This is a genomic window from Streptomyces albiaxialis (genome assembly GCF_039530985.1).
GTDB classification, from domain to species: Bacteria; Actinomycetota; Actinomycetes; order Streptomycetales; family Streptomycetaceae; genus Streptomyces; species Streptomyces albiaxialis.
Genome location: NZ_BAAAPE010000016.1, coordinates 1 through 55690 on the forward strand (window position 1 = coordinate 1; position 55690 = coordinate 55690).

The 55690-nt window shown below is 72.4% G+C and carries 54 protein-coding genes (1 of these 54 cut by a window edge); 34 read left to right on the top strand and 20 right to left on the bottom strand.

Annotated elements, in window-relative coordinates; translation table 11 throughout:
• Window positions 1-230: 230 nt before the first annotated feature.
• Window positions 231-2150 (top strand): DUF8189 domain-containing protein, encoded by a 1920-nt coding sequence (locus tag ABD343_RS31490; RefSeq protein ID WP_344533120.1) that lies wholly within the window; start codon window positions 231-233, stop codon window positions 2148-2150.
• 8 nt (window positions 2151-2158) lie between these two features.
• On the opposite strand, the gene ABD343_RS31495 is transcribed toward ABD343_RS31490, so the two are convergent.
• Together ABD343_RS31495 and ABD343_RS31500 are read right to left on the bottom strand one after the other, a co-directional pair.
• Window positions 2159-3523, bottom strand: coding sequence for a serine/threonine-protein kinase (locus ABD343_RS31495; protein ID WP_344533121.1), 1365 nt, complete (start codon window positions 3521-3523; stop codon window positions 2159-2161).
• Window positions 3524-3575: 52 nt separating this feature from the next.
• Window positions 3576-4217, bottom strand: a complete 642-nt coding sequence (locus tag ABD343_RS31500; protein WP_344533122.1) for a TetR/AcrR family transcriptional regulator — start codon at window positions 4215-4217, stop codon at window positions 3576-3578.
• Between the two features lie 82 nt (window positions 4218-4299).
• On the opposite strand from ABD343_RS31500, the gene ABD343_RS31505 reads away from it, so the two are divergent.
• Window positions 4300-5223 carry an NAD(P)-dependent oxidoreductase gene (locus ABD343_RS31505; protein WP_344533123.1) on the top strand — a complete coding sequence of 308 codons (924 nt, stop codon included), beginning with the start codon at window positions 4300-4302 and terminating at the stop codon, window positions 5221-5223.
• Here the strand turns inward: ABD343_RS31505 and ABD343_RS31510 are convergent.
• Both ABD343_RS31510 and ABD343_RS31515 read right to left on the bottom strand, forming a co-directional pair.
• Window positions 5175-5843, bottom strand: coding sequence for an XRE family transcriptional regulator (locus ABD343_RS31510; RefSeq protein WP_344533124.1), 669 nt, complete (start codon window positions 5841-5843; stop codon window positions 5175-5177). The genes ABD343_RS31505 and ABD343_RS31510 overlap by 49 nt on opposite strands.
• A 149-nt stretch (window positions 5844-5992) precedes the next feature.
• Window positions 5993-6916: an NAD(P)-dependent oxidoreductase gene (locus tag ABD343_RS31515; RefSeq protein ID WP_344533125.1), complete on the bottom strand. Its 924-nt coding sequence runs from the start codon at window positions 6914-6916 to the stop codon at window positions 5993-5995.
• A gap of 75 nt (window positions 6917-6991) precedes the next feature.
• On the opposite strand from ABD343_RS31515, the gene ABD343_RS31520 reads away from it, so the two are divergent.
• On the top strand, window positions 6992-7339 hold the full coding sequence (locus ABD343_RS31520; RefSeq protein ID WP_344533126.1) for a winged helix-turn-helix transcriptional regulator: 348 nt from the start codon (window positions 6992-6994) through the stop codon (window positions 7337-7339).
• A gap of 24 nt (window positions 7340-7363) precedes the next feature.
• Here the strand turns inward: ABD343_RS31520 and ABD343_RS31525 are convergent, their stop codons facing one another.
• A complete protein-coding gene (locus ABD343_RS31525; RefSeq protein WP_344533127.1) occupies window positions 7364-7792 on the bottom strand; it encodes a MerR family transcriptional regulator in 429 nt (142 codons plus the stop codon).
• 65 nt (window positions 7793-7857) lie between these two features.
• On the opposite strand from ABD343_RS31525, the gene ABD343_RS31530 reads away from it, so the two are divergent.
• Entirely contained in the window at window positions 7858-9390 is a 1533-nt protein-coding gene (locus ABD343_RS31530) for an MFS transporter (protein WP_344533128.1), read from the top strand.
• Window positions 9391-9409: 19 nt separating this feature from the next.
• Here the strand turns inward: ABD343_RS31530 and pepE are convergent, their stop codons facing one another.
• Both pepE and ABD343_RS31540 read right to left on the bottom strand, forming a co-directional pair.
• On the bottom strand, window positions 9410-10162 hold the full coding sequence (gene pepE / locus ABD343_RS31535) for a dipeptidase PepE (RefSeq protein WP_344533129.1): 753 nt from the start codon (window positions 10160-10162) through the stop codon (window positions 9410-9412).
• Between the two features lie 7 nt (window positions 10163-10169).
• The gene (locus ABD343_RS31540) at window positions 10170-10967 is read right to left on the bottom strand and encodes an IclR family transcriptional regulator (RefSeq protein WP_344533130.1); all 798 of its coding nucleotides are present in this window, start codon (window positions 10965-10967) and stop codon (window positions 10170-10172) included.
• A 216-nt stretch (window positions 10968-11183) separates the two neighbouring features.
• Between ABD343_RS31540 and ABD343_RS31545 the strand changes: the two genes are divergently transcribed.
• The 4 genes from ABD343_RS31545 to ABD343_RS31560 all read left to right on the top strand — a co-directional run bounded on the left by ABD343_RS31545 (window position 11184) and on the right by ABD343_RS31560 (window position 16105).
• Window positions 11184-12167 carry a DUF1177 domain-containing protein gene (locus ABD343_RS31545; protein ID WP_344533131.1) on the top strand — a complete coding sequence of 328 codons (984 nt, stop codon included), beginning with the start codon at window positions 11184-11186 and terminating at the stop codon, window positions 12165-12167.
• 81 nt (window positions 12168-12248) lie between these two features.
• A complete protein-coding gene (locus ABD343_RS31550; RefSeq protein ID WP_344533132.1) occupies window positions 12249-13973 on the top strand; it encodes an OPT/YSL family transporter in 1725 nt (574 codons plus the stop codon).
• A gap of 374 nt (window positions 13974-14347) precedes the next feature.
• Window positions 14348-15028, top strand: a complete 681-nt coding sequence (locus tag ABD343_RS31555; protein WP_344533133.1) for an AroM family protein — start codon at window positions 14348-14350, stop codon at window positions 15026-15028.
• Between the two features lie 240 nt (window positions 15029-15268).
• Window positions 15269-16105, top strand: a complete 837-nt coding sequence (locus ABD343_RS31560) for a hypothetical protein (RefSeq protein WP_344533134.1) — start codon at window positions 15269-15271, stop codon at window positions 16103-16105.
• 35 nt (window positions 16106-16140) lie between these two features.
• On the opposite strand, the gene ABD343_RS31565 is transcribed toward ABD343_RS31560, so the two are convergent.
• A complete protein-coding gene (locus ABD343_RS31565; RefSeq protein WP_344533135.1) occupies window positions 16141-17145 on the bottom strand; it encodes an acyl-CoA dehydrogenase family protein in 1005 nt (334 codons plus the stop codon).
• Window positions 17146-17310: 165 nt separating this feature from the next.
• On the opposite strand from ABD343_RS31565, the gene ABD343_RS31570 reads away from it, so the two are divergent.
• Window positions 17311-18696: a M20/M25/M40 family metallo-hydrolase gene (locus tag ABD343_RS31570; RefSeq protein WP_344533136.1), complete on the top strand. Its 1386-nt coding sequence runs from the start codon at window positions 17311-17313 to the stop codon at window positions 18694-18696.
• A complete protein-coding gene (locus ABD343_RS31575) occupies window positions 18693-20222 on the top strand; it encodes a YfcC family protein (RefSeq protein ID WP_344533137.1) in 1530 nt (509 codons plus the stop codon). The genes ABD343_RS31570 and ABD343_RS31575 overlap by 4 nt, the downstream gene beginning before the upstream one ends.
• Here the strand turns inward: ABD343_RS31575 and ABD343_RS31580 are convergent.
• Window positions 20212-20781, bottom strand: a complete 570-nt coding sequence (locus ABD343_RS31580) for a GNAT family N-acetyltransferase (RefSeq protein ID WP_344533138.1) — start codon at window positions 20779-20781, stop codon at window positions 20212-20214. The genes ABD343_RS31575 and ABD343_RS31580 overlap by 11 nt on opposite strands.
• A 91-nt stretch (window positions 20782-20872) precedes the next feature.
• Between ABD343_RS31580 and ABD343_RS31585 the strand changes: the two genes are divergently transcribed.
• The 3 genes from ABD343_RS31585 to ABD343_RS31595 all read left to right on the top strand — a co-directional run bounded on the left by ABD343_RS31585 (window position 20873) and on the right by ABD343_RS31595 (window position 23835).
• Window positions 20873-21334, top strand: a complete 462-nt coding sequence (locus ABD343_RS31585) for an META domain-containing protein (RefSeq protein WP_344533139.1) — start codon at window positions 20873-20875, stop codon at window positions 21332-21334.
• Window positions 21335-21368: 34 nt separating this feature from the next.
• Entirely contained in the window at window positions 21369-21971 is a 603-nt protein-coding gene (locus tag ABD343_RS31590; RefSeq protein ID WP_344533140.1) for a TetR/AcrR family transcriptional regulator, read from the top strand.
• 85 nt (window positions 21972-22056) lie between these two features.
• Window positions 22057-23835, top strand: coding sequence for a discoidin domain-containing protein (locus tag ABD343_RS31595; RefSeq protein ID WP_425578324.1), 1779 nt, complete (start codon window positions 22057-22059; stop codon window positions 23833-23835).
• Between the two features lie 66 nt (window positions 23836-23901).
• Here ABD343_RS31595 and ABD343_RS31600 read toward each other — a convergent pair whose 3' ends face one another.
• From ABD343_RS31600 to ABD343_RS31610, 3 genes are all read right to left on the bottom strand, one after another.
• Entirely contained in the window at window positions 23902-24789 is an 888-nt protein-coding gene (locus ABD343_RS31600) for an SGNH/GDSL hydrolase family protein (RefSeq protein ID WP_344533141.1), read from the bottom strand.
• A gap of 131 nt (window positions 24790-24920) precedes the next feature.
• Window positions 24921-26549 carry a malate synthase A gene (gene aceB, locus ABD343_RS31605; protein ID WP_344533142.1) on the bottom strand — a complete coding sequence of 543 codons (1629 nt, stop codon included), beginning with the start codon at window positions 26547-26549 and terminating at the stop codon, window positions 24921-24923.
• 272 nt (window positions 26550-26821) lie between these two features.
• Complete coding sequence (locus tag ABD343_RS31610; RefSeq protein WP_344533143.1) at window positions 26822-27436, bottom strand: nucleotidyltransferase family protein; 615 nt, start codon at window positions 27434-27436, stop codon at window positions 26822-26824.
• Between the two features lie 247 nt (window positions 27437-27683).
• Between ABD343_RS31610 and ABD343_RS31615 the strand changes: the two genes are divergently transcribed.
• Window positions 27684-27977 carry a DUF5955 family protein gene (locus ABD343_RS31615; protein WP_344533144.1) on the top strand — a complete coding sequence of 98 codons (294 nt, stop codon included), beginning with the start codon at window positions 27684-27686 and terminating at the stop codon, window positions 27975-27977.
• A 62-nt stretch (window positions 27978-28039) separates the two neighbouring features.
• Here the strand turns inward: ABD343_RS31615 and ABD343_RS31620 are convergent, their stop codons facing one another.
• Complete coding sequence (locus ABD343_RS31620) at window positions 28040-28822, bottom strand: IclR family transcriptional regulator (protein WP_344533841.1); 783 nt, start codon at window positions 28820-28822, stop codon at window positions 28040-28042.
• 214 nt (window positions 28823-29036) lie between these two features.
• On the opposite strand from ABD343_RS31620, the gene allB reads away from it, so the two are divergent.
• The 7 genes from allB (at window position 29037) to ABD343_RS31655 (ending at window position 35718) form a co-directional block, all read left to right on the top strand.
• Complete coding sequence (gene allB / locus ABD343_RS31625; RefSeq protein WP_344533145.1) at window positions 29037-30404, top strand: allantoinase AllB; 1368 nt, start codon at window positions 29037-29039, stop codon at window positions 30402-30404.
• Entirely contained in the window at window positions 30405-31544 is a 1140-nt protein-coding gene (alc, locus tag ABD343_RS31630) for an allantoicase (protein ID WP_344533146.1), read from the top strand.
• A gap of 137 nt (window positions 31545-31681) precedes the next feature.
• Window positions 31682-32122, top strand: a complete 441-nt coding sequence (locus ABD343_RS31635) for a guanyl-specific ribonuclease (RefSeq protein ID WP_344533148.1) — start codon at window positions 31682-31684, stop codon at window positions 32120-32122.
• Between the two features lie 100 nt (window positions 32123-32222).
• Window positions 32223-33119, top strand: coding sequence for a hypothetical protein (locus tag ABD343_RS31640; RefSeq protein WP_344533150.1), 897 nt, complete (start codon window positions 32223-32225; stop codon window positions 33117-33119).
• Window positions 33120-33385: 266 nt separating this feature from the next.
• Window positions 33386-34315: a sugar kinase gene (locus ABD343_RS31645; protein WP_344533152.1), complete on the top strand. Its 930-nt coding sequence runs from the start codon at window positions 33386-33388 to the stop codon at window positions 34313-34315.
• 148 nt (window positions 34316-34463) lie between these two features.
• Window positions 34464-35114 carry a bifunctional 4-hydroxy-2-oxoglutarate aldolase/2-dehydro-3-deoxy-phosphogluconate aldolase gene (locus tag ABD343_RS31650; RefSeq protein ID WP_344533843.1) on the top strand — a complete coding sequence of 217 codons (651 nt, stop codon included), beginning with the start codon at window positions 34464-34466 and terminating at the stop codon, window positions 35112-35114.
• Window positions 35115-35211: 97 nt separating this feature from the next.
• Complete coding sequence (locus tag ABD343_RS31655; RefSeq protein ID WP_344533154.1) at window positions 35212-35718, top strand: GNAT family N-acetyltransferase; 507 nt, start codon at window positions 35212-35214, stop codon at window positions 35716-35718.
• 240 nt (window positions 35719-35958) lie between these two features.
• Here ABD343_RS31655 and ABD343_RS31660 read toward each other — a convergent pair whose 3' ends face one another.
• Window positions 35959-36957, bottom strand: coding sequence for a Gfo/Idh/MocA family protein (locus ABD343_RS31660; RefSeq protein WP_344533156.1), 999 nt, complete (start codon window positions 36955-36957; stop codon window positions 35959-35961).
• A gap of 125 nt (window positions 36958-37082) precedes the next feature.
• Between ABD343_RS31660 and ABD343_RS31665 the strand changes: the two genes are divergently transcribed.
• From ABD343_RS31665 to ABD343_RS31710, 10 genes are all read left to right on the top strand, one after another.
• The gene (locus ABD343_RS31665) at window positions 37083-37820 is read left to right on the top strand and encodes a GntR family transcriptional regulator (protein WP_344533845.1); all 738 of its coding nucleotides are present in this window, start codon (window positions 37083-37085) and stop codon (window positions 37818-37820) included.
• 508 nt (window positions 37821-38328) lie between these two features.
• Window positions 38329-39327 carry a sugar ABC transporter substrate-binding protein gene (locus tag ABD343_RS31670; protein WP_344533157.1) on the top strand — a complete coding sequence of 333 codons (999 nt, stop codon included), beginning with the start codon at window positions 38329-38331 and terminating at the stop codon, window positions 39325-39327.
• 169 nt (window positions 39328-39496) lie between these two features.
• Window positions 39497-40471 carry a substrate-binding domain-containing protein gene (locus ABD343_RS31675; RefSeq protein ID WP_344533159.1) on the top strand — a complete coding sequence of 325 codons (975 nt, stop codon included), beginning with the start codon at window positions 39497-39499 and terminating at the stop codon, window positions 40469-40471.
• Window positions 40468-41508, top strand: coding sequence for an ABC transporter permease (locus tag ABD343_RS31680; protein WP_425578325.1), 1041 nt, complete (start codon window positions 40468-40470; stop codon window positions 41506-41508). The genes ABD343_RS31675 and ABD343_RS31680 overlap by 4 nt, the downstream gene beginning before the upstream one ends.
• 8 nt (window positions 41509-41516) lie before the next feature.
• The gene (locus ABD343_RS31685) at window positions 41517-42347 is read left to right on the top strand and encodes an ATP-binding cassette domain-containing protein (RefSeq protein ID WP_344533160.1); all 831 of its coding nucleotides are present in this window, start codon (window positions 41517-41519) and stop codon (window positions 42345-42347) included.
• Window positions 42348-42684: 337 nt separating this feature from the next.
• Window positions 42685-43839 (top strand): ROK family glucokinase, encoded by a 1155-nt coding sequence (locus tag ABD343_RS31690; protein WP_344533849.1) that lies wholly within the window; start codon window positions 42685-42687, stop codon window positions 43837-43839.
• Window positions 43836-44429, top strand: coding sequence for a hypothetical protein (locus ABD343_RS31695; protein WP_344533161.1), 594 nt, complete (start codon window positions 43836-43838; stop codon window positions 44427-44429). Before ABD343_RS31690 ends, ABD343_RS31695 begins: the two co-directional genes overlap by 4 nt.
• Before the next feature lie 91 nt (window positions 44430-44520).
• Window positions 44521-45765, top strand: a complete 1245-nt coding sequence (gene pcaDC, locus ABD343_RS31700) for a bifunctional 3-oxoadipate enol-lactonase/4-carboxymuconolactone decarboxylase PcaDC (protein ID WP_344533850.1) — start codon at window positions 44521-44523, stop codon at window positions 45763-45765.
• Window positions 45766-45778: 13 nt separating this feature from the next.
• Entirely contained in the window at window positions 45779-46438 is a 660-nt protein-coding gene (locus ABD343_RS31705; protein WP_344533162.1) for an MBL fold metallo-hydrolase, read from the top strand.
• A 111-nt stretch (window positions 46439-46549) separates the two neighbouring features.
• Window positions 46550-47329, top strand: coding sequence for an exodeoxyribonuclease III (locus ABD343_RS31710; RefSeq protein WP_344533164.1), 780 nt, complete (start codon window positions 46550-46552; stop codon window positions 47327-47329).
• A 253-nt stretch (window positions 47330-47582) separates the two neighbouring features.
• Here ABD343_RS31710 and ABD343_RS31715 read toward each other — a convergent pair whose 3' ends face one another.
• Entirely contained in the window at window positions 47583-49430 is a 1848-nt protein-coding gene (locus ABD343_RS31715) for an SGNH/GDSL hydrolase family protein (RefSeq protein WP_344533165.1), read from the bottom strand.
• 187 nt (window positions 49431-49617) lie between these two features.
• On the opposite strand from ABD343_RS31715, the gene ABD343_RS31720 reads away from it, so the two are divergent.
• Entirely contained in the window at window positions 49618-50076 is a 459-nt protein-coding gene (locus ABD343_RS31720; RefSeq protein WP_344533166.1) for a DUF6278 family protein, read from the top strand.
• Between the two features lie 29 nt (window positions 50077-50105).
• Here the strand turns inward: ABD343_RS31720 and ABD343_RS31725 are convergent, their stop codons facing one another.
• From ABD343_RS31725 to ABD343_RS31745, 5 genes are all read right to left on the bottom strand, one after another.
• Complete coding sequence (locus tag ABD343_RS31725) at window positions 50106-51209, bottom strand: aKG-HExxH-type peptide beta-hydroxylase (protein ID WP_344533167.1); 1104 nt, start codon at window positions 51207-51209, stop codon at window positions 50106-50108.
• Window positions 51206-52186, bottom strand: a complete 981-nt coding sequence (locus ABD343_RS31730; protein ID WP_344533168.1) for an aKG-HExxH-type peptide beta-hydroxylase — start codon at window positions 52184-52186, stop codon at window positions 51206-51208. Before ABD343_RS31730 ends, ABD343_RS31725 begins: the two co-directional genes overlap by 4 nt.
• An 18-nt stretch (window positions 52187-52204) precedes the next feature.
• A complete protein-coding gene (locus ABD343_RS31735; protein ID WP_344533169.1) occupies window positions 52205-53389 on the bottom strand; it encodes a radical SAM protein in 1185 nt (394 codons plus the stop codon).
• A 3-nt stretch (window positions 53390-53392) separates the two neighbouring features.
• Window positions 53393-53587, bottom strand: coding sequence for a hypothetical protein (locus tag ABD343_RS31740; RefSeq protein ID WP_344533170.1), 195 nt, complete (start codon window positions 53585-53587; stop codon window positions 53393-53395).
• Window positions 53588-53718: 131 nt separating this feature from the next.
• Complete coding sequence (locus ABD343_RS31745) at window positions 53719-54486, bottom strand: GntR family transcriptional regulator (protein ID WP_344533171.1); 768 nt, start codon at window positions 54484-54486, stop codon at window positions 53719-53721.
• Between the two features lie 180 nt (window positions 54487-54666).
• Between ABD343_RS31745 and ABD343_RS31750 the strand changes: the two genes are divergently transcribed.
• Together ABD343_RS31750 and ABD343_RS31755 are read left to right on the top strand one after the other, a co-directional pair.
• Window positions 54667-55404, top strand: a complete 738-nt coding sequence (locus tag ABD343_RS31750) for an amino acid ABC transporter ATP-binding protein (protein WP_425578326.1) — start codon at window positions 54667-54669, stop codon at window positions 55402-55404.
• Window positions 55405-55415: 11 nt separating this feature from the next.
• Window positions 55416-55690 carry the start of a glutamate ABC transporter substrate-binding protein gene (locus tag ABD343_RS31755; RefSeq protein ID WP_344533173.1) on the top strand. 652 nt of this gene lie beyond the right edge of the window, so the window shows 275 of its 927 coding nt (coding positions 1-275); the start codon lies at window positions 55416-55418; its stop codon lies beyond the right edge, outside the window.

The window sequence follows — 55690 nt, forward strand, 5'->3', positions numbered from 1 at the left end:
GCGCGGTCGCGGACACCGCGCCCGACGCCTGGCGCCGCCAAGTCGCCTTCCTGCTCGACGGGCTGAGCACGGAGCGGGCGCAAGAGCCGCTCTCGGTCGCCCCGCTGGCCCCGCAGCAGATGTACGAGGTGATGGGCAGACTCGCCGGTACGCCGTAGCGACAGGACCTCGCCGGTCGGCGTGTGGCCATACGCTGATGGTCGGCATTGCTGTGGCATCGGGGGTGGCGGGTGCGGCGCGGAGACCTGATCGCGGGGCGGTACGAGTTGGTCGAGCGGCTCGGGCGCGGCGGTATGGGGGAGGTGTGGGCCGGGCGGGATCGGATGCTGCACCGGGACGTGGCGGTCAAGATGCTGGTGCTGGACGAGGCGACGCCCGCGGATCTGCCCCGGTGGTTCGAGCGCGAGGCGGTGGCGGCCGCGCAGATCACCCATCCGAACGTGGCGGCGCTGCACGACCGGGGAGTCCAGGAGGACCTGTGGTTCCTGGTCATGGAGCGGGCCGACGGCGCCAGCCTGGCCGAGCACATGCGTCACGAGAGCCCCATGGACGTGGGTCGTGCCCTGCGGATCGCGGAGGAGATCTGCGCCGCTCTGGTCGCCGCGCACCGGGCACAGGTCATCCACTACGACATCAAGCCGCACAACGTGATACTCACCTCGGACGACCGCGTGAAGGTGATCGACTTCGGCATCGCCGGGTTCACCCAGCACGCGTTCCCGCTGGCTCACTCCTCACAGCTCGCCCCCGTCGGCACGCCTGAATACGGGGCTCCGGAGCAGTTCTTCAGCGAACGCGGCGACGCGCGTTCGGACCTCTACGCCCTGGGGAGTGTCCTCTTCGCGCTGCTCACGGGGCGACCGCCGTTCACCGGGCAGAACGGGCTCGTGCTCATGCGGCACAAGCTCGCGGAGGAGGCCCCGTCGCTCGGCACACTCCGGCCCGGGGTGCCGCCCGCGGTGATCCAGCTCGTCGCCGAACTGCTCGAACGCGACCCCGACCGGCGACCGCAGGCGGCCGAGACGGTCCATGGATGCCTTGTCCGGCTCCGTACCGAAGTCACCGAGCGCGTCGGTGACGGCGCCCTCTCCGTACTCTCTCCGACCCGACGGGAGACCATGGCACTCGATCCCGGCTTGTCGAGCATCGGGGCCGCGCGCAATGCCGACGGCCGCCTGGAAGTCTTCGTCACCGGCACGGACCACGCCCTCTGGCACAGATGGCAGCTCGGACCCAACGGCGCCTGGAGCGAGTGGGCCTCACGCGACGGCGTGATCACCACGGCGCCCACCGTCTTCCGTAACCCCGACGGCCGTCTGGAGGTCTTCGCGGGCGGCGCGGACGGCCGTGTGTGGCACATCTGGCAGACGAGCCCCAATGGCGCTTGGATGCCCGACTGGAGTCCTCTGGGCAACCAGCAGGTCCTGGGGCCGCGCATCGCCGTCTTCCAGAATCAGGACGGTCGTCTGGAGGTCTTCGTCCGTGGCACGGACCACGCCCTGTGGCACACCTGGCAGACCGCTCCCAACGGCGGCTGGAGCGAGTGGGCCTCCCGAGGCGGCGTTCTTCGAAGCTGCCCGGCGGTCTTCCAGAACGAGGACGGTCGTCTGGAGGTCTTCGTCCGCGGCACGGACCACGCCCTGTGGCACACGTGGCAGACCGTCCCCAACGGCGGCTGGAGCCAGTGGGCCTCACGCGGCGGAGAACTGAACGCCGACCCCGCGGTCTTCCAGAATCAGGACGGTCGTCTGGAAGTCTTCGCGATCGCGCCCGACCTCACCCTGCGACACCTCTGGCAGCGCGCCCCCAACGGCAACTGGACGGAGAACTGGGCCCCTCGCGGAGGCTGCTGCCTCGGGGTCCCCGCCGTCTTCCAGGAAGCCGACGGCCGCCTGCGCGTCATGGTGCGCGGCACCGACCTCGCCCTCTGGAGCATCGGACAGCGGTCCCCCAACGGCGTCTGGGGCACCTGGACGTCCCTCGGCGGATCCCTCGTCGGCGACCCGCGACTCGGCCGCAACGCCGACGGCCGCCTGGACGTCTTCGCCACCGGCACGGACCACGCGCTCTGGCACAAGTGGCAGACAGCCCCGAACAATGGCTGGACCCCCGCCTGGACCTCCCGTGGCGGCAGCGTCGAGTTCTTCTGAACGAGCGCTCAGGGAAGGCCTACCGGGCCCCGGTACTTCTCGCCCGCGTACCGGGAGAGGGCGGCCATCAGACGGCCGGCGTCGGCTGCGGGAATGCCCTGGCCGGTGAACACCTTGCGCTCCGGGTCGCTGCTGGGGGGCTTGATGGTCAGGGACACGGTGGTGCCTGAGCGCTCGCACTTCACGGCGGCCAGGTGCTCGAATTTGTACTCGTCCTTCTTCTGGCCCGATATCGTCAGCCCTCCTGGGCTGACCGTGAGGCTGTCGGGTTCACCGAACAGGGCCTCCACCCATCCGCCTGTCCAGCCGAGGAAGAGACCGAACGCCGCTGCCCCCACGCAGCCGAAGAAGCCGAACTGCAGCATGCTGCCCGCCCCGGTGTTCGCGGAGACGATCGGCCCGACGATCAAGCCGATGACCCCGAAGACGCATCCGGTCCCTCCGGAGTACTCCTCCGCCCGGGCCCTGGCCGCCGCCATTCGGCCACTCGTGATCGTCACGCTCCCGCCCCCCTGCGGCTCCGAGGGCCGGACAGGTCGCGTGGGCCGGGTCCGTGGCGGGTCCTCCACGGTCGGGGGAGCGGTACGGAGCAGGGTCCGGGCGGCCGCCGCATCGCCTCGTCGGGCAGGGGCCATGTCGAGGAGCCGCTCCAGGAGCGGCCGCAGGCGCCCCGCGAGACGGGGCGGCCGGGGATGCTCTGTCAGGACGGCCGTCGGGTTCTCACGCGGGAAGGGCGGTTCGCCTTCCACAGCCTCGTAAAGCGTCACACCGAGCGCGAACAGGTCGGAAGCCGCACTCGGCCTGCCGCCCTGGAGCAGCTCGGGGGCGATGTATCCACGGGTCCCGATGACCATGTTCTCGGTCGTGAGCGGCCCGTCGCTCCGGGCTGTGGCGATGCCGAAGTCCGTGAGCAGCACCTCCCCGGCGGCGGTGAGGAGGACGTTGGCGGGCTTGACGTCGCGATGCACGATGCCCTCCTGATGGGCAGCGCTCAGGGCGGAGAGGAGGGCGTCCGCGATGTCCGCGACCCTGTCGGGTGGCAGGCGCCTCTGCTCCCGCAGCTCATCGGCCAGCGAGCGGCCGTCGACGTACCGCATCACGATCCACGGGTGCCCTCTCACCGCGAACGCGTCGTGGACGGTGACGATATGGGGGTGGTCCCGCAGCCGGGCGGCGTGCCGGGCCTCGCGCGCCGCCCGTAGGACGCGCTTGCGCTGCTCCTCTTCCCCGACCGGCCCCGTGAAGTGCACCTGCTTCAGAGCGACGTCCACGCACAGGTCCTCGTCCTGCGCCAGCCACACCCGGCCGAATCCTCCGGAGCCGAGGGTGCGGACCAGCGTGTAGCGACCGCCGACCACATCACCGACACGCATCAAGTCCCCCATGAGGCCCCTCGCCCCTCGCCGGCACGCGTGGGGACGGATCCTACTGATCCGCGGAGTCCGGAGGAAGACGAGACGGGCCCGACGCCCACTGAGTGCCGGTTGCGGCGTCCAGGAGAGGCGCCAGTTCTGTGGCTGCTGTCAGGAGGGCTCGGGGGGAGTTCTCCGCGCGGGAGATGAGGATCGCGCCCTCCAAGGTGCTGAGCATCAGGGTGGCCAGGGACGGGGCCCGGGGCTCCGGGACGCCCATGTCCGTGAGCGCCACGGTGAGGGGGCGGGTCCATTCCGCGAAGGCGGCCGCCACCGCGGCCCGCGTCGAGTCCGCCGACGCGCAGTCCACCGTCGCCGCCGCGACCGGGCACCCCGCGAGCGTGCCGTCGGACTCCAGCTCGTCCGTCCACTGCCGCACCATCGCGGCGAACAGGCCGCCCGGCGTGGGGGAGCCGCCCATCGCGGCGACGAAGCGTTCGACGCGGCGGGCCGCGTACCGCGCGGCCCAGGCCACCGCCTCGTTGACCAACTGCTCCTTGCCGCCCGGGAAATAGTGCTGGAGCGAGCCGCGCGGCGCCTCCGCGTGGGCGACGACCTGCCGCAGGCCCGTCGCCGCCACCCCCTCGCGGCGGATGAGCTGCGCCGCGCTGAAGACCATCCGTTCACGCGGCCCGTACCGCGACGAGGACCCCATCTCCGCCTCCCCTGACACATGTCCTGAGTCCCGCTATTATGACGCGCGTCATAGGGGACGGACCCGGGGGTGGCCCGTGGGCATGGGCACAGGCATCGGATTCATCGGACTCGGCGTCATGGGCCGTCCCATGGCGCTCCGGCTGGCCCGGGAGCCGCTCGTGGTCTGGAACCGGACGCCCGCGCGGGCCGAGCCCCTGCGCGCCGCGGGGGCCGAGGTCGCGTCCGGCCCCGCTGAGGTCTTCCGGCGGGCCCGCACCGTCGTGCTGATGCTCGCGGACGAGGAGGCCGTCGACGCCGTGCTGGCGCGCGGCACGCGGGAGTTCGCGCCGCGCGTCGCGGACCGCACCGTCGTCCACATGGGCACGACCTCGCCCGGGTATTCGCGCGCGCTGGAGGCCGACGTCCGCGCGGCGGGCGGGCGTTACGTGGAGGCGCCGGTCTCCGGCTCGCGCGTACCGGCCGAGCGGGGACGGCTCGTGACGATGCTGGCGGGCGATCCGGCGGCGGTCGCGGACGTACGGCCGCTGCTGCGGCCCCTGAGCCACGAGACCCGCGAGTGCGGCGCCGTGCCGAACGCGCTGCTGATGAAGCTGTCGGTCAACCTCTTCCTGATCACCATGGTCACGGGCCTCGCCGAGGCCTTCCACTTCGCCGCGCGGCAGGGGCTCGACCTGGAGCTGTTCGGGAGCGTGCTCGACGCGGGGCCGATGGCGAGCGACGTCAGCCGCGTCAAGACGGCCAAGCTGCTGGCCGGGGACGACGCCGCGCAGGCCGCCGCGCTGGACGTGCTCAAGAACAACCGCCTGGTCGCCGAACGGGCCCGCGCCGCCGGAGTCGCGACGCCACTGCTCGACGCCAGCCACGCCCTGTTCGCCGAGACCGTGGCGCTCGGCCACGGCGGCGCCGACATGATCGCCGTGCTGCGCGCGCTGGAGGCCCGTACCGCGGGCGCGGATCACGCCTCCAGCGCGGCCCAGAAGTGCCGCAGGACGTCGTCCAGATAGGCCGGGCCCGCCCCCGGACCGTGCGCGCCCGCGGCCCAGTTGAGGGATCCGGCGCTCGCGGCGGCGTAGGAGGCGTGCAGGGTGCGCAGCGCCGCCTCCACCCGGTCCCTCGGGACCGGGACGAGGCGCGCGACGGCCGCCGCGTACGCCTGCCAGCGGGTGGTGACCGCCCGGCGCAGCAGTCCGGCCAGCTCCTCCTCGCGGCCGGTGAACGCGAGGAGCGCGGGGAGGGCGAGGCGCAGCGCGCGGGCGAGCGCCTCCGCCTGGCGGGCGTCGCCCGTCCACCGGCCGGTGGCCTCGACGCGCTCGTACTCCGCCGGGTCCATCCCGATCTCCAGTGCGAGGTCGGGCGCGGAGACGCCGCGCGCCAGGCGGTGTTCGCGCAGGGTGCGCGGGGCGCGCAGGAGGTGCGCGGGGGAGCACCACAGGGCGCCCGCCAGCGCGGTGAGCTGGCGCTCGTCGGGGACCATCGTGCCCTGCTCCCACGCGGCCACCAGCCGTGGATCGACGTGCTGGCCGAACGCGGCGCGCATCCCGTACGCGACGTGCGCGGGCGTCAGGCCGAGGGCCTCGCGGAACCGCCGCGCTGCTGCCGCGTCGAACGGCGTGCTGTCCTGCATCGGCACACCGTAGGGAGACGTTCCGCCGGGCGCCTAGCGTGCGTTCCGCCGAAGCCCGGGCTCGTAGGAATCTCCGAGGAGCGGAACGGGGCGAGGGCATCTCGCCGACCGCGCCGCGCGGCTCCCGCTCGGCACCGGTTCGCTGCTGCTCAGCGTCGTGCGGGGCGGCGTGCGGGGGACCTGAGCATGTCCACGATGCCGGTGGTGCCCTCGTCGTCGTGCCCTCCCTCCGCCAGCCGGGCCGCCATCAGCTCGGCGAAGGGGGCGATCAGCTCCGTGCCGACGCCCTGCTCCCCGGCCGTGTCCAGCAGCGTCGCGTTGCCCGCCGTCATCATGGCGAGGTTGGAGACGACGCCCTCCGTGTAGTCGCCGCTCTCCAGTTGGGCCGCCGTCTGGCCGACGGAGCCGGCCATGGCGACCAGCCATCCGGAGAGGAGGGGCGCGAACTCCTTGGGCGCGATGTCCCGTTCCCCCCGCACCAGCGCGAAGGCGTGGACGATGCCGCCCATCATCGCGGTCATGGCGCTCAGCAGGGCCACGTCGTGCAGTGCGGCGTGGCCGGGCGCCTCGCCGACGTACGAGGTGCCCGCCGGCGCGGCGAGCGTCGCGCGGTGCTCGTCGAAGAGGGCGCGGGAACCGCTGTAGAAGACGTAGCCGCCCGCCTCCGGGGCACCGATCATGGACGGGACAGCCATGATCCCGCCGTCGAGGAAGCGGGCCCCGCGCTCCTCGGCCCAGCGCGCCCGCGCGCGGGCCTGTTCGGGGGTGCCGGTGGTGAGGTTGACCAGGTCCTTGCCGGTCAGGTCCGCTCCGTCGAGGGCCTCGCCCACGGAGGCGTCGTCCAGCAGGCAGACGACCACCAGGCGGGAGGCGGCGACGGCCTCGGCCGCCGAGTCCGCGACGCGCGCGCCGTACGCGGCGAGCGCGTCGCCCTTGCCGGGGGTGCGGTTCCATACGGTCAGCGGGTGCCCGGCGTCGAGCCAGACGCGGCCGAGGGCCGTGCCCATCGCGCCGAGGCCGAGCAGGGTGACGGGGGTCTTGTCAGAGGTACGGGTGTGCGTATCGGTAGCCATGCCCCCAGGCTCGTACCGGCCCAATTCATGATCAAGTACGCACAAACTAGTGGGTGGTTACCTTAAGGTGAGGGCATGACCAGGCGTGACACGTACGTGTGCGGGATCGACGCGGCCATCGACGTCGTGGGCGGCAAGTGGAAGGTGCTCATCCTCTGGGCGCTGCACGCCGAGGGCACCTGCCGCTTCGGGCAGCTCAAGCGCGAGATCCCGGGCGTCACGGAGAAGGTGCTCACCTCGCACCTCCGCGAGCTGGAGGCCGACGGCATCGTGCGCCGGGAGGTGTACGAGGAGCGTGTGCCCCGCGTCGAGTACAGCCTGACCCCGCTCGGCGCCTCCCTCAACGAGGCCCTGGAGCCCCTGGGCGCCTGGGGGAGGGCCCATCTCCTCCCCCAGGATCACCACGACAGGCGGAGCGCCTAGCCGCCGCCTTCACGTTCCGGTGACTCAGGACGACCGGGTCCGCGGTGCACCGGCCCCGGTGCCGACCGCCTCGTCGCAGTCCAGCGCCTGGGCCGCCTCAGGGGGGACGGGCGCGGCGATGATGGCGTCCAACATCTCGCGTGCGGCCCGTAGTTCGTCCATGGCGGCGGTGATCCGGTTCCGCTCCCTGGCCAGGTCGGCCAGCAGGTCCGGGCAGGCGGCGGCGAGTTGCCCGCCCTCGTCGACCATGCAGGGAAGGACCTCGGCGATGGTCGCGGTGCCCAGACCGGCGGCGAGCAGCGTGCGGATGCTCCGCACCGTGTGGACATGGTCATCGGTGTACTCGCGGTACCCGCTCGGCCGCCGCAGCGGCCGCAGCAGTCCCTGCTCCTCGTAGTACCTCAGTGCCCGTTCGCTGGCCCCGGTCAGGTGGGACAACGCCCCGATCCGCATGTGATGACACGCTCCCCGAAAGCGAGTTGACTCTGACGTCAACGTGAGGGTTTAGCTTACGCGGCATGTCAACGGAATCGCCCCACACGACCCTTCCCCCGCATCCGGCCGGGCTCCGAGAATGGCTCGGGCTGGCCGTGCTCGCGCTCCCCACCCTGCTGCTCGCCATGGACGTCACCGTGCTGTACCTGGCCGTCCCGCACCTGAGCGTCTCCCTCCGGCCAAGTGGCAGCGAGCTGCTCTGGATCGCCGACATCTACGGCTTCATGATCGCCGGCTTCCTGGTCACCATGGGCACGCTGGGCGACCGGATCGGCCGCAGGAGGCTCCTGATGATCGGGGCGGCCGCGTTCGGCCTCGCTTCGGCGCTCGCCGCGTACTCCACCGGTCCCCAGATGCTGATCGCGGCTCGCGCGCTGCTCGGGATAGCCGGGGCGACCCTGATGCCGTCCACCCTCGCGCTGATCACCAACATGTTCCGTGACCCGAGACAGCGCGGCACGGCCATCGGTGTCTGGGTGACCTGCTTCTCGGCCGGTGTCGCGCTGGGGCCCGTGCTGGGAGGGCTGCTGCTCCAGGCGTTCTGGTGGGGCTCGGTCTTCCTGGTGGGCGTGCCGGTGATGATCCTGCTGCTGGTGACCGCCCCGGTGCTGCTTCCCGAGTACCGCGACACCCGGGCCGGTCGGCTGGACCCCACCAGTGTCGTGCTGTCCCTCGCCGCCATCCTGCCCCTCATCTACGGCGTCAAAGGGCTCGCCAAGGACGGCCTCGCGGCGCTGCCCGCGGCCGCCCTGGCCGGTGGTCTGGTGCTCGGGGTGCTGTTCGTGCACCGGCAGTCCAGGCTGGCCAGTCCCCTGTTCGACGTCGCCTTGTTCAGGAACCGTTCGTTCAGCGCCGCCCTGGGAATCCAACTGCTCAGCATCGCCGCCATGGGCGGGGTCTATCTGTTCATCACCCAGTACACGCAACTGGTCGAGGGACTCTCGCCACTCAAGGCGGGGCTATGGCTGCTGCCCGCCGCCGGTGCGCTCATCGTGGCTTCCGCCCTGACTCCGGCGCTCGCCCGCAAGGCGCCCGCCGCGTACGTCATCGGGGCCTCGCTGGCGGTCTCGGCGGTCGGCTATCTGGTACTCACGCGGGTCGACAGCGTCTCGGGGCTGCCCGTCCTCGTGACCGGCTTCGTGATCGTCTACCTGGGCATCAGTCCCATGTTCGTGATGGGCACCGACCTGATCGTCGGGGCGGCCCCGCCCGAGAAGGCGGGCTCGGCCGCCGCGATGTCCGAGACGAGTACCGAGTTCGGCGTCGCGCTGGGCGTCGCGGTCCTCGGCACAGCAGGCGGCGCCGTCTACCGTGACCGGATGACCGGCGCCGCCCCCGGCGAGGTCCCGGCGCGGGAGGCCGAGTCCGCTCGCGAAAGCCTGCCCGACGCCATCGCCACGGCGGACGGCCTCCCCCACTGGCTGCATGACCCCTTGCTCGACTCCGCCCGCGCCGCCTTCACCCACGGGCTGAACATCATCAGCGGCATCGGCGCTCTGCTCGTCGCCGCCCTGGCCGTACTGGCCGTATGGCTGCTGCCGCGAACCCGTCCGTAGCAGCCGCGGCCGACTCACCTCATGATCCGAAGGGAGCGGCCTGGTTCCGGCGGCTGTCGAACCGGGCCTCGGTGGCGAGGAGTCCGGACAGGTCCGTGTCCGGGCCGTGCTCGACCGGGTCCGCGCCCGGCGCGAAGAGGCGGGCGCCCGCCTCGATGCCGCCGAGGGTCAGGGTGCCGTCCGTACGGCGCAGCCAGGTGCCCTCGCGCAGGCCGAGCACCGGCACGTCGTTCTCCTCCAGGAACTGCGTCAGCCGCTCCTCGCGGGTCTCGCCCATGTGCGCGCTCTCCGGCGACGGGTCGAGATAGTGCGGGTTGATCTGGAACGGGACCAGGCCGAGTGTCTCGAAGGACGCGGGCTGCACGATGGGCATGTCGTTGGTCGTACGGAGCGTCGGGCAGGCCATGTTGGTGCCCGCGCTGGAGCCCATGTACGGGACGCCCGCCCGGACCCGTTCCCGTACGGCCTCCACCAGGCCGCGCTCCTGGAGGGACTTGAGCAGCCGGAAGCTGTTCCCGCCGCCGATGAAGACGGCCTGCGCCGAGGCCGCCGCCGCGCGCGGGTCGTCGGCGGTGTGGATGCCCCGGACGGATATGCCGAGGCCGTCCATGAACTCCGCGACCTTCGCCGTGTAGCCGTCGTGGTCGGCGAGCGCGTACGGCACGAAGAGGAGTTCGCCGACGCCGCTCAGATGCCCGGCGATCACGTCGCGGGCGTGCTCCAGGTAACCGCGCCCGGGGGCCGAGGAGTTGGAGAGCAGAAGAAGTCGCATGGGCGGTTCAGCCTTTCTTGTCACGGGTGGTGGTGCGGCGCGGGGTGAGCAGTTCGCCGAGGCCCTCGGCGGCCGAGCGCAGGGGCACGAGCAACTGCTCCTGCTTGCCCGACAGCAGCTCGTGCGGGCCGACGAGCGTGAGCGAGCCGACCGGCTGCGCGCGCACCACGACGGGCACGGCGAGACCGGCGGTGGCCGGGTCGTACTCACCCTCCGAGTACGCGAAGCCCTGGGCGGGCACCCGGCTCATCAGCTCCTCCAGCTCGGCGGGGTCGGTGACCGTCAGCTCGCTGAAGCGGGCCATCGGGCGCCCGTAGAGCAGCGCGGCCCGGGCCCCGGGGGTGAGCATCCCGAAGTACGCGCGGGAGGTGGCGCCCGCGTGGCCCGGGTACAGCTCGTCCGCGAGCCGGTAGGCGCGCAGCGGGCCCGAGGAGCCGTCGGCCGAGTCGACGCAGCGCAGATGCGCCCCGTCCGGCACGGCGAACAGCGCTGTCACCCCGCTGGCCGCCGCCAGCTCGCGCAGCGCGGGCCGCACGAGCCCGGCCATGCCGCCGTGCCGCTCCCAGGCCGTCGCCATGTGCCAGACGGCGGGCCCGAGGCGGTAGCGCCGGGTGACCGGGTCGGAGACCAGGAAGCCGCGGTGGGCGAGCGAGGCCAGCAGCCGCTGGGCCACGGACTTGTCCCAGCCGTACTCGGCGGCCAGGTCGGTCACGCCCCACTCCTCCCGGTCGTGGGAGAAGGCGAGCAGCACCTGGAGCACGCGGTCGGCGGTCTGGAGCGGGGGCGCTCCGCTTTCGGTAGTCACGCCCCGCACCCTACCGCTTCGTGAGACGGCGTCCCTCATATAGAGAAATGCTTGCGCTTATGGGAACGGCAGGGAGAACCTGCGGGAAACGCACGACGCATGCACCACGCACGCACCACACGCACGCACCGCACGGATGCACCACTCGCACGCAACCGCACGGATGCACCGCACGGATGCACCACACGCACGCACCACACGCACCAGGGAGCCGCAGTGCTCAAGCACGTACTCGACGTTCTCGAACTCCTCGACCGCCCGCAGACCAGCGGCAAGCTCCTCGCCGACCACCTGCGCGGCGTCCTCGACGCGGCGGGCGGCGACGCCTCGGCCGGCGACGGGCCTGAGATCACGGTGACCCGCGTCGAGGGAGCCAAGGGCGGCACCGACTTCGTGAAGGTCGTCGTGCCGGGCCGGAACGGCAAGCGCGCGGGCGCCTCGGCGGACCCGGCCCCCACGCTCGGCGTCCTCGGCCGCCTCGGCGGCGTCGGCGCCCGCCCCGAGCGGACCGGCATCGTCTCCGACGCCGACGGCGCGGTCGCCGCGCTCTCCGCCGCCGCGAAGCTCCTCGACATGTACGGGCGCGGGGACGTGCTGGAGGGCGACGTGATCCTCTCCACCCACGTCTGCCCCGACGCGCCGACCCGGCCGCACGACCCCGTGCCGTTCATGGACTCCCCGGTCTCGATCCTCGACTGCAACCGCGAGGAGATCGACGAGGCCATGGACGCGGTCGTCTCCATCGACACGACCAAGGGCAACCGGCTCCTCAACCACCGAGGCATCGCCCTCTCGCCCACCGTCAAGGAGGGGTGGATCCTCCGCGTCAGCGACACCCTCCTCGGCGTCCTGGAGACGGTCACCGGCGAGGCCGCGCACGTCCTGCCGATCACCACGCAGGACATCACCCCGTACGGCAACGGGGTCCACCACATCAACTCGATCATGCAGCCCTGCGTCGCGACCTCCGCGCCGGTCGTCGGCCTCGCCCTCACCGCTCAGTCCGCCGTCGCGGGCTGCGCGACGGGCGCCAGCCACGAGACGGACATCGCGGCGGCGGGTCGCTTCGCGATCGAGACGGCGAAGGAGTACGGACGGGGAGTCGTCCGCTTCCACGACCAGGCGGAATTCGCCCATCTGGTCGAGCTGTACGGCCCGATGACCCGCCTCCAGTCCACGGAAGGAGCGGTCGAGGACTGACCCGGCCCCGGCGCGGGGCCGCCGCCATCCCGGCCCCGCACCACCCACCCCGCGCAGGCGCACCCGAAAGACGAGATCCCTATGAGCACCACCCCACCGGTCCCACCGGTCGCGGAACCGGAGAAGACGGCCCACCCCAGAGCCCTGGAGCCGGTCACGCTCGTCGTGACGGTCCTCCTCTCCGTACTGGGCGCGGTGATCGGCCTCGTCCTGATCACGACCCTCGGCATCGCGCCGAACACCTCCGTCATCGGCGCGCTGATCGCGATGCTCATCGGGCGGATCTCGTTCGCCGCGCTCGCGAAGATGCGGGACCCGCACCGGCAGAACCTCGTACAGTCCGCGATCTCCGGCTCGACGTTCGCCGCCGCGAACTCGCTCGTCACGCCCATCGCCGTGCCGTTCCTGCTGGGGCGCCCGGGGCTGGTGTGGCCGATGCTGGGCGGCGCGGTCATCGGGCTCGCCGTGGACAGTTGGGTGCTCTACCGCGTCTTCGACTCCAAGCTGCTGCCCGCCTCCGCCGCCTGGCCCGCGGGCATCGCCGCCGCCGAGACGATCAAGGCGGGCGACGAGGGCGGCCGCAAGGCCAAGCTGCTCGGCGTCAGCGCCGTCGTCGGCTTCGTCGGCTCGCTCTTCAAGCTGCCGACGAGCGCCGCCGGCGTCGCCTTCCTCGGCAACATCTGGGCGCTGCTGATGTTCGGCGTCGGCCTGCTCGTCGCGCAGTACGCACCGGGCGTCCTCGACGTCGACCTCGCCGCGAACTACGTGCCGCACGGCGTCATGATCGGCGCGGGCCTCGTCGCCCTCGTCCAGGCCGTGCTGATGCTGCGGGACCGCCGGGACCGCCGGGACCACGAGGCGGAGCGGGAGGGCGGTGACGCGGCGCCCGGGGAGGGGACGGACGCGGCGTACCGCGGCGACCGCTTCGACGCCGGGGAACGTACGGTCGACACCCGGCGGCTGCGCCGCGGCCTGCTGGAAGGGCTGGCCCTCTTCCTCGTGGGCGCGATGCTGATCGCGCTGATGGGCGGGGTCTACTCCGACATGGGCGGCCTCGGCCTGGCCGGCTGGGTGCTGCTGGCGGGCGTGGCCGCGCTGATCCACCAGCTCATCGTCGGCCTCGCGGCGATGCACTCGGGCTGGTTCCCTGCGTTCGCCGTGACGCTGATCTTCCTGATCCTCGGCCTGGTCCTGGGCATCCCGATGGTGCCGCTGGCCCTGCTCGTCGGCTACGCGGCCTCGACGGGCCCCGCCTTCGCCGATGTCGGCTTCGACTTCAAGGCGGGCTGGCTGCTGCGCAAGGGCGCGGTGCCGTGGCACCCGTACGAGATGGCCGGGCGCCGTCAGCAGTACATCGCCCAGCTCGTGGGCTTCGCGGTCGCGATCCTGGTCGTCGTCATCGCCTGGAAGCCGTTCTTCGAGGACGGCCGGGTGCCGCCCGTCGCGCAGGTCTACGTCGACACGATCAAGGCGGGCCTGACGGATACGCACGCGCTGGCGATGATGGGGCTCTGGGCGATCCCCGGCGCGCTCATCCAGTTCTTCGGCGGCTCCTCGCGCCAGATGGGCGTCCTGCTGGCGACGGGCCTCCTGGTCGCCACGCCGCAGGCGGGCTGGCTCGTCCTGATCGCCCTCGCGGCGCGAGTGGCGTACAGCCGGTACCGGCGCCGTGCCGCCGCCGCGGCCAGCGAGCTGGCCGCGAAGGAGGCCCAGCTCGAAGCCGACAACGACCTCGCGCTGGTCGGCGCCGGCCTGGTCGCGGGCAGCTCCTTGAACGACGTCAGCCAGATCTACAAGGCCGTATAACGGCGGCAGGGGGTGCTTCGGCTTCGCGGGCTGCGCGCGTACAAGAGCCGAGTTCGGGGTGCCCCGCCTGTGCTTCGCGGGGTGCGACCGCGCCGTGGCTTGTCGCGCAGTTCCCCGCGCCCCTGACGGGGCAAGCCCCGCTCCTCCCTGCTGTGCTTGGGAGGTCTGCGCGGAGGCGCAGGGCTGGCAAGCGCAGCCCTCTTCGCCGGGTGCGCGCACAAGAGCCGGGTTCGGGGTGCCCCGTCTGTGGTTCGCGGGATGCGGGCGCGTCGTGGCTTGTCGCGCAGTTCCTCGCGCCCCTGAGGGCGCAACGTCAGAAGAGAAGGGCTCCTTTGGGGGGCCGGAGAGGAATGGGGATGGGTGGGACTCTTGGGTTGGTCACTATTGGGCAGGCGCCCAGAACAGACCTCGCCGGAGACATCGGGCCGTACCTCGCGGGCGTACGCCCCGTAGAGCACGGAGCCCTGGACGCCGACGACTTCGACGGCCCCGATGGCGACCGTACGAGGGAGGCCGTCGGGCCCGAGCCCGGCGAGGCGCCGCTGATCTCCCGCCTCAGGGACGGCCGTTCCGTGCTGCTCGGACACGAGGCCCTCGCCCCCCGCATGCGGGACGCGGTCGCCCGCTGCGAGGCGGACGGCGCGAGCGCCACGCTTCTGCTCTGCACCGGCAACTTCCCGCCCGTACCGGCGACCCGCCCCGTCCTGTACGCGGAACCTCTCGTCCAGCACGGCGTGCGCGCCCTCACCGGGGACGACCCGGTCGGCATCGTCTGCCCGCTGCCCGCGCAGCGGGCAGACGTCGAGCGCCGCTGGTCCCTGCTGCTGCCCGGCACCGTACGGGCGGAGCCCGCCGACCCGTACGCCGGGGACGCCGCGGACCGGGTCGCCGCCGCGGCCCGTACGCTCGCGCACCGCGGCAGCCGCTGGCTCGTCCTCGACTGCATCGGCTACACGGAGGCCCTGCGCGCGGCGGCGGCCGAGGCCGCCGGGCTCCCGGTCCTGCTGGCCCGCGCCCTCGCCGTACGCCTCGCCACGGAGGCGGCCCTCGGCTAGTGCGCCGGGGGTCTCGAGGACGAGATCGAACCGGTCGATGGCAACGGCGGCACTTCCGCTCAGGCACGGTGTGAACGGTGCGCGCACCGGCCGGACCCCCGGCGAGACCACGTGTCCCGTACAGACACCGGCTGTGTCATCGCCATGTAACCGCCCTTCCCCCCAGGCCACGGCATCGCTCAGGATGATGATCGACCAAGCAAGCGCTGACAGCACATCTGATCCAGGGGGATCCGGACCATGCTTCGTACGTCGTACCGCAGGACCGCACTCGCCGGCATCGCCCTCGTGGCGAGCACCGCTCTCCTCACGGCCTGCCAGGACGGGGGCAGCGACTCGGGCGGCAAGAAGTCGAGCGGTTCGTCCTCCTCGGAGGTCTCGAAGGAGAACTCCGGCGGCACCGGGGGCGAGGGCGGCGACGGCACGCAGGCCCGGTCCGGCAAGGGAGGCAAGGCGGGCAAGGGCGTCAGCGGCACCTGGTTCGGCAACGTCGAGTACCTGGCCCCGGGCAAGTACACGGTCAGCGACATGAAGGGCACGAAGCAGCAGTTCTTCACGTCCACGGACACGGACATCCAGGGCGCGGGCGAGATCTGCGGCGACGCGAACGGCCAGGCGGCCACCAAGTGCACCGAGGCCCAGCTCGAAGCGGCCTCCAAGAAGGGCGTCTCCGCGAAGGTCAAGCTCAAGAACGGCCTCGCCGTCAGCATCGTCGAGGACCACGGCGGCAGCGGCGGCACGGGCGGCGGCAACGGCGGGGGCACCGGCGGCGGCAACACCGGCGGCGGCAACGGGAGCGGCGGCAAGAAGGGCGTCAACGGCACCTGGTTCGGCACCGTCTCCTACCTCGCCCCCGGCAAGTACACGGTCAGCGACATGAAGGACACGAAGCAGCAGTTCTTCACCTCGACCGACACGGACATCCAGGGCGCGGGCGAGATCTGCGGCGACGCCGAGGGCCAGGCGGCGACGAAGTGCACCGAGGCCGATCTGGAGGCCGCCTCCAAGAAGGGCGTCTCGGCCAAGGTGCAGATCAAGGACGGCATCGCCGTCAGCATCGTCGAGGACCACTCCTAGGCGGTCCCGGGCGGCCCCGAGCGATCCCGGGCGGCCTATTCGGGCCTGGCCAGCCGGCGCAGCAGGTCCGCCTGGATCGCGGGCCGGGAGCTGAAGACGAGCATCAGGCCCGCTTCGCGCAGCAACCGCTGGGGCGTGGCGTCCTCCAGGACGCCGCGCCCCGCTGCCTCGACCACGGTCGCCGTCGCCGCGCGGACCGCGAACTCGCCCGCCCGCGCCCGCGCCGCGTCGATGTCCTCCATCGCGTCCAGGTCCGCGCGGCAGGCGTCCAGCTCGGCCGTCCACGCCGGGTCGTCGAGCAGCAGGACGGCGCGCCGTGCCACGCCCAGCACCAGGGCGCCGTTGAGGCGCTTGGTGACGGGCTCGCCCGCCGTGTGCTCGGCCCGGGTGCCGACCGTGACCAGCCGGTCCGCGGGCACGGGGTGGTCGGTGAAGTCGACGGTGACCGTGCGTGTCGCGTTGGCCGCCAGCATCCGCTGGGGGCTCACGCGCAGGGTGGCGGACTCCTCGGCGTCCACCAGGAGCCACGCGATGTTGTCGTCGGCGTCGCGGGCCGCCGTTCCCAGGACGTGCACCATGCCCCAGCCGCTGACCCAGGGCGCCGTGCCGTTGAGCACGTAGCCGCCGCCGTCCGGCGCCTCACGCACCGTCAGCCTCGGGGGCCCGGGGATCGCGCCCGTGAAGGCCGCGCCGCTGCGGATCTTGCCGCTCACCAGCCCCGGGAGCCAGCGCCCGCGCTGCTCCGGACTGCCCTTGCCCGCCACGACGCCCGTGATGCCCTGGTGCTGACCGAGCGTCAGCGTCGTACTCAGACAGCCGCTCGCGAGGATCTCCGCCATCAGCGCGGCGGTGGGGAAGTCCACCCCGAGCCCGCCCGCCTCGACGGGCAGGACTCCGCCGTAGAAGCCGTGCTCGGCGAGCACGTCCAGGTTCTCCGCCAGCTTCCGCTGCCCGGTGTCCACCGCCGTCGCGTGCGGGAACAGCACCTCGTCCGCCAGCCGGGTCGCCACCGCGACCGCGTCGTCCGTGTGATCGCTCATGGGCGCCCACACTAGAAGCACCGCGGAACCGGCCACGGGCGCGGGGTGTGCAACGGGGGCAACGCGGCCCGCCGCCCCCCGGCGCCGTCAATGTGACCGGTAAATCCCTTATGCCCGTTATGCTCCACACCTTCGGTGTGTGCGTACCAGGGTTCGAGGAGTGGGATGACCGGCCATGATCCGCAGGAGCTGGAAGCCGTCGTCGACGGGCTGATGGACGGGCTGGTCGCGGATCTGAAGCGGCTCACCGCCATTCCCTCGATCGCCTTCCCCGGCTACCCGCCCGAACCCGTGCGCGAGGCACACGACGTGATGGTCCGTCTGCTGCGCGGGGCAGGGGTGGACACGACCGAGGACCTCATCCTCCCCGGCACCGCGCCCGTCATCACCGGGCACATCCCGCCGCCCGCCCCGCGGGACCCGACCGTGCTGCTCTACGCGCACTACGACGTCCAGCCGCCCGGCGACGCCTCGCTGTGGCGCTCGCCGCCGTTCGAGCCCACCGAGACCGAGGACGGGCTCGGGCTGCGGGCCCGGGGCGTCGCCGACTGCAAGGCCAACCTGATCGTCCACCTCGGCGCCCTGCGGGCGTTCGGCGGACGGCCGCCGACGGGCGTCCGTATCGCGTTCGAGGGCCAGGAGGAGTACGGCAGCCCCTTCGACGACTACCCGCCCACCGACCCCGCGCGCTTCGACTGCGACGCGATGGTCATCGCCGACACCGGCAACCTCCGCCCCGGCACCCCCACCCTCACCACCGCGCTGCGCGGCGTCGCCGAACTCACCGTCGAGGTACGGACGCTGAGGGACGCGGTGCACAGCGGCGAGTACGGCGGCGCGGCCCCCGACGCGCTGCTCGCCCTCGTCCAGGCCCTCGCCACCCTGCACGACGCGCGCGGCGACGTCGCCGTGGAGGGGCTGCGCCGCGAGCCCTGGGACGGCACCGCCTACACGGACGAGGAGTTCCGCACGCTCGGCGGCGTCCTCGACGGCATGCCCCTCGTCGGCACCGGCGGACTCGGCGAACGGCTGTGGAGCGGCCCCGCCCTCACCGTCACCGGCGTCGACGCGCCCTCCGTCGACCAGGGCGCCTCCGCCGTCGTCCCCTACGCCCGCGCCAAGCTCAACCTCCGCGTCCACCCCCGGCAGGACCCGGACGAGGCGATGCGCGCCCTCGTCCGCCATCTGGAGGCCCAGCGTCCGTTCGGTATCCCGCTCACCGTCACGCCCGGCGACGCGGGCCCCGGCTTCGAGGCCCGTACGGGCGGTCCCGCGTACCGCGCGGCCACGGTCGCGCTGCGCCGCGCCTGGGGCAGCGAGCCCGTGCACGCGGCGACCGGCGGCTCCATCCCCCTCGTCAACGGCCTCGCGCGCGCGGTGCCCGGCGCCGAGGTGCTGCTCTTCGGCGCCGAGGACAACATGTCGGGGCTGCACGGCCCGAACGAGCGCGTGCTCTACTCCGAGCTGCGCGCGGCGGTGCTGGCGGAGGCCGTGTTCCTGAGCGAGTACGCGGCGGCGTACCGGTCCGGCGGCCGGGGGAGCGGGGCATGAGCACGGCGCCGGACACGGAAGCGGCGGGGCCCGAAAGCCCGGACGCCCAGGGGAAGTTCCACTTCCCGAGCGCCCTGACCGTCCTCGTCCTCGTGACGCTGGCCGTCTGGATCCTCGCCTTCGTCGTCCCCTCCGGGACCTACAAGAGGCAAGCCGACGGTTCCCCCGTCCAGGGCACGTACCACCGCGAGGACTCGGGCCTCAGCTTCCTCGACCGCCTCACCGACCTCTTCCTCTCCCCGGTCAACGGCCTCTACGGCGTCCAGGACAGCAGGACCGGCCAGGTGGGCCCCGACAAGGTCGGCGAACTCTACGGCAGCGCGGGCGTCTTCCTCTTCGTCCTCGCCATCGGCGCGTTCATCACCGTCGTCTTCGCGACCGGCGCCATGGACCGGGGCATCGCCCGTCTCGCGCACCGGCTGCGGGACCGGGGCGCGCTGCTCATCGTCGGCGTGATGGTCGTCTTCTCACTCCTCGGCACGGTCGAGGGCTTCGCCGAGGAGACGCTCGGCTTCTACGGCCTGATCGTCCCGCTGATGCTCGCCCTCGGCTTCGACCGTATGGTCGCGACCGGCGCCATCATCCTCGGCGCGGGCATCGGCGTCCTGTGCTCGACGGTCAACCCCTTCGCCACGGGCGTCGCCTCGTCCGCCGCCGACATCTCCCTCGGCGACGGGATCGCGCTGCGGGCCGTGATGTGGATCGTGCTCACCGGCGTCACGACGGCGTACGTCGTCCGCTACGCCCGCCGCGTACGCGCCGACCCCTCGCGCTCCCTCTCCGGCTTCCGCCCCGGCGACCAGGAGCAGGCCCGGCACGCGGCGGAGCCCGCGCCGCTCACCGGCATGCACAAGCTGGTCCTCGTCACCGTCGCGCTCGTCTTCGCCTTCATGATCTTCTCGGTGATCCCCTGGGCCAGCGCCCTCACGGGCAATGCCGACGCCGCCCCGTACGGCTGGGAACTCGGCTGGTCCTTCCCTCACCTCGCGGCCCTCTTCCTCTGCGCCGCGGTCCTGGTGGGCCTGGTGACGCGGATGGGCGAGGACAAGATCTCCTCGACGGTCGTCCAGGGCGCCGCCGACTTCATCTCGCCGGCCCTCGTGATCGTCCTCGCGCGCGGGGTGACGGTCCTGATGAACAACGCGAAGATCACCGACACCGTCCTGCACTCCATCGAGGGCGTCGTCTCCGGCACCCCCTCGGCGCTCTTCGGCATCATGGTCTTCGCCGTCAACCTCCCCCTGGCCTTCCTGATCCCCTCGACCTCGGGCCACGCCACCCTCGCGATGCCGATCCTGGCCCCGCTCGCCGACTTCGCGAACGTCTCCCGCGCCGTCGTCGTCACCGCCTGGGCCGCCGCCAGCGGCTGGATGAACCTCTGGGTCCCCACCACCGCCGTCATCATGGGCGGCGTCTCGCTGGCGAAGGTCGGCTACGACAAGTACCTCCGCTTCGTCTGGCCCCTGCTGGCCCTCCTCGCCGCCCTGATCTGCGGCTTCGTGGCCCTGGGCGCGGTCATGACGTGACGGGGGAGCCCCCGGCCGCGCGCCATTCCGGGGCCAGGATCGACCAGACCTCCATGTCGAGGCGGCCGCCGCGGTGCGGGTCGCTCTCGCGGAGGACGCCGTCCCTGGTCATGCCGAGGCGGCGGGCGACGGCGATGCTGGGGCCGTTCGTGGAGGCGACGATCCATTCGACGCGGTGGATGCCGCGTTCCTCGACGGCCCAGTCGATGAGGATCCGTACGGCGCGGGTGACCAGGCCCCGGCCGACCGCCGAGGGCTCCAGCCAGCAGCCCGCCTCGGCGATGCCCTGCGCGAGGTCCATCGTGCGCAGGATGACGGCGCCGACGAGCTTGTCCCCGGACCAGATGCCGCAGATGCGGCCGGTGTCGGCGGCCGCCTTGTCGGCGTACGCCTGGAGGTAGGCGCGGCTGGACTCCAGGTCCGTGACGATGTCGGGGAGGGGGTTGCGCTCGCCGATGAAGGCGCGGCCCCGGTCCATGTGGTCGAGGAACTCCGCGGCCTGCCACGGTTCGAGCGGGCGCAGCTCCGCGCCGTCGTCGCCCAGCGGTATCGCGTACATCGTCATCGTCCTCCCCGTCCGTGCCGTCACGGCCTGCCGGGATCATCGCACGGGTGCCGGAACCGGAATCGCCGGTGTGCGTCTCACCGCCATGAAGCGCATCCCCGCGGCCGCGTACGTGCTGGCCGCCCTCGCCCTCACGGCGGCCTGCGGCACGGACACGGGCCAGGGGCGACGGTCGCTGTCCGTCACCAACGTCCCCTGGGAGGCGCGGAGCGTGACGGTGGACGGCCGGACGTATCCGGCCCCCGAGGGCGTCGGGATGGAGCTGGCCCCCGACAGCGTCCGGGCGGGCGGAGGGAAGATCGACGGCCGCGGCGGCTGCAACGGCTTCCAGGGCACGGCCGCGGTCGACAAGGAGAGCATGCGGGTCTCCGGCTACACGGTGACGATGGAGGCGTGCCTCGACGACGAGAGCACCGCGTTCCAGAAGAAGTTCCTCGGCACCCTCTCCGGCGCCAACCGGCTCTCCCTCTCCGAGGACGGCCGCACCCTCCGGCTGACCGACGGAGCGGACGCCCTCACCTTCACCAGGGGCGCGCGGAGCCGGTGAACGCGGTGCGTGCGGCCGTGGCACCATGCGGGTCATGAACCGGATGGCGGCGAGCGAACGACGCGAGCGGCTGGTCGAGGCCGCGATAGAGGTGATGGTCCGGGAGGGGGTCTCGGCCGCCACCACGCGCGCGATCGTCGCCGAGGCCGACATGTCGCTGGGCTCCTTCCACTACTGCTTCCGCTCCAAGGAGGAGCTGCTCGGCGAGGTCATCGAGGCCATCACCAGCCACACCCTGGAGCGGGCGCTGCCGGAGGTGCGGGGGGACGGCGGGCTGGAGGAGCGGCTGCGGCGCGCGATGCGCGCGTACTGGCGGCATGTGGTGGAGGTGCCGGACGAGCACCGCCTCACGTACGAACTGACGCAGTACGCCGCGCGGCAGCCGGGCCTCGCCGTCGTCGCGGAGCGGCAGTACCAGACCTACCTCGCGGCCAACACCCGTCTCATAGAGGCCCTCACGGACGACGAGGGGAAGCCGCTGGAGTGGTCCACCCCTGTCCCCGTGCTGGCGCGCTACATCACGGCGGCGATCGACGGCGTCACGCTGCTCTACCTCAACGAGGGGAACGCGGACGCGGCGGGCGCGGCCCTCGATCTGGTCGCCCGGCACGTGGCCGAGCTGGCGCGGCACGGCTGAGGGCGGCGAACACTCAACTGGGACTCTTGACCGGGTCAGTTGACCAACTCTAGGGTGCGCCCGACCCCACGCCTCGGGAGAGCCCATGAAGAGAGCGCGTCCGGGCGGCATTGCCGCCCTTGTCATGATCATGGTCGCCACCTTGCTCGTCTCCGGCTTCGGCGCCGGCGGGGCAGGGGCCGCCGAGCGCCCCTGGTGGGAGCCGGTCGACCGGCCCGCACCCGACTCGCAGATCAACGTGAGCGGCGAGCCGTTCACCGGAACCGACGCCAACGGCGACGTGCGCGGCTTCGTCGACACCCACAACCACCTGATGACCAACGAGGCCTTCGGCGGCAAGCTGGTCTGCGGCAAGCCGTTCTCCGAGAAGGGAGTCGCCGACGCGCTCAAGGACTGCCCCGAGCACTATCCGGACGGGGCCGGAGCCCTGCTGGAGAACCTGACCGTCGACCCCGACGGCCACCACGACCCGGACGGCTGGCCGACGTTCAAGGACTGGCCCAGCCACACCACCATGTCGCACCAGCAGAACTACTACGCCTGGCTGGAGCGCGCCTGGCGGGGCGGCCAGCGCGTGCTGACCACCGACCTGACGTCCAACGGCGTCATCTGCTCGATCTACGTACGCGACCGGGGCTGCGACGAGATGGACTCCATCCGGCTCCAGGCCGAGAAGGTCAACGACATGCAGGCGTACATCGACAAGATGTACGGCGGCGAGGGCAAGGGCTGGTTCCGGATCGTGCGCTCGCCCGAGCAGGCGAGAGAGGTGATCAAGGCCGGGAAGCTGGCCGTGGTCCTGGGGGTGGAGACCTCAGAGCCCTTCGGCTGCAAGCAGATCCTCGACGTCGCGCAGTGCGGCAAGAAGGACATCGACGCCGGTCTCGACGAACTCCAGAAGCTCGGCGTGAGCAGCATGTTCCTGTGCCACAAGTTCGACAACGCGCTGTGCGGCGTGCGCTTCGACTCGGGGACCCAGGGCACGATCATCAACGTCGGCCAGTTCCTCTCCACCGGCACGTTCTGGAAGACCGAGAAGTGCAGGGGCCGCGAGCACGACAACCCGATCGGCTCGGCGAAGGTGCCCGAGTGGGAGGCGAAGCTGTCGCCGGGCGCCAAGGTGCCGTCGTACGACGACGAGGCGCGCTGCAACACCCGCGGCCTCACGGGACTCGGGAAGTACGCCCTCAACGGCATGATGGACCGGGGCATGATGGCCGAGGTCGACCACATGAGCGTCAAGGCCGCGGGCCAGGCGATGGACATCATGGAGTCGGTGAAGTACCCCGGCGTGATCTCCAGCCATAGCTGGATGGACCGCAACTGGACCGAGCGGCTCTACCGGATGGGCGGCTTCGTCGGCTCCTACGACCTGGACTCGAAGGCGTTCGTCGAGGAGGCCGGGGCCACCGCGGACCTGCGGAAGAAGTACGGCGTCGGGCTGGGCTACGGCACGGACTTCAACGGCCTGGGCTCCCACCCGGCGCCCCGCGGGGCGGACGCGCCGGACAAGGTCACCTACCCGTTCCGGTCCTACAAGGGCGGTCCGCTGGTGGACCGCCAGCGCTCCGGCGAGCGCGTGTGGGACGTCAACACCGACGGCGGCGCGCACGTCGGGATGGTCCCGGACTGGATCGAGGACGTGCGCAAGCTCGGCGGCGACAAGCTCGTCGACGAGCTGCTGAGCGGCGCGCAGTCCTACCTGGACACATGGAACGCGACCGCGTCGTGGGACCGGCCGGAGAACCTGGCCAGGGGCGGTACCGCCTCCGCGAGCAGCAGCGAGTCCTCGACGTTCCGGACGCCGCCCAGATCGACCGACCACCACTGGTCGTTGCGCGAGGTGGCCGTTCACGTGAAGTGAGGGACGGCGAAGGGGCGTCCGGGAACCCGCTGTTCCCGGACGCCCCTGGACGTCCCTCCGTCACGTTCAGCCGACCAGCGAATCGATCGCCGCCTCGGCCATCTTGGACTCGCCGAGGGCGTTGGGGTGCACCGGGACGAAGTTCGTGCCGAACAGGACGGGCTCGATCCAGCGGGTGCCAGAGGGCTTGCACGCGTCGTGGCCGTCGGAGGCGGCGGCCATGTCGACGTACGTCGCGCCGGTCTCCTTCGCGGCCTTCTCGATCGCGCCGTTGAGGTGGGCCTGGAGCTTGCGGAGGTAGGGCACGTCGCCGTCGGCGATCGGCATCTTCGCGAAGCAGCCGGACTGGGCCTTCTCGGGCACGATCCAGGGGTAGCCGAGGATGCCGACACGGGCGTTCGGCGCCTTCGCCTTGATCGCGGCGAGCGAGGACTTCAGGGCCGGGTAGGTGTTGGCGTCGATCTGGTCGGTGAACTTGCTGCCGTAGAGCTTCTCGCAGGGGTTGCCGTTGCCGCCGGTGACGATGCCGGCGGAGCCGCAGGCGAGGATCGCGCCGATGAACGTGTTGTTGTCGTTGCCGCCGATGGTGAGGGTGACGAGCTTCGTGTCCTTGTCCACGGCGTCCAACTGCGGGGCCACGCCCGGGTACTGGGACTCGGTGAAGTGCTTGGTCTGCGCCCCGCCGCAGGTGACGTCCTTGAGCTGGGCGCCGGTCCGCTTCGCGACGAGATGCGGGTAGTTGAGCGTCGTACGCGCGCAGAGGGGCGAGGCGTCGGGGTCGAGCGGCAGGATGCCGGACCCGGCGCTGTAGCTGTCGCCGAGGGCGACATAGGGGAGGGGCTCGGCCGCGGGCTCCGCGGGCTCGGCGTGGGCCGGGGCGGTGAGGCCGAGCGTCGCGGTCGCGGCCACGGCCGAGACCGCCGCGAGCTGACGTGCACGGGTGCGGATCGCCATTGATGCTCCCTGAGCAGCACGAAGTGGTGGGGTGCTCGGAAGTTACTGGGCGGTTTGAATCTGCGTCAATAGATGTGACAGCGCCCCTTCTCCCACCCGGCGGGGGAGAAGGGGCGCGGGCGCGTGGCGGATCAGCCGCGCAGCAGCTCGTAGGCGGGGAGCGTCAGGAAGTCGACGTACTCCTCGTCCAGGGCGACGCGCAGCAGCAGGTCGTGGGCCTCCTGCCAACGGCCGGTGGTGAAGGCCTCCTCGCCCGTCTCGGCGCGGATCGCGGCCAGTTCGTCGGCGGCGACGCGGCGGACGAGGTCGCGGGTGACGGTCTCGCCGTTGTCGAGGACGACGCCCGCGTTGATCCACTGCCAGATCTGGGAGCGGGAGATCTCGGCGGTCGCCGCGTCCTCCATGAGGTTGAAGATCGCGACGGCGCCGAGGCCGCGCAGCCACGCCTCGGTGTAGCGGATGCTGACCTGGACGGCGTTGCGCAGGCCCTCGTACGTCGGCCTGGCCTCCAGCGAGTCCACCGCGATCAGGTCGGCGGCCTTGACGTCCACGTCCTCGCGCAGCCGCTCCTTCTGGTGCGGGCGGTCGCCGAGGACGGCGTCGAACGAGGCGCGCGCGACCGGCACGAGGTCCGGGTGCGCGACCCAGGAGCCGTCGAAGCCGTCGGCGGCCTCGCGGTCCTTGTCGTTCTTGACCTTCTCCAGCGCCGCCGCGTTGGCCTCCGGGTCGCGGCGGTTGGGGATGAACGCCGCCATGCCGCCGATCGCGTGCGCGCCGCGCTTGTGGCACGTACGGACGAGGAGTTCGGTGTACGCGCGCATGAACGGGGCCGTCATCGTCACCGCGTTGCGGTCCGGGAGGACGAAGCGGGAGCCGCCGTCGCGGAAGTTCTTCACGATGGAGAAGAGGTAGTCCCAGCGGCCCGCGTTCAGCCCGGAGGCGTGGTCGCGCAGCTCGTAGAGGATCTCCTCCATCTCGTACGCGGCGGTGATCGTCTCGATGAGGACCGTGGCGCGGATGGTGCCGTGCGGGATGCCGCAGTACTCCTGCGCGAAGACGAACACGTCGTTCCACAGCCGCGCTTCGAGGTGCGACTCGGTCTTCGGCAGGTAGAAGTACGGGCCCTTGCCCTGGTCGAGCAGGCGCTGGGCGTTGTGGAAGAAGTAGAGCCCGAAGTCGACCAGCCCGCCCGGGACCGGCGCTCCGTCGCACTCCAGGTGGCGCTCGTCCAGGTGCCAGCCGCGCGGGCGGGCGACGACGGTGGCCAGCTCGTCGGCGGGCCCGAGGGCGTAGGACTTGCCGGAGTTCGGGTCGGTGAAGTCGATGCGGCGCTCGTAGGCGTCGGTGAGATTGAGCTGGCCGCCGATGACGTTCTCCCAGGTGGGGGCCGAGGCGTCCTCGAAGTCGGCGAGCCAGACCTTCGCGCCGGAGTTGAGCGCGTTGATCGTCATCTTGCGGTCGGTCGGGCCGGTGATCTCCACGCGGCGGTCCTGGAGCGCGGGCGGGCAGTCGGCCACCTTCCAGTCGCCCTCGCGCACGGCGGCGGTCCCGGGGAGGAAGTCGAGCGTGCTGGTGCGCGCGATCTCCGCGCGGCGCTCGGCCCGCCGGGCGAGCAGCTCGTCGCGACGGGGAGTGAACCGGCGGTGGAGGGCGGCCAGGAAGTCGAGCGCGGCGTCGGTCAGTACCTCGTCCTGCCGGTCGGGGCGGGCCCCGGGCTCGACGCCGACGACGGCCACCGGCGAGTGCGCTGGTGCGGACATGGTGGGTCACTCCTTCTGCGGGCGGTGCAGGCACGCGCGGCACGGGGTGCCGCCGACAGCGCGCAGCGCTCGGCCCGGGGCGGTGACCGCCCGCGCACCGAGAATGCGCTTCTGATCAGTGGAGATTAGTTTCCTCATGGTGGAACTTCAATACTTTGTTGACGTCGAGATATCTCTCACCCCGGAATCCGCCCCTCCGGTGGCCCGCGGTGCCACGCCGCGGCACGCCGGGTGACGGGGCGTGCCATGAGGGGTGCCACGAAGGCGTGCCCCTACTCCTCCAGCAGCGCCAGATCGTCCGGGGTGTCGATGTCGGCCGGGTCCGCGATGTCGCCGCACTCGACGAGCGTGACGTCGGCCGCGTGGGCCCGCAGATACGCGCGGGCGCCCCGGTCGCCCTCGGCGGAGGCGGCGATTCCGGCCCAGTGGGCGGCGCCGAAGAGGACGGGGTGGCCGCGCCGCCCGCCGTACGCCGCCGCCGCGAGCGTCTCGCGGGACGCGCAGGCCGCCCGTACGCGCGCGACGGCGGCGGGGCCGATGCCGGGCTGGTCCACAAGTGAGACGAGCACGGCGTCCGCCTCGCCGTCCGCGGCGAGCGCCGCCAGGCCCACGCGGAGCGAACTGCCCATGCCCTCCGCCCAGTCGGGGTTGTCGTGGAGTACGGCGTCGGGGAGGCCGGCCCGCGCGTGCACGGCGGTCGCCGCCGCGCCCAGCACCACGTGGACCGGCGCGCAGCCGCCCTCGCGCAGGGCGCGCGCGGCGTGCTCGACCAGCGGGCGCCCCCGGTGGGAGAGAAGCGCCTTGGGGCGCCCGCCGAGCCGCCGTCCGCCCCCTGCGGCGAGCAGCAGTCCGGCGACGCGGGGCCTGGAAGTGGGGAAATGGGTCATACAGCCTGCTTACCGCACGTGGCGCAGAATGGGGGCGGCGTGCGGCCCTGTGCGGCTGAGAGGGAAAACACTCCCGAATTCCGCCATGCGTGTGGCGCGCTGTACGGAGTCTGTCGTTTACTGTGCGAACCCCTTTGTGAGCCTGACCAACTCCTCAGGGGAACTGGGCACTTGTGGGGAGTGCGGTGTGTGGGCCCGTGTGGGGGAGAACGTGCAGAGCGAAACAATGGGAAATGGGGCGGCGGCGATGGCGGCGTCCCGTGCCGACAGAGGCGATCCGCGCGTGGAGGCGCTCCGCCGCGCGGTCACCCGGCTGCGCGCCGAGCTGGACGCGCACCCGGCCGATCTGCGTGACCGCCGCGAGGCGGAGCGCGAGCTGGAAGCGCTGGACGCCGCCGCGCGCTCCGGTGCCCTCGACGTGGAGACGCTGCGCCGCGCGCTCCTCCTCCTGACCGCGGCCCTCGGCTCGGTCAGCGCCCTGGCCCTCGCCCTCGGCGAGGTCCGCGGCGCCATCGACCTCTTCGGAGTCGCCCCGCGCTGAGCCCCCTCCGCTGGGCCCTCCCCGCTGAGCCCCGCCCTTACCGGGCCCGCTGGGCCCCGTCCCTACTGGGCCGTGGCCCCGTTGTTCGCCAGCGCCGTGGAGAGGTCCGCGGCGATTTCCTGGAGGAGGGGGACGAACTTGTCCGTCGCCGTGTCCGTGACGCGGCCCGCCGGGCCGGAGATCGAGATCGCGGCGGACGTGGGGGAGTCGGGGACGGAGACGGCGATGCAGCGGACGCCGACCTCCTGCTCGTTGTCGTCCGTCGCGTAGCCCTGCGCGCGGACCTGGGCGAGCGCGTCCAGGAAGCCCTCGGGGGTCGTGATCGTCTTCTCCGTCGCCGCGGGCATGCCCGTACGGGCGAGGAGCGCGCGGACCTGCTCGTCGGGGGTGTGCGCGAGCAGCGCCTTGCCGACGCCGGTGGAGTGCGGCAGGACGCGGCGGCCGACCTCGGTGAACATCCGCATCGAGTGCCGCGAGGGGACCTGCGCGACGTAGACGACCTCGTCGCCGTCGAGCAGCGCCATGTTCGCCGTCTCGCCGGTCTCCTCGACCAGGCGTGCGAGATACGGGCGGGCCCAGGTGCCGAGCAGCCGGGACGCGCTCTCGCCGAGGCGGATGAGGCGGGGGCCCAGCGCGTACCGCCGGTTGGGCTGCTGGCGGACGTATCCGCAGGAGACCAGCGTGCGCATGAGGCGGTGGATGGTGGGCAGGGGGAGACCGCTGGCGCCGGACAGCTCGCTCAGGCCGACCTCGCCCCCGGCGTCCGCCATGCGCTCCAGGAGGTCGAAGGCCCTCTCCAGGGACTGGACCCCGCCCGAGGGGGCCGGGGGGCTGGTGTTCTGCACCGGGGTCTTCTGCTCGGGGGACGGCGGCACGTCGCGTTCCTCTCGTTCTCCTGGGGGCGCATCGTATCCGGTCGGAGGCGGTCGGCCGACCGGGCTTCTCTTCTGTATTCCGAAATCTTAGTTCCATTTTGTGGACTTCTCCAGGCCGTGGACCCTTGACTGCCCAGGTCCCTGAGGTGACTATGCCTTCAACGTTCTGTTGAAGGAGGTCCGCTTGAACGGCAGCGCTCCCGACGCGGTCGCCGGTGTCCCGCTCGTCCTGCGATCCCGCCGCGCCGTGCTCCCCGACGGCGTACGCCCGGCCTCCGTGGCCGTCGCCGCGGACGGCACGATCGCGGCCGTACTGCCCCACGACGCGCCGGTCCCGCCCGGCGCCGAGCTGGCCGACCTCGGCGAGGACGCGCTGCTCCCCGGCCTGGTCGACACCCACGTGCATGTGAACGACCCCGGGCGCTCGGAGTGGGAGGGCTTCTGGACCGCCACCCGCGCCGCGGCGGCGGGCGGCATCACCACCCTCCTCGACATGCCGCTCAACTCCCTCCCGCCGACCACCACGGCGGACCACCTCGCCGTCAAGCGCGACGTCGCCCGCGGCAAGGCCCACATCGACGTCGGCTTCTGGGGCGGCGCGATCCCCGGGAACGTCCGCGAGCTGCGGCCCCTGCACGAGGCCGGGGTCTTCGGCTTCAAGTGCTTCCTCTCGCCCTCCGGCGTCGAGGAGTTCCCCGAGCTGGACCCGGCCGGGCTCAAGGACGCGATGGCCGAGATCGCCTCCTTCGACGGGCTGCTCATCGTGCACGCCGAGGACCCCGGCCACCTCGCCGCGGCCCCGCAGAAGGGCGGCCCCGCCTACGCCGACTTCCTCGCCTCCCGCCCGCGCGACGCGGAGAACGTGGCCGTCGAGCGCCTCGTGACCCTCGCAGCCGAGCACGGCACCCGCGTCCACGTCCTGCACGTCTCCTCCGACGGCGTGCTCCCGCTGCTCGCCGAGGCCCGCCGCGAGGGCGTCCGCGTGACCGCCGAGACCTGCCCGCACTTCCTCACGCTCACCGCCGAGGAGGTGCCGGACGGCGCCACCGAGTTCAAGTGCTGCCCGCCCATCCGCGAGAAGGAGAACCAGGACGCGCTGTGGGCCGCCCTGGCCGACGGGACGCTGGACTGCGTCGTCTCCGACCACTCGCCGTGCACCGCGGACCTCAAGACCCCCGACTTCGGCACCGCCTGGGGCGGTATCTCCTCCCTCCAGCTCGGCCTGCCCGCCGTGTGGACCGAGGCCCGGCGGCGCGGCCACGGGCTCGCCGACGTGGCCCGCTGGATGTCGGAGGCGCCCGCGCGCCTCGCCGGTGTGACCGGCAAGGGCGCCATCGCCCCGGGGAACGACGCGGACTTCGCGGTCCTCGCCCCCGAAGAGACCTTCACCGTGGACCCCGCCCGGCTCCACCACCGCAACCAGGTCACCGCCTACGCGGGGAAGACGCTCCACGGCGTCGTCCGCTCGGCCTGGCTGCGCGGCGAGCGGATCGCGGACCACGGGAAGCCCGTACAGCGCAGTGGACGACTGATCGAAAGGAAGGCTGACTGAATGGCAGCGGCGACCTCTGGCCCTGGCATACCCCGCTTCGAAGGAGACGCGAACCCGTACGGCGGCGGCGACCCGTACGCCGACTACCGCGCTCCGGAGGGCGAGCTGCCCTTCGCCCATCTCCCCGACCTCGCCGACCGCAGGATGGGCGCCGCCGTCATCGCCGCCAACGACGAGTTCTTCGCCGAGCGCGAGAACATGCTGCGGCCCGAGCGCCCCGTCTTCGACCCGAGCGCCTTCGGGCACAAGGGCAAGATCATGGACGGCTGGGAGACCCGCCGCAGGCGCGGCGCCTCCGCCGGTGTCCCGCACCCGGCCGGTGACGACCACGACTGGGCGCTCGTCCGGCTCGGGACGCCCGGCGTCATCCGCGGACTCGTCGTCGACACCGCGCACTTCCGCGGCAACTACCCGCAGTCCGTCTCCGTCGAGGCCGCCTCCGTGCCCGGCACGCCCTCCCCCGAGGACCTGCTCGCCGACGACGTCAAGTGGACGACCCTCGTACCCAGGACGCCGGTCGGCGGCCACGCGGCGAACGCCTTCGCCGTCACCGAGGAGCGCCGCTTCACCCACCTCCGCGTCAGCCAGCACCCCGACGGCGGTATCGCCCGGCTGCGCGTGCACGGCGAGGCCGTCCCGGACCCGGCGTGGCTCACCGCGCTGGGCACCTTCGACCTCGTCGCGCTGGAGAACGGCGGCGTCGCCGAGGACGCCTCGGACCGTTTCTTCTCGCCGCCGGTGCACACGATCCTGCCGGGCCGCTCCCAGAAGATGTACGACGGCTGGGAGACCCGGCGCCGCCGCGACGACGGCCACGACTGGGTGCGCTACGCCCTCGCCGGGCAGGGCACCATCCGCGCCGTGGAGATCGACACCGGCTACTACCTGGGCAACGCCGCCGGCTGGGTCGCCCTCTCCGGGCGCGACGGCGAGTCCGGCGAGTGGACCGAACTCCTGCCCCGTACGAAGCTGGAGCCGGACGCCGTGCACCGCTTCCTGCTGGAGAACGCGCCCGCCGTCACGCACGTACGGATGGACATCTACCCCGACGGCGGCATCGCGCGGCTGCGGCTGCACGGCGCGCTGACGGAGGAGGGCGCACGCCGCCTGGCCACGCGCTACACCGAACTGGGCGCGTAGCGGCCGGAGTCGGCGGGCGGGGGAGGCGTCGCCCCCGCCCGCCGATCGTCGGCTCTCGCCCCGCCAGTACGTGAACACCCCGAGAATTTGCTGTGGTTGGCGTTGACATGTCATCTACGCGCGTCACCATGGGACGCATGAGATTCCCCCCACGTATCGCCCGCGTCAGCGCCCTCGGGGCTCTCACCGCCAGCCTGTTGGTCGGTGGGCCCGCCCTCGTCAACGCCAGTGCGGCGCCCGCCCCCACGCCGGTGGCGGCCGTGCAGACGGTGCAGTCCGCGAGGGTCGCCGACGTCGGTGACATCTGCCAGTCGAAGCTGCCCGCCGAGGCCCACGACACCCTCGAACTGATCGAGAAGGGCGGCCCCTACCCGTATCCGCAGGACGGGACCGTCTTCCAGAACCGCGAGGGCATCCTGCCGCAGCAGGACGAGGGCTACTACCACGAGTACACGGTCAAGACCCCGGGCGAGGACGACCGCGGCGCCCGGCGCATCGTCACCGGCGACAAGGAGCAGGAGGACTACTACACCGCCGACCACTACGAGTCGTTCGACCTCGTCGACTACTCCTGCTGAGCCCTTCCTCCGCGCGGCCGCCGCTCCCACCCCCACAGGAGCGGCGGCCGTCCGCGCTGTTCCGCCCGCGCGCGGTGGGAATCCTGGGCAGGATGGGCGGGTGGAGGTAGCGGAACTCGTACTCAAGTACGTCGAGGCGCTCGCGTGGCCCGTGACGGTCGGCATCCTCGCCTGGTGCCTGCGCGCGCACCTGCGTGAGGCCTTCGGCCGGATGACCCGCATCGAGACGCCCGCCGGAGCCCTGGAGTTCGAGGCGAGCGCGCGTTCGCTGCGCGACGAGACGGAGCGGTTGCTCGCGCGGGAACGGGACGACGAGCCCCGTCCCGCGGACGTCCCCGCCCTGCCGCGGCAGACTTCCCTGGCAGGGATGCTGCGGGAGACGGACTACAGGGCCGTCGTCGTGGAAGAACGGGACAGGCTGTCCCGGCCGGCCCGGCCCTCGGAGTCGGGCCCGGGCGGGACCCCCGACGCGACTCCGGGCGAGGCCCCGGACAGGACCCCGGACAGGACCCCGGACGAGACTCCGCTCGCGGCCCTGGAACCGGACGTGGACCGGCCGGTGAACCGGCGGATCGCCCTCGACGCGGGGCAGCGGCACGCCGGGGGAGTGCCCGCGAGGACGAACACCGGCTGGTCCTGGGAGACGAAGCTGGCCGAGGCCTCGCGCCTCGCGGAGGGCGTGCCCGCCCCCGCCGTCGCCGCCGCGTGGCACGCGGTGGAGCGGCTCGCCCGGGACGCGGCCCGGCTGCTCCGCCTCCCCGCCGACGGCCTCGGCCCGCCCGAGCTGATCGCGAGCCTGCGCACGCACCTCCCGTTTCCCGTGGCCTCCGTCCTGAACGAGCTGCACGGCCTGCGCGAGGAGGCCGTCGCCCACGGCGGGAGCGTCTCCCCGTCCGCCGCGCACGACTACATCGCCGCCTGTGCGTACGTGGGCCGGCACCTGGACCATCTGGTCCGGCAGGAGTCACGGGCCGACCCGGCCGACGACGTGTGGTGACACCGTGAGCGGGAATCCGGCGCTCCGGTTGCCCGAACACCGGGAGTCTCCACCCGAGTTGGCCCCGGGGAGGGGTGGGGGACCGGTACCGTCTCCCTTTCGCCCGCGTTCCGGATCCGTTCCGTTTCGGGGAAGGGGAGCCGCCCCCGGGGGTGGCTTTGGCGTCCTGAGCGGGTAACGTTCCCCACAGAGAGTGATGCATCGGCGGTAGATATGGGGAGTTACCGGTGAGAAACGGCCCAGAGGCGGTTACGTGCGGTGAGGCGATGCTCCTCATGCTCGCCGAACCGGGCATGCCACTGGAACGCGCCACGCACTTCCGGCGTTCCGTGGCGGGCGCCGAGTCCAATGTCGCCGCGGGCCTCGCCCGCCTCGGGCACTGGGCGCGCTGGATCGGCAGGGTCGGCGACGACCCCGCGGGCGAGGCGGTGCTGCGCGAGCTGCGGGCCGACGGGATCGACGTCTCGTGCGCCGAGATGGACCCCCAGGCGCCCACCGGGCTGCTGCTGCGGGACAGCCATCCGCACCGCGCGATCGACGTCCAGTACTACCGGGGCGGCTCCGCCGCCTCGCTCCTCAGCCCCGCCCAGATCACCCCGGAGGCGCTCGCCGGGGTCCGGGTCGTGCACGTCACCGGCATCACGCCGATGCTCTCCGAGCAGGCGGCGCAGGCGACCCGGACGCTGATCGAGCGTGCCAGACAGGCGGGGGCCGCCGTCTCGTTCGACCCCAACGTCCGCCGCAAGCTCGGCACCGACCACGACTGGATACGGGTCGTCGGGCCGCTGCTGCGCGAAGCGGATCTCGTCCTCGCGGGGGAGGACGAGCTGGAGCTGCTGCTCGGCGGGGGCGCGGGAGAGGGCGCGAAGGCGCTGCTGACGATGGGCCGTGCCCGTACGGTCGTGGTGAAGCGCCGGGACCACACGGCGGCGGCGTACACGGACGCGGGCCAGTGGGAGCGGCCCCCGTTCGAGGTGCCGGTCGTGGACCCGGTCGGCGCGGGCGACGCGTTCGCCGCCGGCTGGCTCTCGGCGTGGCTGCGCGGGCTGGACGAGCCGTCCGCGCTCGCGGAGGCCGCGTGCGTGGCGGCGCTCGTCGTGCAGGCGCCCGCCGACACCGACGGGCTGCCGACGGCGGCGGCCCGCGACCGGGCGCTCACGGGCTTCACCCGGGGCACCGATTCCGTGCACCGCTGACGTCACGCCGCGTTCACGCCGCGACCGGCATCATCGGGCGCGTACGCACGCACACGCGCCACACGCACACGCGCTACACGCACAGGCACCAGGCACCACGCACCACGCTCGACCGACCGAAATGAACAAGAGAGGCGGCGAACTTGCCGTGTACCGCTGGGAGATCACCAGGGCAGCGCTGGAGCAGCGCGTCTTCGCCATCGTGCGCGGGGAGAGCTACGAGAAGGCCACCGCTGCCGCCGACACCCTGCTCGGGGCCGGAATCACCAGTCTGGAGATCTCGCTGACGACGCCCTTCGCGCTGGAGGCGATCAGCACGCTCCGCCGGGAGACCGGCGACGACTCGGTCATCGGCGCGGGCACGGTGCTGGACGGTGCCTCGGCACGGCTCGCGGTCGACGCGGGCGCCCGCTTCCTCGTCTCGCCGAGCCTGGACGCCGAGGTCATACGCACCGGCCACCGCTACGGAGTACCGGTCTTCCCCGGCGTCGCCAGCCCCACCGAGATGGTGCGCGCCCTGGAACTGGGCGCCGACGCCCTCAAGCTCTTCCCGGCCTCCGCCTACGGCCCGCACTGGCTCCGCGACGTACGGGCCGCGCTGCCGCAGGCCCCCGTGCTGCCGACCGGCGGCGTCTCCGTGGCGGACGCGCCCGAGTGGATCGCGGCGGGCGCCGCCGCCTGCGGCATGGGCTCCGCGCTCACCGAGGGTGACCGCGAGGCGGTCACCAAGCGCGTCACCGAGCTGCTGCAGCGTCTGGAGGACGCGGTTCCGCATCACGCCCGCCAGCCCGCTCAGTGACGCTCCCCGGCTCCGGTGGTGAGGGCTCCGTGAGGGTCCAGGAGACGAGACCGGTATGGGGGGTCGAACGGTCGAGCGAAGTCTCTAGGGTTGTCGTATGAGGATCAGCCAGTGCCGGGAAGAAGACGTCGAGCTGCTCGACAAGCACATGCCGTCCCCGGGCGCGGTCTCCTCTCACCAGCGGCGATACGCCCGCCAGCGGGCCGGCGAGGGCACGTTCCTGGTCGCGTGGCGCAACGAGGTGCCGGTCGGCAGTTGCGAGGTGCGATGGGAGGGCTGCGCGGCACCGGAGGTGCGCGCCGCGCACGCGGACTGCCCCGAGGTGAACGGGCTCGGTGTGTGGCCGGAGACGCTGCGCTCGCTGGGCATCGGCACCGGACTGATCCATGAGGCCGAGCGGCTGGCCGCCGCGCGCGGATGCGCCCGCATCGGCCTCGGCGTCGAGCGGAACAACCCCCGCGCCCGTGCCCTCTACCGCCGCCTCGGCTACTACGACACGACGCCGTACCTCGACTGCTGGTCCTACGAGGACGGCGCGGGCGTCACCCACCGCGTCGCCGACGCCTGCACGTTCATGGTGAAGAACCTGACCCCGGACCGCTGAGCCGGTTCCTGGCGCTGAGCCGTACGAGATTGTGCAGGCGGTAGTGGTGAGCCCGAGGAGCCGGAAGGCCCGGGTCTGTTCGGGGTCGGGCTGCCCGTGGCCGAGTTCGAAGGCGGCCCGGACGGCGAGGTCGCCGGCCCGGAGTTCGTCGGGGCGGCGCCGTGCGTCGGCGAGCTTGGCGGCGAGGACCGGGACGGTCCAGGTGCGGCGTGCCGCCGGTCCCGTACGGGCGTCGGTTCCTCAGCGCACGTCCGACACCGCGACGGGCAGGCCCGTCGCGCGGGAGCGCTCGCAGGCCTCCGCGACGCGCAGGGCCTCCAGCGCCTCCTGGCCGTCGCAGGGGTTGGGGATCTCGCCGCGGACCGCGCGGACGAACGCGGCCAGTTCGGCCTCGTACGCCGGGCCGAAACGGTCGATGAAGCCGGGCCAGGGCTTGTCCGGTGCCGCGGGGGCGGTCGGCTCCAGGGACGTGAGCGGCGTACGGGCGTCGAGGCCGACGGCGAACTGGTCGGCCTCGCCCGCGAGTTCCATCCGCACGTCGTACCCCGCGCCGTTCACGCGCGTCGCCGTGGCCGTGCAGAGCGTGCCGTCGTCCAGGGTGAGGAGGGCCGCGGCGGTGTCCACGTCGCCCGCCTCGCGGAACATCGCGGGGCCCGCGTCGGACCCCGCCGCGTAGACGGAGAGGACCTCGCGGCCCGTCACCCAGCGCACCGCGTCGAAGTCGTGGACGAGGCAGTCGCGGTAGAGGCCGCCGGAGAGCGGGAGGTAGGCGGCCGGGGGCGGGGCAGGGTCGGAGGTGAGGGCGCGGATCGTGTGCAGGCGGCCGAGCCGCCCGTCCCGCACGGCCTCGCGCGCCGCCGCGTACCCCGCGTCGAACCGGCGCATGAAGCCGATCTGGAGCAGCGTCCCGGCCTCGTCCACCGCGCGCAGCGCGTCCTTGGTGCCCGGCAGGTCGAGCGCGACGGGCTTCTCGCAGAAGACCGGCAGGCCGCGCTCGGCGGCGGTGCGGATCAGCTCTGCGTGCGAGGAGGTCGCGGAGGCGATCACCACCGCGTGGATGTCCAGGGAGAACAGCTCGGACACCGTCGGCACGGGCGTCGCGTCGAGGGCCGCGGCCACCTCGACGGCCCGCATCCCGTCCGCGTCCGTGACGACGACCTCGGTGACCTCGGGGTGCGCGCTGAGGGTCCGGGCATGAAGGGTGCCGATCCGGCCGGTTCCGATGAGTCCGATGCGCATGGACCTACGCTGGACCGCCCGACCAGCGCTGTCAACGGGTTGTCTTTTCGTCCTGACAATCGAACGTACGGTTCCCGTGGTCACCCGTAGGGCACTACGCTCCCTCCGTGGCCAAGAATGATCCGGTGGACCTCCAGCTCAGTGTGGACCGCAGCAGCCCGGTCCCGCTGTACTTCCAGCTCTCCCAGCAACTGGAGAGCGCCATCGAGCGCGGCAAACTCGCTCCGGGCAGCCTGCTGGGCAACGAGATCGAGCTGGCGAGCCGGCTCGGCCTCTCGCGGCCCACGGTCAGACAGGCCATCCAGTCCCTGGTGGACAAGGGCCTGCTGGTGCGCCGGCGCGGAATCGGCACGCAGGTGGTGCACAGCCAGGTCAAGCGCCCCCTGGAGCTGTCGAGCCTCTACGACGACCTGGAGGCGGCGGGCCAGCGCCCCGCGACGCGCGTGCTGCGGTACGCGACGGAGGAGGCCACCGCCGAGGTCGCCGCGGCGCTCGCCGTCGGCGAGGGCACGGAGGTGCGTGTCGTCGAGCGCCTGCGGCTGACGCACGGCGAGCCGATGGCGTATCTGCGCAACCATCTTCCGCTGGAGCTGTTGCCCGCGGAGCGCGAGGAACTGGAGTCCACGGGCCTGTACCGGCTGATGCGGGGCGCCGGGGTCACCCTGCACAGTGCCCGTCAGTCGGTGGGGGCCAAGGCCGCGTCCGCGGGGGAGGGTGAGTTGTTGGGTGAACCGGAGGGGGCTCCGCTGCTCACTATGCAGCGCACCACGTTCGACGATACGGGCCGCCCCGTCGAGTACGGCTCCCACCTCTACCGGGCATCCCGCTACTCCTTCGACTTCCAACTCCTGGTCCGCCCCTAGCCCTCCCGGGCCCCGCCGAGCCAGGCCCCTGCTCCCTCACCACTCCCTTGCGCTTGGGAGGTCTGCCACTGGGGGTGCCCCCTGCTCGAAGAGCTTGGGGGAGCAGGGCTGGCAAGCGCAGCCCTCTTCGCCGGGCGGGCCGGATATGAGGGCTGGGTTCGGGGTGCCCCGGGCTGTGCTTCGCAGGCTGCGGCTGCGCCGTGGCTTGTCGCGCAGTTCCCCGCGCCCCTAGTGGGGCAAGCCCCGTGGTGTTGTGACCGGTCGTGCCCGCGCGGCGGAGCCGCAAGTCGAAACAGCCCGCCAGACCAGTTCGTGGCGGGGTACGCCCCGCAGGCCGTCGAGGGCCTTCGCGAGGCGCCGCTTGCCGATGTAGCACCAGGGTCAGAGCACATCGCCGTAGATCTCTATCCGCATGCGCGCGATTCTGGAACCTGAACCGCTCTTCAAGTCAACCGCCGCCGGTGCCCGGCGCATTGACGGCCCCCACCCCCGCCGCTACAACTCGGCCATGGCGCACAGGCGTACGGCATCGATGGGGGCAGCCCTCCTCGTCACCACCGCCCTGCTGGCGGGGTGCAGCGACTCCGGGGGCAAGAAGGCCGACGAGGACGAGAACAAGGGCGGCAAGGGCGGCGGGGTCGATACGCCGCGCCTGACGATCGCGATGGTGACGCACTCCGGCGAGGGCGACACGTTCTGGGACATCGTGCAGAGCGGCGCCAAGCAGGCGGCGCGTAAGGACAACGTCGAGTTCGACTACTCCAACCACAAGGAGGGCGGCCAGCAGGCGCAGCTCGTGCAGTCCGCGATCGACAAGGACGTCGACGGGCTGATCGTCACGCTCGCCAAGCCGGAGGCGCTCCGCGCCGTCGTGAAGAAGGCGGTCAAGAAGGGTATCCCGGTCGTCACGATCAACTCCGGCGCCCAGTTCTCGCCGGACCTGGGCGCGCTCGCGCACATCGGCCAGGACGAGGCCGTCGCGGGCGAGGCCGTGGGGGAGGAGCTGAACGAGCGCGGGAAGAAGAAGGCCCTGTGCGTCATCCACGAGCAGGGCAACGTCTCGCTGGAGGAGCGCTGCGCGGGGGCGAAGAAGACGTTCGAGGGCGAGCTGACGACCCTCAACGTCGACGGCACGAACATGCCCGGCGTCCAGTCGTCCGTCGAGGCCAAGCTCCAGTCCGGCAAGGACATCGACACGATCGTCACGCTCGGCGCCCCCTTCGCGGCGACCTCCGCGAAGGCCAAGGAGAAGGCGGGGAGCGACGCCGAGGTCGTCACGTTCGACCTGAACGCGCAGGTCGTCAAGGAGCTGAAGGCCAAGCGCATCGGCTTCGCGGTCGACCAGCAGCCGTACATGCAGGGGTACGAGGCGGTGGACCTGCTCTGGCTGCACGAGTACAACGCCAACGGCCTGGGCGGCGGCAAGCCCGTCCTCACCGGGCCCGAGATCGTCACGCGCGCGGACGTGCCGAGGCTGGAGAAGTACACCGAGCGCGGAACCCGCTGAGTGCTTTCTCGCCAAGGTGACGGATACTTGTGCGGTGTCTTGGGCGATCAAGCTGGACCAAGCGGAATCAACCAGGACATTTGTCGCAGGAGTACCCGTACCGAGAGGGCAGAACACCGTGGCCAGCGTGCAGAGGTCTCGTACGTCCGTGCGGACGAGGGGGGCCGTGATGGCGGTCGTCATCGCTGTCGTGGTGGGGCTCGCCGGGTGCAGCTCCACGGGCGGGAAGCGGGCCGAGGAGGCCCGCGAGCAGGGCGCCTCCGGCAAGGCGAACGTGACGACCCCGCGCTGGAAGGTCGCCATGGTCACCCACTCGGGCGACGGCGACACCTACTGGGACATCGTCCAGAGCGGCGCCAAGCAGGCCGCCGCCAAGGACAACATCGAGTTCCTCTACTCGCACGACAAGGAGGCCGGCCGCCAGGCCCAGCTCGTGCAGGCCGCGATCGACAAGAAGGTCGACGGCCTGATCGTCACCCTCGCCAAGCCCTCCGCGATGAAGAAGGTCGTGAAGAAGGCCGTCAAGGCGGGCATCCCGGTGATCACGATCAACTCGGGCCAGGCCGAGTCCAAGGAGTTCGGCGCCCTCACCCACATCGGCCAGGACGAGGTCCTCGCGGGCGAGGCCGTCGGCCGCGAGCTGAACGACCGGGGCAGGAAGAAGGCCCTCTGCCTCCTCCACGAGCAGGGCAACGTCGGCCACGAGCAGCGCTGCGAGGGCATCAAGAAGACGTTCGACGGCAAGGTCGAGGACCTCTACGTCGAGGGCACGAACATGCCGGGCGTCCAGTCGTCCGTCGAGGCCAAGCTCCAGTCCGACAAGAAGGTGGACACGGTCGTCACGCTCGGCGCCCCCTTCGCGGCCACCGCCGCCGAGGCGAAGAAGGACGCGGGCAGCAAGGCCGAGATCGACACCTTCGACCTGAACGCCAAGGTCGCCACGGGCCTCAAGGACGGCACCATCGGCTTCGCCGTCGACCAGCAGCCGTACATGCAGGGCTACGAGTCCGTCGACCTGCTCTGGCTCTACCGCTACAACCGCGACATGCTCGGCGGCGGCAAGCCGGTGCTCACGGGTCCGCAGATCCTCACCAAGAAGGACGCGGGCAAGCTGGAAGAGCTGACGAAGCGGGGGACGCGATGACAGTCGCCGCACCATCGGGAGCCGACGACCGGCTCGTGCACCGTTCGTTCGCGGCGCGCGCGATGCGCCGCCCCGAGCTGGGCGCCGTCGTCGGCGCCCTGGCCCTCTTCGTCTTCTTCTCGCTGGTCGCCGACAGCTTCCTGCGGGCCTCCAGCCTCTCCACGGTGCTCTACTTCTCGTCGACGATCGGGATCATGGCGGTGCCGGTGGCGCTGCTGATGATCGGCGGCGAGTTCGACCTGTCGACGGGCGTGATGGTGACGTCCTCGGCGCTGGTCTCCTCGATGTTCAGCTACCAGATGACGGCCAACGTCTGGGTCGGCGTCGGGGTGTCCCTGCTGGTCACCCTCGGCATCGGCTTCTTCAACGGCTTCATGCTGACCCGCACCAAGCTGCCCAGCTTCATCATCACGCTGGCCACCTTCCTGATGCTGACGGGCCTCAACCTGGGCCTCACCAAGGTGATCAGCGGCACCGTCTCCACCAAGAGCATCAGCGACATGGAGGGCTTCCCCTCCGCGAAGGACGTCTTCGCCTCGCAGCTCACGCTCGGCGACGTGGACGTCCAGATCACCGTCCTGTGGTGGCTCGCCCTGATCGCGGTCGCGACCTGGATCCTGCTCCGTACGCGCGCCGGGAACTGGATCTTCGCGGTCGGCGGCGGCGTGGACGCGGCCCGCGCGGTCGGCGTCCCCGTGGCCCGCACCAAGATCGGGCTCTACATGGGCGTGGCCTTCGCCGCCTGGATCTCGGGCCAGCACCTGCTCTTCAACTACGACGTCGTCCAGTCCGGCGAGGGCGTCGGCAACGAGCTGATCTACATCGCCGCCGCCGTCATCGGCGGCTGCCTGCTGACCGGCGGCTACGGCTCGGCGGTCGGCGCCGCCATCGGCGCGTTCATCTTCGGCATGGCGAACAAGGGCATCGTCTACGCGCAGTGGAACCCCGACTGGTTCAAGTTCTTCCTGGGGGCGATGCTGCTGCTCGCGACCCTGCTCAACGCGTGGATCCGGAAGCGGGCGGAGGCGAACCGATGAGTGAGCCGATGAGCGAACCGACGAGCGAACCGACGAGCGAACCGACGAGCGACGTCACGGACGCGGCCCCCGGCCCCCTTGTCGAGCTGGACGCCGTCAGCAAGTTCTACGGGAACATCCGCGCCCTCGACGAGGTCTCCCTCCAGGTGCACGCGGGCGAGATCACCTGCGTCCTCGGCGACAACGGCGCCGGAAAGTCCACCCTCATCAAGATCATCTCAGGGCTGCACCAGCACGACGGCGGCGCCCTGCGCATCCAGGGCGAGGACACTCGCCTCTCCTCGCCCCGCGAGGCGCTGGGCCTGGGCATCGCCACGGTCTACCAGGACCTGGCGGTCGTCCCTCTGATGCCCGTATGGCGGAACTTCTTCCTCGGCTCCGAGCCCACGGTCGGGTGGGGGCCGCTGCGGCGCATGGACGTCGAGACGATGCGGCGTACGACGCACGCGGAGCTGCTCCGCATGGGCATCGACCTGCGCGACGTCGACCAGCCGATCGGCACGCTCTCGGGCGGCGAGCGGCAGTCCGTCGCCATCGCGCGGGCGATCCACTTCGGCGCGAAGGTGCTGGTGCTGGACGAGCCGACCGCCGCGCTGGGCGTCAAGCAGTCGGGGGTCGTCCTGAAGTACGTGGCCGCCGCGCGGGACGCCGGGCTCGGCGTGGTGCTGATCACGCACAATCCGCACCACGCGTATCTGGTGGGCGACCGTTTCGTGCTGCTCAAGCGGGGTGCGATGGCGGGCTCGTACGAGAAGTCGGGGCTGGAGCTGGAGGAACTCGTCCGCCAGATGGCAGGCGGCTCGGAACTGGAAGAGCTGTCGCACGAGCTGGAGCGGTAACCGTAGCCCTCGGGCCTGTGCCGGTGCTGAGCAGGGGCTGCCCCTTGCCGTGCATCGCAGTCCCCGGCTGCGCTGTGCCCGCTCGCGCAGTTCCCCGCGCCCCTGATCGGCCCCTTCGAGACGTGCCCCGTCAGGGGCGCGGGGAACTGCGCGACAAGCCACGACGCACTCGCACTCTGCGCTGCGCAGGACGGGGCTCCCCGGACTCAGCCCCGGCTCCGGGCAACCCCGCAAGGGGGCGGCGGGGTCTCTTCGGCCGGGGCGGCGACGTACCGTTGATCCCTGGCAGAATCGGGGGCGCCCGACCATCACACCCCAGAGGGACGACCAGATGAGCATGGACGGCCTGCAACGAGCCGACAGGCTCTCCAGGCGCCGGACGGCGCCCAGCGCCAGCGTCCTCCGCACCGTCAGCACACGCGAGCGCCGCTCCCACCTGTCGGCGCCGCGGGTCCCCACCGTCGGGATCGACATCGGCGGCACCAAGGTCATGGCGGGCGTCGTGGACGCGGACGGCGTGATCCTGGAGAAGGTGCGCGCCGAGACGCCGGAGAAGTCCAAGAGCCCGAAGGTCGTCGAGGACACCATCGCCGAGCTGGTGCTCGACCTGTCCGACCGGCACGACGTGCACGCCGTCGGCATCGGCGCCGCCGGCTGGATCGACGCCGACCGCTCCCGCGTGCTGTTCGCCCCGCACCTGGCCTGGCGCGACGAGCCGCTCAAGGACGCGCTGACCGCGCGCCTGGCCGTCCCCGTGATGGTCGACAACGACGCGAACACGGCGGCCTGGGGCGAGTGGCGCTTCGGCGCCGGACGCGGCGAGGACCACCTCGTGATGATCACCCTCGGCACGGGGATCGGCGGCGCGATCCTGGAGGACGGCCGCGTGAAGCGCGGCAAGTACGGGGTGGCAGGGGAGTTCGGCCATATGCAGGTCGTGCCCGGCGGCCACCGCTGCCCCTGCGGCAACAGAGGGTGCTGGGAGCAGTACAGCTCGGGGAACGCGCTGGTCAGAGAGGCGCGCGAGCTGGCCGCCGCCGAGTCCCCGGTCGCGTACGGGATCACCGAGCGCGTCGGCGGCCAGATCGGCGACATCACGGGCCCGCTCATCACCGAGTTGGCCCGCGAGGGCGACGCGATGTGCACCGAGCTGCTCCAGGAGATCGGGACCTGGCTCGGCGTCGGCATCGCCAATCTCGCGGCGGCCCTCGACCCGTCCTGCTTCGTGATCGGCGGCGGGGTGAGCGCGGCGGACGACCTGCTCATCGGGCCCGCGCGCGACGCGTTCCGTCGCCACCTCACCGGCCGCGGGTACCGGCCGGAGGCCCGTATCGTCAAGGCGCAGCTCGGCCCGGAGGCCGGGATGGTCGGGGCCGCCGACCTCGCCCGGCTGGTGGCCCGCCGCTTCCGCCGCGCCAACCGCCGCCGCCTGGAGCGGTACGAGCGGTACGAACGCGCGGCCGACAACCTGCGCAGGGCGGTGGGCCAGTGACCGCAGCGGCCTCCCCGCCCCGCACCCCCGGCAAGGCCTCGGGCGAGGACCCCCACGAGCGCCCGCCGCACCGGCCGCGCCACCGGATGCTGGTGCTGGTCATCGTCGTGCTGCTGATCGCGATCCCGGGCGGCTTCCTCGTCCAGGCGGCGTTCGTCAGCCGGGACAGCGGCAAGGACAAGGAGCGCGCCGCCGCCGCGACGAGCCTCACCTACGAGCGCCCGCCCAAGGTCAGCCAGCGCATCTACAGCGTCCCGGTCCCGCCGCAGGCCACCCGCGTCGCCTTCTACGAGGCGAACTCGTGGGAGAAGAGCACCATGTGGGTGCAGTTCCGCACGAGCCCCAAGCGGCTCAAGGAGTTCCTCCAGGAGATCGACAGCGACGGTCCCGCGCCGAAGCTCAAAAAGGGCCGCGTGACGATCAGCGAGGCCAAGGCCCGCGAGGTCGGCTGGCGCCTCGACGAGCCGGGTCACCGCTACTCGGGCACCGTCTACAAGCAGGAGAAGAGCGAGCCCGACCTGGCGATCACCGTGGACACCACGTACAAGAGCAGGCCGCGGGTGTACGTCGTGTCCACCACCCGGTTCTGAGCTGGGGCGAAGGGTCCGGCCCGCCCCCGCGCGGCAGCGGGCTCGCGGTTCTCGATAGCGTGACCGGGTGAGCGATGCGACCCCTGCCAAGATGCTGCAGCACCGGACCGACGGACCCGATGAAGCGCCCGTGCTCGTCCTGGGCCCGGCGCTCGGCACGACCTGGCACATGTGGGACCGGCAGATACCGGAACTCACCCGTCACTGGCGGGTCCTCAGATTCGACCTGCCGGGACACGGAGGTTCCCCCGCGCACTCGGCCGACTCCACGTCCGGCCTCGCCGAGCGGCTGCTGCACACTCTCGACACCCTCGGCATCGAGCGCTTCGGGTACGCGGGCTGCTCGCTCGGCGGCGCCATAGGCGTCCAGCTCGCCCTCGCGGCCCCGCAGCGCGTCACCTCGCTCGCCCTCGTCTCCTCCTCGCCCCGCTTCTCCACGCCGGACTCCTGGCGGCAGCGCGGCGTCGTCATCCGGACGAACGGGCTCGACCCCATCGCGCGCTCCACCCCCGAGCGCTGGTTCACCGACGGCTTCGCCACCGCGCAGCCCGCGATCGTCGAGTGGGCCGTGCAGATGGTCCGTACGACCGACCCCGGCTGCTACATCGCGGCGTGCGAGGCGTTCGCGGCGTTCGACGCCACGCACTCGCTCGGCGGGATCGGCGTCCCGACCCTCGTGGTCGCCGGGTCCGAGGACCAGCTCACCCCGCCCGCCGAGGCCCGCGCGCTGGTCGCCGGGATCCCCGACGCGCGCCTCGCGCTCGTGCCGGGCGCCTCGCACCTCACGCCCGTCGAGCAGCCCGGCGCCGTCACGGACCTGCTGATCCGGCACTTCACGACCACCTGGCAGGAGTCCTCCGCCGGGCCCCCGGCCCCCGCGCCCGTCATCGCCCCCTCGCCGCCGCAGCCCGCCGCCGTCGCCGAGCTGGAGTCGGCCGAGCGCGCCTCGCTGCGCACCGACTCCTACGACGTGGGCATGAAGGTCCGCCGCGAGGTCCTGGGCGACGCGCACGTGGACCGGGTGACCGAGGAGACCGACGACTTCACGTCCGACTTCCAGCACTTCGTCACGCGCTACGCCTGGGGCGAGGCCTGGACCCGCCCGGGCATCGACCGCCGCACCCGCTCGGTGATCACCCTGACCGCGCTGGCCTCCCGCGGCCACTTCGACGAGCTGGCCCTGCACACCCGGGCCGCGCTGCGCAACGGGCTCACCCCCGACGAGATCAAGGAGGTGCTGTTGCACACCGGGGTCTACTGCGGGGTACCGGTGGCGAACTCCGCGTTCGCCGTCGCGCAGCGCGTGATCCGGGAGGAAACGACCCCGGAGGAGTAGCACAATGACCGGCATGGACGCTCTCGAACTGACCAAGAAGGGCCACGCCTGTGTGCGCCTGACCAGGAACGGGCGCACGCTGGTCATCGACCCCGGCGGCTTCAGCGAGGCCGACGCGGCCCTCGGCGCCGACGTCGTGCTCGTCACCCACGAGCACCCCGACCACTTCGACGAGGGCCGGCTGCGCACCGCCATGGAGGCCAACCCGGCGGCCGAGATCTGGACGCTGCGCAGCGTCGCCGACAAGATCGCGGGCGCCTTCCCCGGCCGGGTGCACACCGTCGGCCACGGGGACGCCTTCGAGGCGGCGGGTTTCCAGATCGAGGTCCACGGCGAGCTGCACGCCGTGATCCACCCGGACATCCCGCGCATCACGAACGTCGGGTACGTCGTGGACGGCCGCGTCTTCCACCCCGGGGACGCCCTCACCGTCCCCGAGCGCCCCGTCGAGACGCTGCTGCTGCCGGTGCACGCGCCCTGGAACAAGTTCTCCGAGGTCCTCGACTACGTCCGCGAGGTCAAGCCCCGCGTGGCCTACGACATCCACGACGGCCTGCTCAACGGGACGGGCATCGCCCTCTTCGAGCGTCAGCTCGGCCCGGGAGGCCCCGGAACGGGCGGCACGGAGCACGTGCACCTCGCGGCGGACGAGAGTGTCAGTCTGACCCGGTAGGTTCGAGGCCATGCGCATTGCTACCTGACTGCATCTCCCGGGGGCGACCCCCGGACCCCCGGCCGGACAGGCGCGATGGCGTGCCGCCCGTTCTCCCGACAAGGACCCTCCATGCGTATCGCCACCTGGAACATCAACTCGATCACCGCCCGGCTGCCGCGGCTGCTGGAGTGGCTCTCGTCCGCGCAGCCGGACGTGGTCTGCCTCCAGGAGCTGAAGGTGGCCCCCGAGGCGTACCCCGAGGAGGCCCTGCGCGAGCTGGGTTACGAGTCGGTGGTCAACGCGGGCGGGAGGTGGAACGGGGTCGCCGTTCTCTCCAAGGTCGGCGTCGAGGACCCCGTCGTGGGCCTGCCGGGCGCGCCGGAGTACGAGGGCGCGGTGGAGCCCCGCGCGGCGGCGGCGACCTGCGGCGGCGTCCGCGTCTGGTCGGTGTACGTGCCGAACGGCCGCGAGGTCGGCCACGCGCACTACGCGTACAAGCTGGAGTGGCTCGCCGCCCTCAAGGAGACCGCCGCGAAGTCGGCCCCGGGCGCGCTGCCGTTCGCGATCCTGGGGGACTACAACATCGCGCCGACGGACCAGGACGTCTGGGACATCTCCCTGTTCGACGGCGCCACCCACGTCACGCCCGCCGAGCGCGCCGCGCTGACAGCCCTGGAGGACGCGGGCCTGGCCGAGGTCCACCCCCGCGCGCTCAAGTACGACGTGCCGTTCACGTACTGGGACTACCGCCAGCTCGGCTTCCCCAAGAACAAGGGCATGCGCATCGACCTGGTCTTCGGGAACGCGGCCTTCGGCTCCGCCGTCAAGGACTCCTACGTGGACCGGGAGGCCCGCAAGGGCAAGGGCGCCTCGGACCACGCGCCGGTGGTCGTGGACCTGGAGGTGTGAGCGGGGCGGGGCGGGAGGTGACCGGCGCGGCCGCCGCGTGCGGGCCGGTTCTGATGGCGTACGTGTTCTGAGTCGCCTTGTACGCGGTGACCGCCGACTCCTTGTTGGACCATCTCGGCTTGCTGCACCCTGCCGCCGCGCCGGTCTCCGCGGACGCGGGCGGTGCGGCGGCAAGGAGTTCACGGAGTTCTGAGCGCAAGTTGAGACGGGGCGGCCCGCCCTGCTCCGGCCGGCCTCGACCGCCGTGCCCGACTCACAGCTTCCGCAGGTCGATCGAGTCGGCGAGCCTCTTCAGCCCCGCGTCCCCGGGGTGCAGATGGTCGCCCGAGTCGTACTCCGCGCGCATCCGTTCGGGGGCGGCCGGGTCGCGTACGGCGGCGTCGAAGTCGAAGACGGCGTCGAAGGCTCCCCCGTTGTCCCGGATGAAGGCGTTCACCGCCTGCCGTTTCGCGTCGACCTCGGCCGAGCAGTCCTTGTAGCCGCCGCAGGGCGTCACCGTCGCCACGATCACCCGCAGTCCGCGCTCGCGCGCCCGTGAGGCGATCGCGCGCAGCCCCGCGATCACCTCGTCCGCCGAGGCGCCCCAGCGCACGTCGTTGATGCCCTCGAAGACGACGACCGTACGGGCGCTCGTCTGGCCCAGCACGTCGCGCTCCAGCCGGTTCTGCGCGCTGACGCCTGCCGTGTCGGTGGAGACGCCGTCGCCGGGATAGCGGTCGGAGGCGACCCGGTTCGCGGAGATGCCGTGGTTGAGCACCCCGTACCGGGGCGCGCCGCTGCCGGGGGACTGGTCCAGGAGGCGCCGCGCCAGCACGTTCGGCCAGCGGCGGTTGGCGCCCTGCGTCGAGCGGACCCCGTCCGTGATCGAGTCGCCGAGCGTCACCACCGAGCCCTGACGGCCGCCGACGTCGACGCCCGTGAGGAACGGCCACATCGTCAGCTCCCGGGTGTAGGCGCCGCCGCCCGCCTCGCCCGTACGGTCGCCGCTGCCGCTCTCGCTCAGGTACGAGCGCTGGATGGCCTCGCTGTGCACCGGGGCCGCCTCCACCGGGTCGGGGAGGTGGATGCTGACCAGCAGATCGGTGTCCGGCGGCACGTCGAAACCCACCGGGTCGCTGAACGCCTGGGCGCCCGCCGGGATCCGTGTCCCCTCGCGTCCGCCGAACCGCAGCGGCACCGGCTTCCCCTTCGTCGCCGCGCCCTCGCCCCGTACGGCGATCGACGCGTGCCCGATGCGTACGGGCGCCGACGCGAAGGTGTTCTCCAGCCGGATCCGGGCCCGGGGCCCGCCCGCCGAGGTGTGCACCACGAGCCGCAGCGTCTGGTCCCGCCACATCCCGGTGCCCGTGTAGCCGCCGGTGCTCGCCGACCAGCTCCCCGCCCAGCCCGCCGCGTCACGCCGTACGGAGGCCGCGAAGACATGGAGATCGGTGCGCGGCCCGGGGTCGCGCGGCAGTTCGACGGAGGAGACCGCGCGCCCGCGCTTGACCGGCACCGTCACCGCGTACAGTTTCGCCTTCTCGGCGAGCTGTCCGCCGTCGCGCGTGTTGACGTGCGGCAGCGCCACGGCCTTGGTCGCCAGGGGCCCGCCGCGCCAGTCGTCCGCGGTGAGGGAGTACGAGGAGCGCGAACCGTCCTTGTAGCGCACCGTGCCGGTGCCGCGCACGGGGCCCGCCGGGCCGTCGGGCGAACTGGCCGCCACGAGGAAGGAGATGGCGTTGCCGCTGCCGCGCAGCCGGACGCGCTGCCCGTCGGCCCGTACGTTGTCCGGCTGCCCCGGGCGCCGGTCGGGCCAGCGCAGCGAGGCCCCGTCGAGGTCCAGCCGGGCGCCGGGCGACCAGCCCGCGGCGCGCAGGTCCCGCGCCGACAGGGAGCGCCCGGTGCCGTCGAGATCGGCCGCGCCGGGCCGGGCGTCGTCGCTCACCCCCCGATTGTCGAAGAGCCGCTCCAGAGGGAGCGGCTCGGTGGTGGCGGCGGACCCGCTGCCGGGCCCGTCGGGTCCTCGGTCCCGCGCGGTCGCGGTGCCCGCCAGCGCGGGGACCGCCGTCGCCGTGACGGCCACCAGGACCGTGACGGAGCTTGTCCAGAGACGTCTGTGCACGCGTTCGCCCTCTCGTGGGACATCAACATCCTTGTGCGCACCCCGGATTCGACCGAGGCGGAGTGAAAGTAGGGAGGCGGCAAAGCGACGTCAAGGTGTCCAACGGGGCAAGCGGACGCAGACCGCGCACGCTACGCACAGCGCGCCCTATGGTGGCGAGGCCGGTACGGATGCCACGCTGAACAGCATGCACATCCCTTTTCTGGACAACTGGCTCAAGCGGCGGGGGGAGACGGACGGCGCGGCTCTCACCGACGCGCTCTCCAGCGACCCCGAGAGCGCGGCGCAGCTCCTCTCCGAGTGCGAGCTTCTCCGTGAGCACGCCCGGGGAGAAGGGGTGCAACTGGACGACACGGCCGACTCGTTGAGCGCCCTCGACCAACTCCTGCCCGGCTGGCGCGACGACCCCGAGATCGTCCCCTGGCTCGGCAGCGACGCGGGCCTCTACCTCGGCACGGTCCTGGTCCGCACGGTCCCCGGCGCCGAGTGGCGCCAGTGGCCCGACGGACAGCCCGTCGTCCGCCTCCCCTCGGGCGTGGAACTGGACGTCCTGGAGGCGGGCGCGAACTGGGCGGAGACCGGCTCGCCCGAACTCTCGCAGGTCTACGCGGAGGCGAGCGAGGGCTGGCGCGACCCGGCGGGCTGACGCGCCGCGCCCGCCCCGGGCCCCCGGTGTCAGTCCGTCACCACCGCGGCCGTCGCGGCGCGCAGTTGCTCCAGCAGACTCCGGGCGCTGCCGGTCAGCACCCCCGCGTGCGCGCGCAGGACGGACCCCGCGGGGTCCCGGCGGAACCCGTCCCGCGCGAGGCCCGTACGGGCGTCGGCCTCGGCCTCCTCGCACAGGCCCGCGTCGCGGGCGCGCACCCAGAACCAGTGCACGGCGTACCAGACGGCGCACGCGTGCAGGAACGATTGCAGCCGGATCGTGGCGCCCGTCCAAGGCGAGGTCACGGCACGGTCGTTGGCGTCGGCGCGGCGCAGGAAAGGCTCGCGCAGCTCCTCGTAGAGATAGAGCCTGCCGTGCGTGGCCTCGTGCACCAGCGCCTCGGCGAGCAGCGCCGGGGTGACGTGCGGCAGGTGCGCGTTCGTCAGGCGGCAGCAGCCCGCCAGCCCGGAGAACGAGCTGGAGTGGAACCGCCGCGCGCCCTCCGGCTCCTGGCGCACCGCGACGACCTGGGCGAACGCCTCGACGTACGCGGCGGGCGCGCCGAGCCCGGTGAGGACGCGGGCGGCGCCGCGCATCCGCTCCACGACGGTCGCCAGCCGCTCCTCGCCGTACGGCACCGTGCCGCCCGCCAGGCCGAACGCGCCGTCGGGGAAGCGGAACGGGCTCGCCGTGTCGACCGCGACGTCCAGCCCCGGCAGTGGATCCCGCGCCCGCGGCACGTCCGGGCCCTCGGGCAGGGACCGGTCGCCGCGTACGTTCCACACCGTGCGCCCGTTCGGCGGCGGGGCCAGCAGTCCGGTCACCGTCAGCTCCCTGGCGAGCGCCTCCTCCAGGAGCGCCGCGTCGGTCTCCGCCCCGCCGCTGTCGCGCAGCACGAGCGTGGCGACGGAGGGGGCGCGCAGGAAGCGCGTGCGGACCGGCGGAGGGAGGACGCCGAGGGCGCGGGCCACGGCCTCGTACGCCTCCGGGTGCGCGGCGGCGCGCTCGGCGAACCGCTCCTCCAGCCGCCGTTCGTACGTCGAGCGCCACGCGGCCACCTCGTCGGCGGCCGCCGCCTGCGCCGCGGGCTCCCAGCGCAGGAGGTCCGCCGTGCCGTCCAGTGTGAGCCTCATGAGAGCCGCTCCAGCCGCTCCAGCCGCTCCAGCCGTTCCAGCAGCGGGTCGGTCAGGGCGCGGCCGAGCGGGGTGACCGAGGGGTTGCCGCGCAGCGGCGCGGCCAGCGCCTCCGTGTCGCGGCGCATCCGGTCCAGGACGCCGGGGGTGCCCAGCTCCTCGTGCAGGAGGCGGACGTTCCCGAAGGCGTGGAAGGCGAGCAGCACCTTGTCGAGCGGCCGGGCACGGCCCACGGCGGGGGAGTGGTACTCCCGGGTGTCGGCGGGATCGACCACCTGCCCCAGCCGCCGGGCCAGGTAGAAGTACTGGTGGCACGCCTCGTGGACCAGCATCTCCGCGACCTCGGCCGGGTCCGGCGAGACCGAGACGAGGACGGTGCCGGGGGCCTCGCGCCAACTGCTGCTGCGGGTGCGGGAGGTGCCGCTGTCGCAGGGCACGAGCGCGCGCAGGACGCGCAGCACCCAGCGCGCGCAGCGCGGGGCCCGCTCGCGCAGAAGGTCCATGGCGTCGGCGTAGCCCTGGGCCAGCTCCTTGGTGGGTTCGGGGAACGTGACGATCGAGTGGAAGTCGTCCTCGATGGCGAGCTGCGCGCGGACCGCCCGTTCGGGGAGCAGCCGCAGGGACGTCCCGTTGACGGGCACGGACCCGTCGGTCCCGAAGGGCTCCGGCGAACCGCCCGCGCGGCGCAGACAGCGGGCGAGTCCCTCGGCGACGGCCACGGGATCGCCCTCGCCCGTCTCCAGGAGGCGTTCGACGGCGCCGACGGCCGGGTTCCACAGGGTGTCGAAGGCGTTGTCGACGTGCCAGGGCGGGGAGACGGCCCGCGCGAGGCCGTCGCCGCGCGCGGTCAGCTCCGCGCCGTGGCGCAGCAGGAACGCGGCGGTGACGCCCTCGGCGTGCGTCGCGACGACGGCGTCCGCCAGCGCCGTGTCGAAGTCGGGCCCCGGCATCGCGAGGCAGCGTAAGCGGTCGGACATGAGTTCCCCCGTGATGGGTCAGGCGGCCTCCGGCTGCCAGGCGGCGGCCGGGAGGTCGGTTTCCAGTGCCTCGGTCATCCGCGCGGAGAGCGCGTAGAGGGCCTCGCAGTACAGGGACGGGTTGCTGAACGAGGTGCCGTCGAACCGGTGCGGGAGATAGCCGCCCTGGCAGCTCGTGAAGTGCGGGCAGGCCAGGCACGTCGCGCACGGCCGCTGGAGCTCGTCGAGGCGGTAGTGCCCGGCGTGCGCGTCGAGCGGGTGGTCGAAGACGTTCAGCGAGTCGTGCGCGTACGGGCCGAGGCAGATGCGCAGCACGTCGCTGATGCCGATCGAGCCGTCGGACTCCACGACGCACAGGCCCTTCAGGTCGCCGCCGAGCGCGTCGAGGCTGTTCCCGCGGCCGAGGAGGCTGAGCATCATCAGCTCGAAGAGCCGTACGCGCGCGGCCCGCGGCCCCCCGCCGTACCAGGCGTCGAACGCCTCCAGCAGGAAGCGGCGGTACGGCTCGGGCCCCGTCCAGCCCTGCGGCGGGTTGACGCGGTTGCCGTCGGGGAGCAGGAAGTCGATGTCGGGAAAGCCCTGGTCGGCGAACCAGCGCACCAGCTCGCCGCCGTGCGCCGCCGGGTCGACCACGCACAGCACCCCGCCGAGCAGCTCGTCGAAGAGCGGGCCCTGGGCGCGCAGGGCGGCCACGGTGTCCAGCAGCCGCTCGGTGGTGCCCTCGTGGCTGCCGCGCAGCACGCGGTGCCGGTCGGCGATCTCCGGCGGCCCGTCGAGGCTGAGGCCGAATGTCATGCCGTTGCGCGCGAAGAGGTCGAGCCAGTCACCGGTCAGCAGCAGCCCGTTGGTCTGCAACATCACGCGTACGTGGGCGGGGGCGCAGATGCCGCGCAGCGTGTCGATGAGCCGCTGCATCCGCCGTCGGCCCAGCAACAGCGGCTCGCCGCCGTGCAGTTCGACGACGAACTCGGTCAGGCCCCGGTCCCGGCAGTGCGCGGCGATCCGCTCGGCGAGCCGGCGCGTGACGCGGTCGGAGATGTAGGTGGGGCGGGTGAGCCAGGAGGTGTCGCCCCGGTTGTAGACGTAGCAGTAGTCGCAGTCGAGGTTGCAGCGCTGAGCGATCTTGAGGACGATCCACTCCAGCCCGGCAGGCCGCGCCTGCTCGGGCGACGGGTGCTCCGCGCGGGACGGCCTGCCGGGCACGGTTCACGCCGCCGAGGGGTTGGACTCGGTGGGCTTGTGCGTGTTCTTGGAGTGACCGCTCCCGTGCCGGTCGTACAGGATGCTCTCCACCCCGCCGGAGCGGGCCCGCTCGGCGAGGGCGCGGAGCACATCGTTGCGGATCCCCTCCAGCTCGCTCTCGGAGAGCCGCGAAACGTCGATCTTGCTCTGCTCGGCCATGGGTTCCTGCCCTTCCTTCCGGTGTGTGCCGCTAGGGCCTTCCCCCGGTGTTCGCGCGGGCGGCACCGGTGGATGTGCGGAAGGGGGTACGAACCGGCGTACGTACGTGCGTACGTCGGCCTGCCGGCCTGTCAGCCCGCGAACGTGATGCCGTACTCCAGCCGCCAGCGGTCGGCGCGGACGACGATGTCGGAGGTCTCGACGGCGCGGCCGTCCTCGTCGTAGTGCGTGCGCTCCACGGCCGTCACGCACTGGCCGGGCGAACAGCCCAGCGACTCGGCCTCGGGGCTGGTCGCGGGGCGGGCGCCCACCAGCTCCACGGCGCGCACCACGCGGATCCCGATCGCCGCGAGCCGCCCGCGCACGCCCCTGCGCGCGTACGGCCCGCGCTCGGGGAAGACGACGTCCGTGCCCTCGGTGATCTCCAGCGGCTCCCAGCTCGTCGCGAGCTGCACCGGGCGGCGGTCGGCCAGATACTCGTACTGCGTGCACATCACGCGGGACTCGGGATCGACGCCGAGGCGGCACGCGATGCGCTCGGGGGCCAGCGCCGTGGTCGAGGTCGCCTCCCAGACGACCGCCGCGCCCGTCTCGCGCCCCATCGCGGCGATCCGCGCGGCGAAGGGCGAGTCGACGGCGCCCGTCGAGCGCAGCAGGGTGCCGACCGGGGCCCGGTCCGTGACGAAGACGCCGCGGCCGAACTGCCCCTCCGCGTACCCCGCGGACTTCAGCACGCGCACGGCGCGGTCGACGGTCTGGTCGCTCGCCTCGTACGCCCGCTTCAGCTCGGAGCGGGACGGGATGCGGGCGCCGACGGCCAGCGTCCCCTCGTCGATCTGCCGCCGCAGATCGTCGGCGATCCGCTGATACACCGGCCTCGTGTCACCCGTGTCTCCCATCCCGGGTTCCTCTTTCCCCATGCGTCCCCAACCTGCCTGACAGGCAAGCAGGCTAGGTACCCAGGGGCGTCCTTCGTACCTAGGCCCAGAAGGGGGCCACTTTCGTGTTGTGTTGCCTTACTGCGTGTCATCCCAGAAGTGCCCTGATGATGCGGATATTTTCCCCTTTCTATGGTTTCTATGGAAGCGCTGATCGAGCTGCGCGGCGTCAACAAGCACTACGGCGCGCTGCACGTGCTCAAGGACATCGACCTCACCGTCGGCCGGGGCGAGGTCGTCGTCGTCATCGGGCCCTCCGGCTCCGGCAAGTCGACGCTGTGCCGCACCATCAACCGGCTGGAGACGGTCGAGTCGGGCACGATCACCCTGGCGGGACAGCCGCTGCCAGCCGAGGGCAAGGAGCTGGCCCGGCTGCGTACCGAGGTCGGCATGGTGTTCCAGTCGTTCAACCTCTTCGCGCACAAGACGGTGCTCGCCAATGTGATGCTCGCGCCGCTCAAGGTCCGCGGGAAGAACAGGGACGAGGCCGAGCGCCGCGCCCGTGAACTCCTCGAACGGGTGGGCCTGGCCGACCAGGCCGAGAAGTACCCCGCGCAGCTCTCCGGGGGCCAGCAGCAGCGCGTGGCCATCGCGCGCGCCCTCGCCATGGACCCGCAGGCCCTCCTCTTCGACGAGCCGACCTCCGCGCTCGACCCGGAGATGATCAGCGAGGTGCTGGAGGTCATGCAGCAGTTGGCGCAGGACGGCATGACCATGGTCGTCGTCACGCACGAGATGGGCTTCGCCCGCTCCGCCGCGAACCGGGTCGTGTTCATGGCCGACGGCCAGATCGTCGAGGACCGCACCCCCGAGGAGTTCTTCACGGCGCCCGAGAGCGACCGGGCCAAGGACTTCCTGTCCAAGATCCTCAAGCACTGAGGGGAAGAGCCGTGCCACTCCGTACGCACCGCGCTGCCGCCGCCGCACTGCTGGGCGCGCTCGTCCTGAGCCTCACCGCCACCGGCTGCGGCAGGTCGGGCTCCCCGCCCGCGCGCGGGCCCCAGCCGCGCGAGCTGCCCCGCTACTCCGTGACCGAGGAGTTCGCCCTCCCCTCGTCCCCGACCTGGAGGAGCGCCGAACGGCGCGGCCATCTCACCATCGGCGTCAAGGAGGACCAGCCGGGGATGGGGGAGATGAACCCCGCGACCGGCGAGTACTCCGGCTT

Coding starts and splice junctions, on each gene's coding strand:
- ABD343_RS31495 (WP_344533121.1), bottom strand. CDS start 3,523: ATGCGTGTCGGTGATGTGGTCGGCGGTCGCTACACGCTGGTCCGCACC.
- ABD343_RS31500 (WP_344533122.1), bottom strand. CDS start 4,217: ATGGGGTCCTCGTCGCGGTACGGGCCGCGTGAACGGATGGTCTTCAGC.
- ABD343_RS31505 (WP_344533123.1), top strand. CDS start 4,300: ATGGGCACAGGCATCGGATTCATCGGACTCGGCGTCATGGGCCGTCCC.
- ABD343_RS31510 (WP_344533124.1), bottom strand. CDS start 5,843: ATGCAGGACAGCACGCCGTTCGACGCGGCAGCAGCGCGGCGGTTCCGC.
- ABD343_RS31515 (WP_344533125.1), bottom strand. CDS start 6,916: ATGGCTACCGATACGCACACCCGTACCTCTGACAAGACCCCCGTCACC.
- ABD343_RS31520 (WP_344533126.1), top strand. CDS start 6,992: ATGACCAGGCGTGACACGTACGTGTGCGGGATCGACGCGGCCATCGAC.
- ABD343_RS31525 (WP_344533127.1), bottom strand. CDS start 7,792: ATGCGGATCGGGGCGTTGTCCCACCTGACCGGGGCCAGCGAACGGGCA.
- ABD343_RS31530 (WP_344533128.1), top strand. CDS start 7,858: ATGTCAACGGAATCGCCCCACACGACCCTTCCCCCGCATCCGGCCGGG.
- pepE (WP_344533129.1), bottom strand. CDS start 10,162: ATGCGACTTCTTCTGCTCTCCAACTCCTCGGCCCCCGGGCGCGGTTAC.
- ABD343_RS31550 (WP_344533132.1), top strand. CDS start 12,249: ATGAGCACCACCCCACCGGTCCCACCGGTCGCGGAACCGGAGAAGACG.
- ABD343_RS31560 (WP_344533134.1), top strand. CDS start 15,269: ATGCTTCGTACGTCGTACCGCAGGACCGCACTCGCCGGCATCGCCCTC.
- ABD343_RS31565 (WP_344533135.1), bottom strand. CDS start 17,145: ATGAGCGATCACACGGACGACGCGGTCGCGGTGGCGACCCGGCTGGCG.
- ABD343_RS31570 (WP_344533136.1), top strand. CDS start 17,311: ATGACCGGCCATGATCCGCAGGAGCTGGAAGCCGTCGTCGACGGGCTG.
- ABD343_RS31575 (WP_344533137.1), top strand. CDS start 18,693: ATGAGCACGGCGCCGGACACGGAAGCGGCGGGGCCCGAAAGCCCGGAC.
- ABD343_RS31580 (WP_344533138.1), bottom strand. CDS start 20,781: ATGTACGCGATACCGCTGGGCGACGACGGCGCGGAGCTGCGCCCGCTC.
- ABD343_RS31585 (WP_344533139.1), top strand. CDS start 20,873: ATGAAGCGCATCCCCGCGGCCGCGTACGTGCTGGCCGCCCTCGCCCTC.
- ABD343_RS31590 (WP_344533140.1), top strand. CDS start 21,369: ATGAACCGGATGGCGGCGAGCGAACGACGCGAGCGGCTGGTCGAGGCC.
- ABD343_RS31595 (WP_425578324.1), top strand. CDS start 22,057: ATGAAGAGAGCGCGTCCGGGCGGCATTGCCGCCCTTGTCATGATCATG.
- ABD343_RS31600 (WP_344533141.1), bottom strand. CDS start 24,789: ATGGCGATCCGCACCCGTGCACGTCAGCTCGCGGCGGTCTCGGCCGTG.
- aceB (WP_344533142.1), bottom strand. CDS start 26,549: ATGTCCGCACCAGCGCACTCGCCGGTGGCCGTCGTCGGCGTCGAGCCC.
- ABD343_RS31610 (WP_344533143.1), bottom strand. CDS start 27,436: ATGACCCATTTCCCCACTTCCAGGCCCCGCGTCGCCGGACTGCTGCTC.
- ABD343_RS31615 (WP_344533144.1), top strand. CDS start 27,684: ATGGCGGCGTCCCGTGCCGACAGAGGCGATCCGCGCGTGGAGGCGCTC.
- alc (WP_344533146.1), top strand. CDS start 30,405: ATGGCAGCGGCGACCTCTGGCCCTGGCATACCCCGCTTCGAAGGAGAC.
- ABD343_RS31635 (WP_344533148.1), top strand. CDS start 31,682: ATGAGATTCCCCCCACGTATCGCCCGCGTCAGCGCCCTCGGGGCTCTC.
- ABD343_RS31645 (WP_344533152.1), top strand. CDS start 33,386: ATGCTCCTCATGCTCGCCGAACCGGGCATGCCACTGGAACGCGCCACG.
- ABD343_RS31655 (WP_344533154.1), top strand. CDS start 35,212: ATGAGGATCAGCCAGTGCCGGGAAGAAGACGTCGAGCTGCTCGACAAG.
- ABD343_RS31660 (WP_344533156.1), bottom strand. CDS start 36,957: ATGCGCATCGGACTCATCGGAACCGGCCGGATCGGCACCCTTCATGCC.
- ABD343_RS31670 (WP_344533157.1), top strand. CDS start 38,329: ATGGCGCACAGGCGTACGGCATCGATGGGGGCAGCCCTCCTCGTCACC.
- ABD343_RS31675 (WP_344533159.1), top strand. CDS start 39,497: ATGGCGGTCGTCATCGCTGTCGTGGTGGGGCTCGCCGGGTGCAGCTCC.
- ABD343_RS31680 (WP_425578325.1), top strand. CDS start 40,468: ATGACAGTCGCCGCACCATCGGGAGCCGACGACCGGCTCGTGCACCGT.
- ABD343_RS31685 (WP_344533160.1), top strand. CDS start 41,517: ATGAGCGAACCGACGAGCGAACCGACGAGCGAACCGACGAGCGACGTC.
- ABD343_RS31690 (WP_344533849.1), top strand. CDS start 42,685: ATGGACGGCCTGCAACGAGCCGACAGGCTCTCCAGGCGCCGGACGGCG.
- pcaDC (WP_344533850.1), top strand. CDS start 44,521: ATGCTGCAGCACCGGACCGACGGACCCGATGAAGCGCCCGTGCTCGTC.
- ABD343_RS31705 (WP_344533162.1), top strand. CDS start 45,779: ATGGACGCTCTCGAACTGACCAAGAAGGGCCACGCCTGTGTGCGCCTG.
- ABD343_RS31710 (WP_344533164.1), top strand. CDS start 46,550: ATGCGTATCGCCACCTGGAACATCAACTCGATCACCGCCCGGCTGCCG.
- ABD343_RS31720 (WP_344533166.1), top strand. CDS start 49,618: ATGCACATCCCTTTTCTGGACAACTGGCTCAAGCGGCGGGGGGAGACG.
- ABD343_RS31725 (WP_344533167.1), bottom strand. CDS start 51,209: ATGAGGCTCACACTGGACGGCACGGCGGACCTCCTGCGCTGGGAGCCC.
- ABD343_RS31730 (WP_344533168.1), bottom strand. CDS start 52,186: ATGTCCGACCGCTTACGCTGCCTCGCGATGCCGGGGCCCGACTTCGAC.
- ABD343_RS31740 (WP_344533170.1), bottom strand. CDS start 53,587: ATGGCCGAGCAGAGCAAGATCGACGTTTCGCGGCTCTCCGAGAGCGAG.
- ABD343_RS31745 (WP_344533171.1), bottom strand. CDS start 54,486: ATGGGAGACACGGGTGACACGAGGCCGGTGTATCAGCGGATCGCCGAC.
- ABD343_RS31750 (WP_425578326.1), top strand. CDS start 54,667: ATGGAAGCGCTGATCGAGCTGCGCGGCGTCAACAAGCACTACGGCGCG.